The sequence below is a fragment of the Nocardiopsis sp. NPDC049922 genome (assembly GCF_040660275.1).
In the GTDB taxonomy this organism is placed as follows: domain Bacteria; phylum Actinomycetota; class Actinomycetes; order Streptosporangiales; family Streptosporangiaceae; genus Nocardiopsis.
Genome location: NZ_JBFAME010000010.1, coordinates 108,496 through 159,028, shown reverse-complemented (window position 1 = coordinate 159,028; position 50,533 = coordinate 108,496). Strand labels below are relative to the sequence as shown.

The 50,533-nt window shown below is 70.4% G+C and carries 70 protein-coding genes and 4 tRNA genes (2 of these 74 running past the window's edge); 26 read left to right on the top strand and 48 right to left on the bottom strand.

Going from position 1 to position 50,533, the window contains the following annotated elements; all coding sequences use genetic code 11:
* From AB0I72_RS19830 to AB0I72_RS19660, 35 genes are all read right to left on the bottom strand, one after another.
* On the bottom strand, positions 1-153 hold the beginning of the coding sequence (locus AB0I72_RS19830) for a hypothetical protein (RefSeq protein ID WP_358570566.1). Its footprint begins 204 nt before the window's first position; 153 of the gene's 357 nt are visible here — the first part of the coding sequence; it begins with the start codon at positions 151-153; its stop codon lies off the left edge, out of view.
* Complete coding sequence (locus AB0I72_RS19825) at positions 146-634, bottom strand: hypothetical protein (RefSeq protein WP_358570563.1); 489 nt, start codon at positions 632-634, stop codon at positions 146-148. The genes AB0I72_RS19830 and AB0I72_RS19825 overlap by 8 nt, the downstream gene beginning before the upstream one ends.
* The gene (locus AB0I72_RS19820) at positions 634-831 is read right to left on the bottom strand and encodes a hypothetical protein (RefSeq protein ID WP_358570560.1); all 198 of its coding nucleotides are present in this window, start codon (positions 829-831) and stop codon (positions 634-636) included. Before AB0I72_RS19820 ends, AB0I72_RS19825 begins: the two co-directional genes overlap by 1 nt.
* The gene (locus AB0I72_RS19815) at positions 828-1,211 is read right to left on the bottom strand and encodes a hypothetical protein (protein ID WP_358570557.1); all 384 of its coding nucleotides are present in this window, start codon (positions 1,209-1,211) and stop codon (positions 828-830) included. The genes AB0I72_RS19820 and AB0I72_RS19815 overlap by 4 nt, the downstream gene beginning before the upstream one ends.
* On the bottom strand, positions 1,208-1,414 hold the full coding sequence (locus AB0I72_RS19810; RefSeq protein WP_358570555.1) for a hypothetical protein: 207 nt from the start codon (positions 1,412-1,414) through the stop codon (positions 1,208-1,210). Before AB0I72_RS19810 ends, AB0I72_RS19815 begins: the two co-directional genes overlap by 4 nt.
* Positions 1,411-1,884 carry a hypothetical protein gene (locus AB0I72_RS19805; protein ID WP_358570552.1) on the bottom strand — a complete coding sequence of 158 codons (474 nt, stop codon included), beginning with the start codon at positions 1,882-1,884 and terminating at the stop codon, positions 1,411-1,413. The genes AB0I72_RS19810 and AB0I72_RS19805 overlap by 4 nt, the downstream gene beginning before the upstream one ends.
* Complete coding sequence (locus tag AB0I72_RS19800) at positions 1,872-2,408, bottom strand: DUF6205 family protein (RefSeq protein WP_358570550.1); 537 nt, start codon at positions 2,406-2,408, stop codon at positions 1,872-1,874. Before AB0I72_RS19800 ends, AB0I72_RS19805 begins: the two co-directional genes overlap by 13 nt.
* 41 nt (positions 2,409-2,449) lie before the next feature.
* Complete coding sequence (locus AB0I72_RS19795; protein ID WP_358570547.1) at positions 2,450-3,253, bottom strand: hypothetical protein; 804 nt, start codon at positions 3,251-3,253, stop codon at positions 2,450-2,452.
* Complete coding sequence (locus tag AB0I72_RS19790) at positions 3,250-4,068, bottom strand: hypothetical protein (protein ID WP_358570544.1); 819 nt, start codon at positions 4,066-4,068, stop codon at positions 3,250-3,252. The genes AB0I72_RS19795 and AB0I72_RS19790 overlap by 4 nt, the downstream gene beginning before the upstream one ends.
* The gene (locus tag AB0I72_RS19785) at positions 4,065-4,961 is read right to left on the bottom strand and encodes a phage Gp37/Gp68 family protein (RefSeq protein ID WP_358570541.1); all 897 of its coding nucleotides are present in this window, start codon (positions 4,959-4,961) and stop codon (positions 4,065-4,067) included. Before AB0I72_RS19785 ends, AB0I72_RS19790 begins: the two co-directional genes overlap by 4 nt.
* On the bottom strand, positions 4,958-5,098 hold the full coding sequence (locus tag AB0I72_RS19780) for a hypothetical protein (protein ID WP_358570539.1): 141 nt from the start codon (positions 5,096-5,098) through the stop codon (positions 4,958-4,960). The genes AB0I72_RS19785 and AB0I72_RS19780 overlap by 4 nt, the downstream gene beginning before the upstream one ends.
* Positions 5,095-5,343 (bottom strand): hypothetical protein, encoded by a 249-nt coding sequence (locus tag AB0I72_RS19775; protein ID WP_358570536.1) that lies wholly within the window; start codon positions 5,341-5,343, stop codon positions 5,095-5,097. Before AB0I72_RS19775 ends, AB0I72_RS19780 begins: the two co-directional genes overlap by 4 nt.
* Positions 5,340-5,522, bottom strand: a complete 183-nt coding sequence (locus AB0I72_RS19770) for a hypothetical protein (protein ID WP_358570533.1) — start codon at positions 5,520-5,522, stop codon at positions 5,340-5,342. Before AB0I72_RS19770 ends, AB0I72_RS19775 begins: the two co-directional genes overlap by 4 nt.
* Positions 5,519-5,785 carry a hypothetical protein gene (locus AB0I72_RS19765; protein WP_358570530.1) on the bottom strand — a complete coding sequence of 89 codons (267 nt, stop codon included), beginning with the start codon at positions 5,783-5,785 and terminating at the stop codon, positions 5,519-5,521. The genes AB0I72_RS19770 and AB0I72_RS19765 overlap by 4 nt, the downstream gene beginning before the upstream one ends.
* Positions 5,782-6,351, bottom strand: coding sequence for a hypothetical protein (locus AB0I72_RS19760; protein WP_358570527.1), 570 nt, complete (start codon positions 6,349-6,351; stop codon positions 5,782-5,784). The genes AB0I72_RS19765 and AB0I72_RS19760 overlap by 4 nt, the downstream gene beginning before the upstream one ends.
* Complete coding sequence (locus AB0I72_RS19755) at positions 6,348-7,388, bottom strand: hypothetical protein (protein ID WP_358570524.1); 1,041 nt, start codon at positions 7,386-7,388, stop codon at positions 6,348-6,350. The genes AB0I72_RS19760 and AB0I72_RS19755 overlap by 4 nt, the downstream gene beginning before the upstream one ends.
* The gene (locus AB0I72_RS19750; protein WP_358570521.1) at positions 7,388-7,699 is read right to left on the bottom strand and encodes a hypothetical protein; all 312 of its coding nucleotides are present in this window, start codon (positions 7,697-7,699) and stop codon (positions 7,388-7,390) included. The genes AB0I72_RS19755 and AB0I72_RS19750 overlap by 1 nt, the downstream gene beginning before the upstream one ends.
* Before the next feature lie 79 nt (positions 7,700-7,778).
* Complete coding sequence (locus tag AB0I72_RS19745; protein WP_358570518.1) at positions 7,779-8,420, bottom strand: hypothetical protein; 642 nt, start codon at positions 8,418-8,420, stop codon at positions 7,779-7,781.
* A gap of 188 nt (positions 8,421-8,608) precedes the next feature.
* Entirely contained in the window at positions 8,609-9,163 is a 555-nt protein-coding gene (locus AB0I72_RS19740) for a hypothetical protein (protein WP_358570515.1), read from the bottom strand.
* On the bottom strand, positions 9,160-9,441 hold the full coding sequence (locus AB0I72_RS19735) for a helix-turn-helix transcriptional regulator (RefSeq protein ID WP_358570513.1): 282 nt from the start codon (positions 9,439-9,441) through the stop codon (positions 9,160-9,162). Before AB0I72_RS19735 ends, AB0I72_RS19740 begins: the two co-directional genes overlap by 4 nt.
* Positions 9,441-9,581, bottom strand: coding sequence for a hypothetical protein (locus AB0I72_RS19730; RefSeq protein ID WP_358570510.1), 141 nt, complete (start codon positions 9,579-9,581; stop codon positions 9,441-9,443). The genes AB0I72_RS19735 and AB0I72_RS19730 overlap by 1 nt, the downstream gene beginning before the upstream one ends.
* On the bottom strand, positions 9,581-10,063 hold the full coding sequence (locus AB0I72_RS19725; protein ID WP_358570507.1) for a RusA family crossover junction endodeoxyribonuclease: 483 nt from the start codon (positions 10,061-10,063) through the stop codon (positions 9,581-9,583). The genes AB0I72_RS19730 and AB0I72_RS19725 overlap by 1 nt, the downstream gene beginning before the upstream one ends.
* The gene (locus tag AB0I72_RS19720; protein ID WP_358570505.1) at positions 10,060-10,335 is read right to left on the bottom strand and encodes a hypothetical protein; all 276 of its coding nucleotides are present in this window, start codon (positions 10,333-10,335) and stop codon (positions 10,060-10,062) included. The genes AB0I72_RS19725 and AB0I72_RS19720 overlap by 4 nt, the downstream gene beginning before the upstream one ends.
* Positions 10,332-10,565 (bottom strand): hypothetical protein, encoded by a 234-nt coding sequence (locus AB0I72_RS19715; protein ID WP_358570502.1) that lies wholly within the window; start codon positions 10,563-10,565, stop codon positions 10,332-10,334. The genes AB0I72_RS19720 and AB0I72_RS19715 overlap by 4 nt, the downstream gene beginning before the upstream one ends.
* Entirely contained in the window at positions 10,562-10,978 is a 417-nt protein-coding gene (locus AB0I72_RS19710) for a hypothetical protein (RefSeq protein ID WP_358570499.1), read from the bottom strand. The genes AB0I72_RS19715 and AB0I72_RS19710 overlap by 4 nt, the downstream gene beginning before the upstream one ends.
* On the bottom strand, positions 10,978-11,187 hold the full coding sequence (locus AB0I72_RS19705) for a hypothetical protein (protein WP_358570496.1): 210 nt from the start codon (positions 11,185-11,187) through the stop codon (positions 10,978-10,980). The genes AB0I72_RS19710 and AB0I72_RS19705 overlap by 1 nt, the downstream gene beginning before the upstream one ends.
* Entirely contained in the window at positions 11,184-12,080 is an 897-nt protein-coding gene (locus AB0I72_RS19700; protein WP_358570494.1) for a recombinase RecT, read from the bottom strand. The genes AB0I72_RS19705 and AB0I72_RS19700 overlap by 4 nt, the downstream gene beginning before the upstream one ends.
* On the bottom strand, positions 12,077-13,195 hold the full coding sequence (locus AB0I72_RS19695; RefSeq protein WP_358570491.1) for a lambda-exonuclease family protein: 1,119 nt from the start codon (positions 13,193-13,195) through the stop codon (positions 12,077-12,079). Before AB0I72_RS19695 ends, AB0I72_RS19700 begins: the two co-directional genes overlap by 4 nt.
* A gap of 89 nt (positions 13,196-13,284) precedes the next feature.
* Complete coding sequence (locus AB0I72_RS19690) at positions 13,285-13,800, bottom strand: hypothetical protein (RefSeq protein ID WP_358570488.1); 516 nt, start codon at positions 13,798-13,800, stop codon at positions 13,285-13,287.
* A 65-nt stretch (positions 13,801-13,865) separates the two neighbouring features.
* Entirely contained in the window at positions 13,866-14,339 is a 474-nt protein-coding gene (locus tag AB0I72_RS19685; protein WP_358570485.1) for a hypothetical protein, read from the bottom strand.
* Positions 14,336-14,692 carry a hypothetical protein gene (locus AB0I72_RS19680; RefSeq protein WP_358570482.1) on the bottom strand — a complete coding sequence of 119 codons (357 nt, stop codon included), beginning with the start codon at positions 14,690-14,692 and terminating at the stop codon, positions 14,336-14,338. The genes AB0I72_RS19685 and AB0I72_RS19680 overlap by 4 nt, the downstream gene beginning before the upstream one ends.
* Positions 14,689-14,874, bottom strand: coding sequence for a hypothetical protein (locus AB0I72_RS19675; protein ID WP_358570479.1), 186 nt, complete (start codon positions 14,872-14,874; stop codon positions 14,689-14,691). The genes AB0I72_RS19680 and AB0I72_RS19675 overlap by 4 nt, the downstream gene beginning before the upstream one ends.
* Complete coding sequence (locus tag AB0I72_RS19670; protein ID WP_358570476.1) at positions 14,874-15,413, bottom strand: hypothetical protein; 540 nt, start codon at positions 15,411-15,413, stop codon at positions 14,874-14,876. The genes AB0I72_RS19675 and AB0I72_RS19670 overlap by 1 nt, the downstream gene beginning before the upstream one ends.
* A gap of 101 nt (positions 15,414-15,514) precedes the next feature.
* Positions 15,515-15,757, bottom strand: a complete 243-nt coding sequence (locus AB0I72_RS19665) for a hypothetical protein (protein WP_358570473.1) — start codon at positions 15,755-15,757, stop codon at positions 15,515-15,517.
* Entirely contained in the window at positions 15,758-16,033 is a 276-nt protein-coding gene (locus tag AB0I72_RS19660; protein WP_358570470.1) for a helix-turn-helix transcriptional regulator, read from the bottom strand.
* Between the two features lie 211 nt (positions 16,034-16,244).
* Here AB0I72_RS19660 and AB0I72_RS19655 point away from each other — a divergent pair, with 211 nt between their 5' ends.
* The 3 genes from AB0I72_RS19655 (at position 16,245) to AB0I72_RS19645 (ending at position 17,656) form a co-directional block, all read left to right on the top strand.
* Positions 16,245-16,772, top strand: coding sequence for a hypothetical protein (locus AB0I72_RS19655; protein WP_358570467.1), 528 nt, complete (start codon positions 16,245-16,247; stop codon positions 16,770-16,772).
* Between the two features lie 98 nt (positions 16,773-16,870).
* Positions 16,871-17,269 carry a hypothetical protein gene (locus AB0I72_RS19650; RefSeq protein WP_358570464.1) on the top strand — a complete coding sequence of 133 codons (399 nt, stop codon included), beginning with the start codon at positions 16,871-16,873 and terminating at the stop codon, positions 17,267-17,269.
* 18 nt (positions 17,270-17,287) lie between these two features.
* Positions 17,288-17,656: a hypothetical protein gene (locus AB0I72_RS19645; RefSeq protein WP_358570461.1), complete on the top strand. Its 369-nt coding sequence runs from the start codon at positions 17,288-17,290 to the stop codon at positions 17,654-17,656.
* A gap of 59 nt (positions 17,657-17,715) precedes the next feature.
* On the opposite strand, the gene AB0I72_RS19640 is transcribed toward AB0I72_RS19645, so the two are convergent.
* The 5 genes from AB0I72_RS19640 to AB0I72_RS19620 form a co-directional block, all read right to left on the bottom strand.
* Entirely contained in the window at positions 17,716-18,699 is a 984-nt protein-coding gene (locus AB0I72_RS19640) for a tyrosine-type recombinase/integrase (RefSeq protein WP_358570458.1), read from the bottom strand.
* A 79-nt stretch (positions 18,700-18,778) separates the two neighbouring features.
* Positions 18,779-18,852, bottom strand: a tRNA-Phe gene (locus tag AB0I72_RS19635).
* 28 nt (positions 18,853-18,880) lie between these two features.
* Positions 18,881-18,955 (bottom strand) — tRNA-Asp (locus tag AB0I72_RS19630).
* 89 nt (positions 18,956-19,044) lie between these two features.
* A tRNA-Glu gene (locus tag AB0I72_RS19625) sits at positions 19,045-19,117 on the bottom strand.
* Between the two features lie 89 nt (positions 19,118-19,206).
* Positions 19,207-20,736, bottom strand: a complete 1,530-nt coding sequence (locus tag AB0I72_RS19620) for a metallophosphoesterase (protein ID WP_358570455.1) — start codon at positions 20,734-20,736, stop codon at positions 19,207-19,209.
* A 95-nt stretch (positions 20,737-20,831) separates the two neighbouring features.
* Here AB0I72_RS19620 and AB0I72_RS19615 point away from each other — a divergent pair, with 95 nt between their 5' ends.
* The 3 genes from AB0I72_RS19615 (at position 20,832) to AB0I72_RS19605 (ending at position 23,225) form a co-directional block, all read left to right on the top strand.
* A complete protein-coding gene (locus AB0I72_RS19615) occupies positions 20,832-21,182 on the top strand; it encodes a metallopeptidase family protein (protein ID WP_358570452.1) in 351 nt (116 codons plus the stop codon).
* A gap of 190 nt (positions 21,183-21,372) precedes the next feature.
* Entirely contained in the window at positions 21,373-22,677 is a 1,305-nt protein-coding gene (locus AB0I72_RS19610) for an MFS transporter (protein ID WP_358570450.1), read from the top strand.
* A 113-nt stretch (positions 22,678-22,790) separates the two neighbouring features.
* Positions 22,791-23,225, top strand: coding sequence for a hypothetical protein (locus AB0I72_RS19605; protein WP_358570447.1), 435 nt, complete (start codon positions 22,791-22,793; stop codon positions 23,223-23,225).
* A 141-nt stretch (positions 23,226-23,366) separates the two neighbouring features.
* Here AB0I72_RS19605 and AB0I72_RS19600 read toward each other — a convergent pair whose 3' ends face one another.
* Complete coding sequence (locus AB0I72_RS19600) at positions 23,367-23,939, bottom strand: PadR family transcriptional regulator (protein WP_358570444.1); 573 nt, start codon at positions 23,937-23,939, stop codon at positions 23,367-23,369.
* A 106-nt stretch (positions 23,940-24,045) separates the two neighbouring features.
* Between AB0I72_RS19600 and AB0I72_RS19595 the strand changes: the two genes are divergently transcribed.
* Positions 24,046-24,438 (top strand): nuclear transport factor 2 family protein, encoded by a 393-nt coding sequence (locus AB0I72_RS19595; RefSeq protein WP_358570441.1) that lies wholly within the window; start codon positions 24,046-24,048, stop codon positions 24,436-24,438.
* 121 nt (positions 24,439-24,559) lie between these two features.
* Here AB0I72_RS19595 and AB0I72_RS19590 read toward each other — a convergent pair whose 3' ends face one another.
* Positions 24,560-30,013 carry a carboxyl transferase domain-containing protein gene (locus AB0I72_RS19590; RefSeq protein ID WP_358570438.1) on the bottom strand — a complete coding sequence of 1,818 codons (5,454 nt, stop codon included), beginning with the start codon at positions 30,011-30,013 and terminating at the stop codon, positions 24,560-24,562.
* A gap of 458 nt (positions 30,014-30,471) precedes the next feature.
* Here AB0I72_RS19590 and AB0I72_RS19585 point away from each other — a divergent pair, with 458 nt between their 5' ends.
* The 6 genes from AB0I72_RS19585 (at position 30,472) to AB0I72_RS19560 (ending at position 40,554) form a co-directional block, all read left to right on the top strand.
* Positions 30,472-32,367, top strand: a complete 1,896-nt coding sequence (locus AB0I72_RS19585; protein WP_358570435.1) for an alkyl sulfatase dimerization domain-containing protein — start codon at positions 30,472-30,474, stop codon at positions 32,365-32,367.
* Positions 32,368-32,571: 204 nt separating this feature from the next.
* Positions 32,572-34,248, top strand: coding sequence for an FAD-dependent oxidoreductase (locus AB0I72_RS19580; protein WP_358570432.1), 1,677 nt, complete (start codon positions 32,572-32,574; stop codon positions 34,246-34,248).
* The gene (locus AB0I72_RS19575) at positions 34,245-35,684 is read left to right on the top strand and encodes an ATP-binding protein (RefSeq protein ID WP_358570429.1); all 1,440 of its coding nucleotides are present in this window, start codon (positions 34,245-34,247) and stop codon (positions 35,682-35,684) included. Before AB0I72_RS19580 ends, AB0I72_RS19575 begins: the two co-directional genes overlap by 4 nt.
* Before the next feature lie 684 nt (positions 35,685-36,368).
* Complete coding sequence (locus AB0I72_RS19570) at positions 36,369-36,716, top strand: DUF6507 family protein (RefSeq protein ID WP_358570426.1); 348 nt, start codon at positions 36,369-36,371, stop codon at positions 36,714-36,716.
* Positions 36,717-36,760: 44 nt separating this feature from the next.
* Positions 36,761-39,655 (top strand): hypothetical protein, encoded by a 2,895-nt coding sequence (locus AB0I72_RS19565; RefSeq protein ID WP_358570423.1) that lies wholly within the window; start codon positions 36,761-36,763, stop codon positions 39,653-39,655.
* 8 nt (positions 39,656-39,663) lie between these two features.
* A complete protein-coding gene (locus tag AB0I72_RS19560) occupies positions 39,664-40,554 on the top strand; it encodes an immunity 49 family protein (RefSeq protein ID WP_358570420.1) in 891 nt (296 codons plus the stop codon).
* A 41-nt stretch (positions 40,555-40,595) separates the two neighbouring features.
* On the opposite strand, the gene AB0I72_RS19555 is transcribed toward AB0I72_RS19560, so the two are convergent.
* Entirely contained in the window at positions 40,596-42,194 is a 1,599-nt protein-coding gene (locus AB0I72_RS19555) for a serine/threonine-protein kinase (protein WP_358570417.1), read from the bottom strand.
* Positions 42,195-42,560: 366 nt separating this feature from the next.
* Positions 42,561-42,633, bottom strand: a tRNA-Lys gene (locus tag AB0I72_RS19550).
* A gap of 109 nt (positions 42,634-42,742) precedes the next feature.
* Here AB0I72_RS19550 and AB0I72_RS19545 point away from each other — a divergent pair.
* On the top strand, positions 42,743-43,663 hold the full coding sequence (locus tag AB0I72_RS19545) for a tyrosine-type recombinase/integrase (RefSeq protein WP_358570414.1): 921 nt from the start codon (positions 42,743-42,745) through the stop codon (positions 43,661-43,663).
* Positions 43,664-43,756: 93 nt separating this feature from the next.
* On the opposite strand, the gene AB0I72_RS19540 is transcribed toward AB0I72_RS19545, so the two are convergent.
* From AB0I72_RS19540 to AB0I72_RS19530, 3 genes are all read right to left on the bottom strand, one after another.
* Entirely contained in the window at positions 43,757-44,158 is a 402-nt protein-coding gene (locus tag AB0I72_RS19540; protein WP_358570411.1) for a hypothetical protein, read from the bottom strand.
* A gap of 18 nt (positions 44,159-44,176) precedes the next feature.
* Positions 44,177-44,614: a hypothetical protein gene (locus tag AB0I72_RS19535; protein ID WP_358570408.1), complete on the bottom strand. Its 438-nt coding sequence runs from the start codon at positions 44,612-44,614 to the stop codon at positions 44,177-44,179.
* 119 nt (positions 44,615-44,733) lie between these two features.
* The gene (locus AB0I72_RS19530) at positions 44,734-45,237 is read right to left on the bottom strand and encodes a hypothetical protein (RefSeq protein ID WP_358570405.1); all 504 of its coding nucleotides are present in this window, start codon (positions 45,235-45,237) and stop codon (positions 44,734-44,736) included.
* Positions 45,238-45,434: 197 nt separating this feature from the next.
* On the opposite strand from AB0I72_RS19530, the gene AB0I72_RS19525 reads away from it, so the two are divergent.
* From AB0I72_RS19525 to AB0I72_RS19485, 9 genes are all read left to right on the top strand, one after another.
* Positions 45,435-45,686, top strand: coding sequence for a helix-turn-helix transcriptional regulator (locus tag AB0I72_RS19525; RefSeq protein ID WP_358570403.1), 252 nt, complete (start codon positions 45,435-45,437; stop codon positions 45,684-45,686).
* On the top strand, positions 45,686-45,946 hold the full coding sequence (locus AB0I72_RS19520) for a hypothetical protein (RefSeq protein WP_358570400.1): 261 nt from the start codon (positions 45,686-45,688) through the stop codon (positions 45,944-45,946). The genes AB0I72_RS19525 and AB0I72_RS19520 overlap by 1 nt, the downstream gene beginning before the upstream one ends.
* Before the next feature lie 79 nt (positions 45,947-46,025).
* Complete coding sequence (locus tag AB0I72_RS19515) at positions 46,026-46,577, top strand: hypothetical protein (RefSeq protein WP_358570398.1); 552 nt, start codon at positions 46,026-46,028, stop codon at positions 46,575-46,577.
* 1 nt (position 46,578) lies between these two features.
* Entirely contained in the window at positions 46,579-46,737 is a 159-nt protein-coding gene (locus tag AB0I72_RS19510; protein WP_358570396.1) for a hypothetical protein, read from the top strand.
* Positions 46,734-46,940 carry a hypothetical protein gene (locus AB0I72_RS19505; RefSeq protein ID WP_358570394.1) on the top strand — a complete coding sequence of 69 codons (207 nt, stop codon included), beginning with the start codon at positions 46,734-46,736 and terminating at the stop codon, positions 46,938-46,940. The genes AB0I72_RS19510 and AB0I72_RS19505 overlap by 4 nt, the downstream gene beginning before the upstream one ends.
* Complete coding sequence (locus tag AB0I72_RS19500; RefSeq protein ID WP_358570392.1) at positions 46,940-47,284, top strand: hypothetical protein; 345 nt, start codon at positions 46,940-46,942, stop codon at positions 47,282-47,284. Before AB0I72_RS19505 ends, AB0I72_RS19500 begins: the two co-directional genes overlap by 1 nt.
* Positions 47,284-47,844 carry a hypothetical protein gene (locus AB0I72_RS19495; RefSeq protein WP_358570389.1) on the top strand — a complete coding sequence of 187 codons (561 nt, stop codon included), beginning with the start codon at positions 47,284-47,286 and terminating at the stop codon, positions 47,842-47,844. Before AB0I72_RS19500 ends, AB0I72_RS19495 begins: the two co-directional genes overlap by 1 nt.
* Before the next feature lie 3 nt (positions 47,845-47,847).
* A complete protein-coding gene (locus AB0I72_RS19490; RefSeq protein WP_358570387.1) occupies positions 47,848-48,315 on the top strand; it encodes a hypothetical protein in 468 nt (155 codons plus the stop codon).
* Positions 48,312-48,878: a hypothetical protein gene (locus tag AB0I72_RS19485; RefSeq protein WP_358570384.1), complete on the top strand. Its 567-nt coding sequence runs from the start codon at positions 48,312-48,314 to the stop codon at positions 48,876-48,878. The genes AB0I72_RS19490 and AB0I72_RS19485 overlap by 4 nt, the downstream gene beginning before the upstream one ends.
* A gap of 20 nt (positions 48,879-48,898) precedes the next feature.
* Here the strand turns inward: AB0I72_RS19485 and AB0I72_RS19480 are convergent, their stop codons facing one another.
* Positions 48,899-49,129, bottom strand: a complete 231-nt coding sequence (locus AB0I72_RS19480; protein WP_358570861.1) for a hypothetical protein — start codon at positions 49,127-49,129, stop codon at positions 48,899-48,901.
* On the opposite strand from AB0I72_RS19480, the gene AB0I72_RS19475 reads away from it, so the two are divergent.
* The 3 genes in view from AB0I72_RS19475 to AB0I72_RS19465 are tightly spaced (each overlapping or abutting the next) and all read left to right on the top strand, a layout consistent with a single transcriptional unit that may run on beyond the window.
* The gene (locus tag AB0I72_RS19475) at positions 49,088-49,876 is read left to right on the top strand and encodes a Rad52/Rad22 family DNA repair protein (protein WP_358570849.1); all 789 of its coding nucleotides are present in this window, start codon (positions 49,088-49,090) and stop codon (positions 49,874-49,876) included. The genes AB0I72_RS19480 and AB0I72_RS19475 overlap by 42 nt on opposite strands.
* A complete protein-coding gene (locus AB0I72_RS19470; protein WP_358570381.1) occupies positions 49,869-50,528 on the top strand; it encodes a hypothetical protein in 660 nt (219 codons plus the stop codon). Before AB0I72_RS19475 ends, AB0I72_RS19470 begins: the two co-directional genes overlap by 8 nt.
* A protein-coding gene (locus tag AB0I72_RS19465; protein WP_358570378.1) for a hypothetical protein crosses the window boundary here: on the top strand, positions 50,525-50,533 show its start. The gene runs 225 nt beyond the window's last position; 9 of the gene's 234 nt are visible here — the first part of the coding sequence; the start codon lies at positions 50,525-50,527; the stop codon falls past the right edge of the window. The genes AB0I72_RS19470 and AB0I72_RS19465 overlap by 4 nt, the downstream gene beginning before the upstream one ends.

Sequence of the window (50,533 nt, the reverse complement as noted above, 5' to 3'; positions counted from 1 at the left end):
CAGCTCCTGGAGGCGTCCGGGTGCCAGGTGCATGGGGTTGCCCGGCCTGAACACGCAGGTGGGGCACTTCTCGGAGAGGAGTCGGGGTTTGCCGGTCTCCGGGTCCAGAACGTCGCCCTGTCTCCGGGTGCCGTTGTGGTCCAGCTCAGGCACCGGGTACCTCCTCGGGCGGGGTGGGGCGGGTTCCGGTGGGGATCGCCGCCAGCTCCCTGCACCGGGCGAGCCGCTCGTGTGTGAGCCCGAACGGCCGGAACCGGCCGCAGAGCGCGCACCGGCCGTAGCCGTCATGTTCGGTGAGCGGGTCGGCGCACACGCAGGTCTGGTGGGCCTCGTGGATGCCGATGCAGTCGCGGTGGAACAGGTGGATCTCGCCCCGCCACCACGGCGCACGGGGCGTCCCGGGGAACCCGTGGTTGACGGGGTCGGCGCGGTGGTGGCGGCCACGACACCAGGCGCACCGGGTGAGCAGGCGGCGGCGCAAGCTGATCAGGGGCAGGCTGCGGAGACGCCAGTGGTGGATGTGCCACCGCCACCCGGGACGCGACACGCAGGAGTGCCCTTTGGGGCCGGGGTCGACGTGCCAGATGTCGAGCAGGTGGCCGACCTCGAAGGCGAGAGTCCGAGAGGCGTGCATCAGCGGGTCGCCTCCTCCTCGAACGCGGACGCGGCGGCCTCCGCCATGCGGGTGACGAAGGTCTGGGAACCGGTGGCGGTCACCCGCAGGTGGTCGTCGGAGCCGACTCGGGTGAAGGTGGTCTCGAAGTGGTAGGTGGGCAGCACCGGGATGACGTTCTCGGTGGTGTCGGCTGCGGTGGTGAGGTCGGTGTTCATCGGTTCCCTCCATGGAATCGTCGCCAGCGCCCCCACCACGGCAGGGGGCGGGGCGCGAGTGCGGGTTTCGGGTTGCGGGACGCCCCGGGGGCGCGGTGCGGCAACGGGGGTGGCATGCTCCGGTTGAGCTGGTGAGAGGTCTCGTCACCGAGGGCGCGCGCAAGGGTGCCCGGGGTGGACGGTCGCCGGGTCATCGAGATGGTCGGCTCGACGAGGCGGACGCGCGCGGGGCGGCGGGTGCTGCGCGGTGGCGGCGCCCCGGTGAGAGCGCCCGAGCCGTTGGTGAAGGTGTGCCACCCGTACAGGGCCTTGTAGACCAGCCCGTCAGGACCGTGGTCGTCCTCGGGCAGACAGCAGATGATGCAGCGGGCCGGGGTCATGAGTCACCCTCCCCTGTGTCGGCTAGGCGCAGGTCGATGCCGATCCACGCGCGGTCGTCATCACCCAGAAGCAGGCCGACCTCGGTCGGCTCGTACACGGTGCCGGTGCCGTCGGGGTCGATGTCGGTGAGCAGGAGTCGGTGTTCGCCGTGGCCCTCCTCGATGAGGGTGCGCAGCGCCTCGAACATCTCGGTGGCGGTCATGAGGTGTCCCCGGGCCCGTCGGGCAGTTCGTCGGCGTGGGCCACGGTGCCGAGGATGTCGCCGAGGGCGTCATCGTCTCCGAGGAGTGCCTTCTCCAGCGGGTTGGGGTCGCGGTCGGGGTCGGCGGGCTGGGCGGGGAGCACCCCGGTCATCCAGGTGCCGCAGCGGGTGCAGTGGCCGCATCCGTTGGCGTAGCCGCGGGCCTCGAAGGGGCCGTGCGGCTGCCCGGTGCCGTCGCAGTCGCGCCACGTCTCGTACTTCGCCCAGGCGGCGTCTTCGGCGTCGGCGAGGGTGGGGCCCTCCCCACGCACGAACCCTCCCTCGGGGAAGGCTTCGACGAACGCCGTCTTGTAGGACCCGCCTGCGGAGTCGCGGCGCATGACGATGCCCTGCTCACCGCCCTGGACGTAGACGTCGTCGGGCCACGGGTGGCGGGCCTGGGTGGTGGTGTGGTCGATCATGCGGGCCATGCGGTGGTACCTCCGGTGTGGTGTTCGGTGAGCTGGCGGACCAGCCATCCGATGTCGACGAACTGGGCGGCGGCCAGGGCCACGGCGAGCGGCCCGAACTGCTCGCCCAGCGTGGTGAGGGTGGTGGCCAGCTCCGGGTGGGCTACCCCAGTGGCAGGGGCCGGGTAGGGCCAGATGATGGTGGGCAGGACCTTGACGGCCTGCTCGTCGCGGACCATCAGGCGCCACAGGTCGCCGGTTTCTTCGCCTTCGCCTTGGATGTGGCCGACGAAGGCGTGGCGGGCACCGTGGGCGTCGACGAGGGCCTGCAGCTCGGCGGCCATCTCGTAGCCGGTGAAGGGTTCCTCGGTCAGCGGGGCGACGGCGGAGGCGGTGATGACGGTGGTGCGGCCAGTCTCGGTGTCGGTGTGGGCCTCGTCGGTGATGAGCCGCAGGTCTTCCAGGCCAGGTCCGCGTTTGATCTCAGCCCAGCTCAACGGTGGGGCGATGGTGATCTTGCCGGTGTGGCGGGTGTTGTATGCCACGGATGTCTCCTCATCTGCGGGTGGTGCGCAGGGTGGACGTGTCAGACCTCCAGGTCGAAGAGGGCTTCCTGCACGGCGGCGGGGCATTTTCGGGCGGGTTCCAGAGAACGAGTGGCAGGGCGGTGGGGCCGGGCAGGCGGCGCGGGCGCGGGGGTGTTCTCGGTACGGCATGGGCACACGCACTCACGAGGTGGTGTCCACACCAGGTAGTGGGAGCCGTTGGCCCAGAACAGGTCGGAGCCGTCGCTGTCGCGGATCCACGTCTCGTGTAGGCGCGGCCACGACCAGCCTGTGCACCCCCCGTGGTAGCCCCTGATGCACCCCTCGCACACCGGTGTGGCGAGGTGGAGGCAGTGGCGCTGACCGGCGAGGTTCGGCTGTAGGGAGCGCCGTCCGAGCTTGGTCCGGTGCACCTCCTCCATCACCTGGTCGGCCTGCTCCGGGGCCATTGGGGACGGCATGCGTCGGGAGTTGCACTCCCAGCAGCGGCAGAGGCGGCGGCACGCGTACCCGACGATCCACACCGGCAGGAACGCCGGGCGTTCCTTGGTGCCCAGGTAGTAAGGGATGCCGGTCTTCAGCGAGGTTTCACGTTTCGGGTGGGCCGGGCTGCCGGGGTGGTCGGCGGCGGCAAACGCGACGCGGCACACGTCGCAACGGCCCTCCGTGCACGGGCACGGACGCTGGCACTCGCACTGCGTCCCCTGGTACCGGTACTGCGGGCCCGGGTCACCCCAGAAGGAGTTGGTGTGGTGTCCGTCGGCGTAGTAGGTGCCGTGGACGTGCTTCCTGATCCACGCGGCCTGCTCGTCGGTCATCGGAGGAGGAGGTGTTCTGGTGGTCACCGGTCGGCCTCCTCCGGTCGGGTTCTGGCCGTCTGGCGTTCGCGGGCGGCAGTGGCGGCGCGGCGCGAGTACTCCGCAGCGGCGGCCCGGATCAGCGGCGACCGTTCGCCCTCCCGGTACGCGGCCCGGTTGTAGGCACCCAGTTGGGTGTCGTCCATCGCCGCGACCTGGGCGGCGTGCTTGGCCGTCAGGTCCGGCTTGGGCAGGTCGATGTCGTCGTCATCCCACCCGGCCGGGGTCGGCCATCCGGCGCGGGCGGCGCGCTCGCGGGCCTCGCGGACGGCCCGGCGCTGCCGGGGGGTGTCCTGCGGCGGTTCGACGTCCCACAACTCGTCGTAGAGGCGGCGGACCGCGAGCGCGGTGGTGACCCTCACCTGCGAGCGCTGCAGCATTTGCGCGAGGTTGGGAGGGAACACGGCCAGGCGGCGGGCCAGCTCCGCGACGGACCATCCGGCGGCGATGAGGGCCTGCAGGCGGCGGACGGTCCCGCAGGCGTCGATGAATGCGCCGGGGGCTCCCAGGAGCGGGACGGCGGGGACCGCGAGGATGCGGTCGAGGTGGTCCTGTTCGGTGCGTTTCGCCGGGGGGTGGCCGCCCGTTCCGTACAGGATGTGCCGCACCGTGGCCAGCGGGACCTCGGAGAGTTCCGCGAGGCGGGCGGTGCTGATGCCGATGGCGCGCAGACGTTCGGCGTGCTCTCGGGCCGGGGCGGCGTCGACCTTGGTGGTGGTCGGACGCCCCTCGGCGATGGCGCGACGCCGGGCCCGTTGCCGGTTGCTGTGGATGCGGCGTTCGAGGGGGCTCATGGTGCTCATGACTGCCTCGGGGTGGGCATCCGCCGGACGTTGAGGTCGTCGGGCCAGCTGTCCGGGTCGGTGCCCTTGCCGCCCACCCCGGCTTCCCGAGCCCATGCGGCCCCGAGCTGCTTGATGAACACCTTCGCCCCGGCGGCGTGCGCCTGGTCGCGGAGGACCCTTGCCCACTCCAGGTCCAGGGGGCGGGCGCCGGGCCCGGACTCGCCGCCGATGATCACCCAGTCGGGGGTGACCAGGTTGGGGCATGGGCCCGAGCAGTGTCCGCCCCTGAAGTCGTGGGTGGGGCAGTGGCCGTGGCCCCGGTGCAACCGCAGGGGCCCGACGAGGGGTTCGGCGGACACGAATCGGACCACGGCCGGGGTCCGGGCGAGCGCGGGCAGGCGGATGTCGGCCCACTTCTGGTTCTCGGCGGACACCCCCACCCAGACGTTGGGGGCGGGCCAGGACGGGGGGAACAGGTCGTCGCCCGCGTAGGCCCGGTAGGCGGCGTAGAACCCGACCATGAACCGTTCGCTGGTGAGCACGGACCGCATCCGGGCGTGGCGTTTGGTCAGCACCTGGTAGGTGTGCCGTGGGGTGGCGGCCATGACCGCCCACACCCGCGCGATGAACTCGGTCGGCACATGGGCGTGGAACAGGTCGCTCATGGAGTTGACGAACACCAGGCGCGGGGCGGTCCAGTGCAGGGGCGCGGTCAGCGTGTCGGGGTGGACGGCCAGACCGAACCCGGGCCCGGAGGTGCGCGTTGAGCCGTCGGTCTGGTACTTGGCGGAGCCGATGGCCTTGAGGCGTCCGGCCATGGTGAGCGCGTAACACCGGTCGCACCCGGGCGACACCCTGTCGCACCCTGTGGTGGGGTTCCAGGTGGTCTCGGTCCACTCGATGCGGCTCATGCCCCGCCTCCTCTCCGGTCGAGGTCGGCGTGCCAGGCGGCGCACACGGCGGCCACCTGGGTCAGGCCGGTGCGCAGCTCGTCGGCGTCGGTGGCGGCGAAGTTGGCGTCGCCGTGGACGGTCGTGGTGTGGGTCAACGGGTCCTCCCGAAGTGGCTGTCAGCGTTGGTGCGGATGGGTCGGGCGGGCCATCCGTCGGGGACGGGCCCGAACAGGTCCGGGCGCAGGATGTCGGTGGTGCGGCGGAGGGGCGGCGACTCGATCCACTCCCCGCCGTCGTCCCAGTCCTCCTCAGGGCCCCACTCCTCGATGTCGGGGTCCTCGTCGACGAGGAGGTCCCAGTCGTCGGGCTCCCACAGCGGGTCCTGGGTGGGGTGGGTCACCGATCCTCCCCGAGCTGGTCGGCGTGGTCCTGAGCGCGGCGGAGGTCGCGCTGGCACGCCCGCATGTGGGCGGGGTCGCCGGTGCGCAGCGCTTCGGTGAGGTGGTCCATGGCGTCGACGGTGGCGTTCACTATCTCCGCGAGGTGGGAGGAGGGTGCGGGCTGGTGGTCTGCGGTCATGGCGTCTCGCGTGGGGTGATGCGGCGGCGGGCGGTGGCGGCGTGGGCGCGGGCTTGCGCTGGGGTAGCGGGGGGCTCGGCGGTGCGGTCCTGCGGCCGGAGGGCGGGCACGTACCGGATGCCGGCACCGGCCAGCTCGGCGAGCAGAGACGCGGCGAACGGCTCCGGGTCGGCTCGGTCCGCGAGCGGGGTCCGGTCGCGGTCGGCGATCCGGGCGGCGATGAGCGTCACGGCCTGGGCGCGGGCCTGCTCCCGGGTGGTCATGCCGCCCCCCGTGGTGAGGTGTCGGGCCCGCACACCGGGCACGGCACCCGCACCAGGTGACCGTCTTGGATCGCGGTGCGGGTGCGGGTGTCGTCGTGGCACTTCCCGCACCACGGCGTCGACGACACCGGGGTCACACTCGGCGGGGTGGGGTCGTCGCGGTGCGGGGCGTGCGCGGCGCGGGCGGCCGTGTACTCCGCCGTGGGTGCGGTGGTGCGGCGGGAGCCGGGCATCAGAGCGAGACCGACCTGCTTGCCGTCGGCGAGTGCCTGCAGGTGCCGCTTGAATCGGGCGCTGTAGTCCTTCGCGTCGGGGTCAGCAGCGGGCAGGATGCGGTCGGCGTTGCGCAGCCGTTCGCGGCGGATGATCCGCACGTGGTGGCGAATCTCGGCCGGGGCCACGAAGGGCTGTTCCCTGGCGGCCCGCCACAGCCCTTGTAGGGCGTCGTCATAGGTCAGGTCCCCGAGCAGGGCGAACCAGGCGTCGGGGGTTTCCTCGTTGAACTTCTGCTGCGGGCAGCACGCGGCGGCCTTCTCCGCGAGGGTGATGGCCTCGTCAGGCGTCATGGTGCACCTCCAGGTGTGGCGTTCAGGCGCTGGCGGGCCCGGTCGAAGACGGTCTCGCCGGGTGGTGACGTGGGTGTGCGGGGGCGGCCTCGGGCGGCGCGGCGTTCGTGCTCCTTGCGCATCCAGTTGCGCCAGGTGGCGACCCAGTCCGTTTTCCGGCCGTCCTTGCCGGGCTTGGCCCGCCAGTAGTCGCAGAACGCCGCGTGATCTTCGGAGCCGCAGGTGGGTGCCTTCTCGCGCGCCCACGCGGCCATCTCGGCGGTGACGGCAAAGTCGTCGGGCAAGCGGGTGCCGGTCCGGGTCGGCTTCGGCGGATCGGGCTCCGGGTTGGGGGCACCACCCCCCGCACCCCCCTGCTCCCTGCTCCCTGCAACCTGCTCCCTGCCACCTGCTAAAGCGGCAATCCGCGCAGACTCGTCCGCGTCGCGCGCGGACTCGTCCGGGCCTGTCTGCGTAGAGGCGTTGACCTGCGGTGACTTCACCTCGGAGGCAGAGGTGCCCTCGCGTGTGCCTGAGGAGCCCTCAGAAGGCGTCTCAGGGGGGTGGGGGTCCTGCTCTCCCTCGCGCGAGGTGCCCTCAGCACCGCTCTCGGAGTGGTTCAGAGCGTCTCCAATGTCCGATTCGCCGCGCGCGGACTCGTCTGCGCGGGGCTCGGACTCGTCCGCGCGACCACGCGCGGGGGGTTCAGGGTCGGCGTCCGCCGGGGAGGGCAGGCGGCTCGGGACCTTCGCGGCTTCCAGACGCTGGTGCCGGGACAGCGTGGGCAGGACCAGGTAGGGGTCGCCGTCCACTGTGTAGCGGACGATACGGCCCGCGTCGGCCAGCTCGTCCAGGAGGGCGGCGATGGCCGTCTCGTCCAGGTCGTCGTCGTAGGGGAACACGCGGCCCTTAATGAACCTCGGGTCGCCCTGGACACGGGAGTGCTCGTCGGCGTGGTTCCACAGGCCGATGTAGAGCAGTCGGCCGTCCCGGCTCACGGATCGGGCCAGCTTGCGGTCGTCCCAGTACTCGGGCTTCACGCTTCGGATGCGGGGCATCAGCGCCCCCAGACAAAGCGGGCCCACCAGCGTGCCCGACGCCACCGCAGGCCGATGGCGCAGGAGCCCGAGTGCAAGGACAGGCCCGAGCGGTAGTCGCACCAGTCGCAGGCGAACCCGACCCGCCACAGGGCGGCGCAGGTGTCGCACTGCCACAGGTCTCCGGGGCGGCCGTCGACGGCGGGCGCGGTGTGGTTGATCGGCAGTCCGCTGACCGTGGTGCCGTGCGCCGGGGGCAGGGTGTAGATGACCTCACGCGTCGGCGGCGCGCACAGGTGCGGCGGGTGGGCCGATCGGCGGACCCAGGGCATCGGGTTCCTCCTCGCTCGGAACGGACGGGTGGTCGCGTCGGGGCGCGGGCTCGAAGGCTCACCGCGCCCCGGCGCGGGTCTATGCGGCGGCGGGCTGGGGCTCCCAACGGGTGACGGCGTAGCGGCCGAACCCCTGCGAACGGGACGCACCGATGCCCTGCTGCTCGCCGGTGAGCCAGATCAGCGCCCACTCCTCGTCGGTGAAGGCGTGGTCGGTGAGGACCGTGAAGTCGATGTGGGCGTCCTCCACGTACTCCTCGTACTGGATGCCGGTGACCTCGGCGACGCCGAGGTGTAGTCGGTCCTCAACGACGACCACGTGTTCGGCGAGGTAGGAGAGGAGGCCCTTGTTGGTCTTGCCCCAGCCGCGACCGGCGAGCTTGCCGCTGGCGACGGCCACGGACGCGGCCTCCTTCAACGCGGCCTTCAACTGGCGGCCCTCGATGTACAGGCCCTCCCCATCGCGGCGGAAACCGTTGAGGTGCTTGCGGATGTCGACTTCCTTGGCGGCCTCGTCGGCGGTGATGCCGCGCGCGACCATCACCTTGGCGACCTGCTCGCGGATCAAGTCGTCCTTGTCGGCGAGCTTGGAGCGCAGCCACCCTTCGGCGACGTTCGGGTCGGAGGGGGTGCCTCCGGCGATGGTGGTGATGTGCAAGGATCCGGCGAACCGGTACGGCCACGCCTGGTCGGCGTAGCGAGCGAAGACGCTGGTGGTCATCGTGGGTCCCTTTCGGTCAGTGGGTTGTCGGACCGGGCCGAGAAGCGACGCCGGGGCGCGGGTTGGGTAGTCGAGGCAGGGCCGATAAGGGATGGCGTGGGAAGTCGGGGCGGGTAGTCACAGCGGAGCGGAACGGGTTGGGTAGTCGGGCAGGTTCGGGAAGGGCCGGTTGGGCGCGGGGTGGGTAGTCAGGCGGCGGCTTCCGGGGTGATCGGCGGGCGGACAAGGGAGCGCAACAGCCGGTCGTACTCGGCTTCGCTCATCACGTCGGCGGTCCGGCGGCGGCCGACCTTGCGGGCGACCACCTCGTGGAACGTCGAGAGCATCCGCGCCCGGTTCGCCGACTCGGCGTAGCTGTCGGCAACGAACCGGTGGTCGTCGCCCGTCATGTCCGCGACCCGGCGCCGGGTGTTCTGGCCGTCGACCGCGTAGGTGACCGCGAACGACCGCAACCGCTCCTCGTCCCCGGCCGCAGCGGCGAACGCGTGAGCTCCGGCCCGGCGGCGGGACGTCGCGCGGATACTGCGCTCGCGGGTGGTGATCATGTCGGTGAGCAGGTGCGGAGCCATCTCCTGCAGCCACCCGGCGAGCAGACCGGGGTCGGCGTCACGGAGGTGGTCCACGAGCTGGGCGGCGACCACGGCGGGCACCCACCCACTGCCGCTGGTACGGGCCTCCACCAGCGCGGTCATCTCTGCGGTGTAGTCACGGGCCACGGCGCAGCTCCCCTTCAGCTGCGTCATGCGGCTCGGCTCCCTTCCATACGGGTGGTGGACAGCGGGTCGGTGTCGACCCAGGCGAACCCGGTGGCCGGCGCGGCTGTGGACTGCAGGGCGAGGGTGAACCCGAGGACGGTGGCGTAGTCGGTGACGGCCTCGAACGTGGGGCATGACCGTCCGGTCTCCCACCACTGGACGGCGCTGGTGGAATAGCCGAGGCGGCGGGCCATGTCCACCCGGGTCATGCCGACGCGCTTGCGTTCAGCGACCAGGGCGGCGAACAGCGGGTTGAGTGCGGACATCAGGGCCTCCCCAGGTGTAGGTCGAGGACGGGCAGGTCTGCGGGGGCGCACCCCTCGATGGCGAGGAGTGTGAGAGTGAAGGACGCCAGCCCCCAGACGATGAGGATCACCAGTGCGGGCCCGTCAGAGCGTGGGCGCATCAGGACACCTCCCAGGCGCGTAGCAGGACGCCGGGCCGGTCGAGGGCGTCGGGGCCCCGGTCGGGGTAGGTCTTGCGGACTCGGCCGTCGACAATCTGGGAGTCGTCGACCCACAGCACCCCTGACAGGGCGTCGGACAGGGCACGGCCGTGGTGGTCCCAGTCGAAGGAGCTGCGGGTGAGTGGCCAGGCCCGGTTCGGGTCGGACTTCAGGGCGGCGAGGGTGACGACGGCGTCCAGAGCGACCGGCCCGGTGAACAGTGCGTGCTGCCGAGCCATGACTCCGCAGCGGGCGCACGGGGCACCGTTGCCGACCCAGGCGGCGTGCAGGTGACGGCCGATCGCCTGCAAGGCGGCGTCCCGCACCGTGTCGCGCCAGGAGTCGAGGGCGCGCGCGTTGCGGTGGTAGCCCTTGCCGTGCTTGCCGTAGGAGATCGCTCCCTGCCCCACGGGGGTGCCGTACACGGTCACGGTGACGGTCATGGCGACCTCCGCAGGATGCGGAACCGCTGCCGTAGGCGGTCGGTGACGGCAGCCGCGGCGGCGGGGTCGAGTCCCGTTTCGGCGACGGCGGCGACCAGGTCCTCACGGGGGACGTGGCCGTGTCGGCGCGTCAGGTGCAACCGGGCCTGCTCGGCGGCGTCGGTGGCGGACATCCCCGTGTACTTCATGCACCCATCGCAGGTGAACCCTCGGTGGCCGACCTTGATGTGAGCGGGCCACTCGGGCGGGGCTGGAGTGTTCGGGGCGGTCATCGTGCCCACCCCGTGCGCGTCAGCAGGTGGAACAGCCGCTGGTCGAGGACGTCCATGGCGATGTCGTCGAAGGTGTCCTGCGACTCGGGGTCCAGGTCGCGGATGCGTTCGGGGTACGCGGGCATCGCCTCGTGGACGGTGGTGCCCAACAGGTGGCGGCGCACCCGGGCGGCGTGCTCGTGGACGGCGATCTCCACATCCACGCAGAGGCGTTGCAGACGCGTGCTCATGACCGCCCCCGGCCTGTGCGCAGGATCTGGCAGGTTCCTCCGCACCGTCGGCAGTACGGGTCCGTGGTCTGGTGCTGGGATCGGTCGATCTCGTCAGCGACCACCCACAGCAGGCGCAGCACCGTGGAGTCGGTCGGTCGGGCATGGGCGATGAGGACGGTCCCGACGTGGGTCGCCATCGCCAGCAGGGTGGTCACCGCCTCGTCGGGGCCCACCTCCGTGGTGTCGACGATGGTGCGGGCGATGGTGCGGGCGTGTGCGTCCATATGCTCGTCGACACGGCCCTCGGCGGTTTCGCGGGCGCGCTGCTCGCGGACGATGTCCAGGACGCGGGCGGGGGTCCACTCGTCCGGGGTCATGATGATGGAGCTGTGGGCGGCGGCCAGGCGTCGGAACCTGTCGTGGGTGCTCATCAGTGGCCTCCAGTGGGCATGGTGCGGGAGGTGCCGCAGAATCCGCAGCGCTCGGACAGGAGCGCGTTGGATCGGCACAGGTCGGCGTTGTGGCGGCGGAGTCTCATCAGGGTCATGTCGCCCTGGTCAGCGCGACGGCTGGCCACGGCCCACCCGGCGGTGACCCCGACGGCGAATCCGGCAGCGAGGATGACGGCGGCCGTGATCATGAGGCGTCCCCGTCCGTGGTCTGGGGCGTCTCCGACCAGTCCGCCCCATCGGCCGTATCAGTGCCGGTGTCCGTGGGTGCCTCGTCGCCAGAGTCGGGCAGCGGCGTCACGTCGATGACGGGCGGTTCGCCTCGGCCGTCGGCGGCTTCGTCGAACCGGATCAGCTCCCGCAGCTCGGCGGAAGTGGGCACGCGCTTGGTCAGACGGAGCACGCAGCTTTTGAGCCACATGTCCTCGAAGTTGGTGTGCCAGGCGCTGTCGCGCGTCCCGTCCTTCTCCGCTTTGCGGTACGCCCGGGAGTACTCGTCGCGGATATGGATGGCGTCCTCTTCGTTGAGGAGGATGACCTGCGAGCGTCCTCCGCCCCGGATCCAGGCGAACGCGTAGGCGAGGATCGGCCGCCCCCGCTCGGCGCGCGGCAGGTGCACGGCCGGGCGGTGCAGGAAGTCGCCGGGGGGCGGCGCGCTGGGGGCGAAGTCCCAGGTGTCGGCCTCGTTGATCCAGTTGAAGTGGACCGAGTCGACCAGGCGTGACCGGTACATGAGGTCGACGTAGCCCTGGTACATGGCCTGGAACTTGGCCATGTTCTTGTACGGGACGATGGCGGCCTGCTTGCCGTCGGGCTCCAGCCCAAAGCGGGCGCACGCCAACAGGGCGGTGATGATGGACTCGTTCGTGCAGTTCGCGAGCTTGGGCAGGATCGCGCGGGCGGTCGCGATGAAGTGGGCCTTGTCGACGTGGCGGGGCAGGGCGTCGGTGAAGTAGGTGCCGTGCTGGCGCAGCCAGTCGAGCTTGTCGTCGGTGACGGCGATGTCGCGGGAGGCCGACGGCTCGGAGTCGGCGTCTGGGGCCGGGGTGGAGGTCGCGGCCTCCACTCGGTCTCTGAGGCTCATGGGCGGGCGTCCTTGGAGATGCGGAGCACGCGGGCGCGGTGGGCCCGGTACTCGTCGGGGTGGTTGGTCTTGATGGCGTCCCAGTCGGGGACGGTGGTGTGCCGCTGGTGGGCGGCGACGATCTCGGGGTGCGCCTCGGCGAACCGGGAGGGCGCGAAGGTGCCGTTCTGCCGCCAGGTGAGGAGGATGCGGCCGAGCCGGTCCGCGCCGACCTCGGCGTCCCCGAGCAGCGTCCGCAGTTCGTTGTCGGTGCGGGTGATTACCGCGCCGATGCGGTCGGCTTCCTCGGTGAGCCGGTCCCGGTGCGCGACCAGGTCGATGACCCGGTCAGCGTCGACGGTGGCGACGGCCTCGGGGCGCACCTCCCACAGGCGGCCGAGCAGGTCGGCGGTGGCCTTGGATCCGTCTGGGGAGGGCGGCACTCCCGCCACGACGTGGTCGTGCCACCACTTCCCGCAGTAGTCCACGAGGTGGTCGATCAGGTCGGTGTCGTCGGCCAGCTCGAAGACGGTCAGGTCGTCGTCGATGAGTCCGGCGACGTACGCGCCCCGGTATCCGGTGACGGCCCGGTACCAGTACGCCTGCAGGGCGGGCCCGTCCGGGGGTTCGTCCCCGCTCCAGTCTTCGCTCTGCGCGGACCGCCACGTCCTCGTCTTGCATTCGAGGACCCGGCCGTCCGGGGAGGCGACCCCTCGGGAGTCGCCCGGGGTGAGGACGACCCGGTCGGGGTTGGCGAGCATCCACGGCCGGTCGACGTGCCTCAGGGTGCCTGGGGTGTCGAGGACCTGCAGGCCGGTCTCCTCGACGAAGAACTCCGCCACGAGCCCTTCCAACCTGTGCCCGCGCCGGGCGGACCGGTTCAGGCGGGCGCTGCGCTCGGGCGGAGCCTCACCGCGCTTGGACAGGTAGACGGCCAGCGGCCCCCGGTGGCGGTCCATTCCTAAGATCGCGGCGACGTCCGACCCGCCGATGCCGGTGCGGCGCACGGCGTGCCACTCCTCCGCCGGGGCTCCGGCGGGCAGGATCAGCTGCCCGGTCGGCGTGGTGAGGGTGGCCGGGCCGGAGGGGTGCGGTGCCTCCGGCCCGGTGGGACCGCCGGGCGCAGGCCGTGTCACTGGAGCGTGAGCGTGCGGCTCCTCGACGGCCTTGGCCCCCTGCGCCGGATCCCCCACAGCAGCGGGTGGCGTTGACGCCCGGCGGTCAGTCACAGCGGCTCGCCTCCGGGGGTGGTCCGGAGCAGGTCGAGCGCGGCGCGGGCAGCTCCGGTCGCGATGACACGGACCCGAAGCGGGCGGTAAGGCCAGCGGAGTACGACGCCTTCGTCGGCCACCCCCGGCCTGTAGTCGCCCCCGCTATCGGCCCACACCTTGAGGTAGGTGTCCGAGGGCTTGCCCGCGCGGACGACCGCGTCCGGAGCGGGTACGAGCGGGTACCCGTCCGGGGACGTGCGCCCTGACAAGTCGGCCGGGGTGCTGCGGTAGTGGTCCATGGCCCCGGAGAGCATCGGGCACGCCTTCGCGGTGTAGGCGGCGCACTCTGGATGCATCCCGGGCTCGACCACGTACCCCCGGGACCGGTCAGCCTCGCGGCCGAACAGGATGTACCGGTGACCGTCGAGCGGTTCGCCGCAGATCTGGCAGCGGCGCTCGACGATGGCGCACATCCTCTTGGCGTCGTCGATCTGGCCCAGGTGGTGCCCTCGGTCGGTTTCGAGGGACACCCACGGGACCACCCGTCCACCGACGGTGGGCCGGTGGGAGAGGCGAACGGGAATCGGCGGGACGCTCACGACTCCTCCCAGGGGATGGCCTGGATCGTGGGCGCAGGCGCGGACTTTAGGCTCTCGGCGTGCTTGCGCAGGTCCCGAGCCCATGCCGTCCCGTGGACGACTCCCTCAGGGTCCGGGTCGATGCCGAGCGCGTACCGGACGGTGTCGATCACGTATTCGATCAGCGGGCCGTCGACGTCGGTGATCTCCTCAACGCGGTCCCACCCGGTGATGACGATGGGGCCCGCGTAGGGGCGGGGCGGTGCTCCCAGCGTGGCCAGCACACACGACCCGAACACGTTGCGCGGGTAGTCCTCCGGCTTGAGGTGGCCGACGTCGTTGACCCACGCGGCGGCGTCGAACTGGGGGTTCAACGCCACCCGGTCCGACCCTTCCTGCCCCACCTCGGCCTTGAGGTCGAGAGCGCGGTCATACCGCATCCACGTGCCCTGCTCGCTGGTGTCGATGACGATGTACTCCACAGTCCTCACCTGTTCCTTGACGTGCGGGACTTGCGGGACCGGCGGCGGACGCTGGCTCGCGCGAGGTAGTCCGTGCGGATCCACGCGGTCCAGGTGACGCCGTCGACGTGGAAGGCGACGTGGACGGCGGCTCCGCGTCCGGGCCGGGTCCCGTTGGTGGTGGTGATGGACGGGAGCAGACACCACGCGGACGCCTCGCCCGGCAAGGACGTGCAGGGCACCCGGTCCGGGTGGTCGAGGGAGACGACGCCGCGCAGGCCGGACACGGTGTGCGTGACCAGGGTGCCGACGGGCCACTTCTCCTGCAGGCGGCCGATGGCGCTGCGGACGGTGGGCTGCTGTCTGGTGGCGATGGGCATCATCGGGTGCCCCTCACCGTGTCGGCGTCGTCGGCCAGGGTCTGGTCGATGTGCTCCAGGACGGTGTCGGCGTCGGCCAGGACCTCGGCGGCGTGCTCGTCGACCTCGACGGCGGTGTCCCGTTCGGCCTGCTCGGCGTACTGGCGCTGTTCTCGGCGGATGCGGTTGGCGTGGACGAAGCGCATCAGGCGGCGCTCCTCTCGGAAGCCGGGGTGATGACGGTGTCGGTGTCCCGGGGCCGGTCACCGCGCAACCACACGTGGATGCCGTCGATCTCGGCGGTGACCTTGAACGCCTCGCGTCCCTGGACGGGCAGGATCGGGTCGTCGACGACCTCAGCTCCGAGCGCGTCGGCCCACAGGGTCAGGTCGTCGACAGCGGTGGGGCCCCAGAAGGACCCGACAAGGTGATCAGGGCTAGGCGACCAGTTCGGTTGCGGCAGCTCCGGGTGCTGAGAGACCAGGGATGCCCCGACGCGGAAGACGTCGGCGATCCGGTCGGCGTCGGAGCGCTCCAGTCGCGGCAGCTCCGTCCCGGTGGCCAGTGCGGCGAGAGTGCGCCATTCCTGTGCGCGGCTCTCCTGCCGTGCGGCGTGGATTCGTGTGGCGGCGGCCTGCTTGTCCAAGTCGTATGCCCTGGTGCGGGCGTCTGTGGCGTGTTCGGAGAACCGCGCGGCCTGTCGGGTGAGGTGGTTGATGGTGTCTTCGCTGATACCGTGGTTCACGGTCTCGTGCCTTCTCTGGAGGAATTGAGACAGGAAGCCCTTCGCCCGGTGACAGCGGGCGGGGGCTTTCGCATGACCGGGGTCAGACGGCCACGGGTCGCTCAGGCGGACTTGCGGCGGGCTTTCGCGCTGGCAGCGGCCAGGCGGAGCATGTGCGCGCGGTGGGCCTCTTCGCCCGCCGTGCGCCTCTGGTCGGGGTCAGTGATGTCCTCAGGCACCCGGTCGATCCAGTAGTCGACGGAGGCCGGGGACGCCTTACGCGCCTTCGCGGTGCGCGCGGCCCGGTCTCTCGTGCGAGCCCACGACTCCAGTGCGCCGATGCGCCCGTTCAGCTCGTGGGACATCTATGCCGCCTCCCGGTGCTCGCTGTGGTCCTCCACCCGCAGCGACCCTTCAAGCAGGTCCAGGCGGGCGAGGATCAGTCGGTACGTGTTCGGGGAGGGCTGGCGGGTGCCGACGGCGATCTTGCGGAGCCCGGAGTAGGAGATGCCGGTCGCCTTGGCGAAGGCGACGAGGCTGTAACCCTTGTTTTCGAGCAGTTCGCGGAACCCGTCCCGGTCGAAGCGGCGCTTGCTGCGGCGCCGGGTCGGGGGGGTCGTCTGCGATTGGTGCTGCTTCATGACCCCACTTTACACAACTTGATCCCACTTAGGACACACTTATCTGGCGCCAACGAGGGGTTGACAGCTCCCCACGGGGATACGGAAGGCGCTTTACCTGCACAAATAAGACACTTAACTTGCGGCGGCCATCTTAGGAAGTGAAGCCACATGGGATCGAAGAGGGGTCCAGGCGGGTCCCAGGTGGGGTCACGCGGTGTACGGTGGTGGCATGAGTAGCGATACATCGCCGCCACCCGAACGCATCGCCCTCGGCAAGCACATCGACGAGCGCGCCGCCGAGAAAGGGATGACACTGAGTGAGGTCGCCAAGCGCGCTAGACGCGGCACTGAAGCCCTTCGGCGCATCCGCAAGGGCGAAGTCTCCATCCCCATGGCTACGCGTCGGGCCCTGGAGGATGCCCTGGAGTGGACCCCGGGGTCGATCAACTCGATCCTCGCCGGGGGTCGACCGATGCCCCTGGAGGAGGCAGCACCACAGGCGTACGTGACCTCCACCCCCCAAGGAGGTCTCCAACTCTGGTTGAGCGTGCGGGGAGCCGACGGGCACCCACAGCAGATGATGATTCCCCTCGACCTGAAATCTGTGCCGGGCCTGGACGGACTCGCGGCCGACGAACGCGACAGCCTCACCCACCAGATGCTCGGTGTCATGGTGCACGCAGGCAGGTCGTTCCTGGAGGAGCAGGGCCGACAACGAGCCGAGCGCACCTCGGAGAGCGACCCTACGGGCGAGTAAAGAAGTGGTTAGGCCCAAATGTGGATTTCGTCACACTCTGGGTTTACCATGATCATCCCCGCTACGACCTGGCAGAACGCAGTCAAAGGGGATGTGTAATGCCATCAGAGTTCAATGGGACCCGCGCGCAGGGTGACCTCCGCCCACAGCGCATCTACCGACCGACCCCCGAAGACCCGACCCTGTCGATCATCATCGACGACGGCCACCGCCCCCCGCCCGAGGGCTACTGGCTCTACACGACACCCACCGGATACCTCTTCAGGTTCTGGGACCGCGCAACATTCGGGCGCGTCGTCCGAGGCGGCAAGCGACATGTCACTGGGGAGCCCTACGACCTGTGCCTGAAGGTATACGGGCTCTGGTCGTGGGACCAGATCCCCGACGACGGCAGTGGATTCTGGGGCTCTGGTGAGGAGTACGTCAACTACCAGGCGATCCGGTGCCTGGAGGTCGCTGGACTCCTCGTGCCCTATCCGTACACGGATCACGCGTGACCGTGGCAGGAGATACCGATGCACGACGACCCCGCACCTGACGCACCCAAACCGTTCATCTACCGACCCGACCCCACGGGCCCCCTGGTCTCGATGATCATCGACGACGGGCACCGCCCCCCGCCCGAGGGCTACTGGCTCTACACGACACCCACCGGATACCTCTTCAGGCTCTGGGAGGGATCGACGTTCCTGCGCGTAATCCGCGGCTACAGGCGCAGCCTGACCGGAGAGCCTGAGGAACTGATCCTGAGGATCTGGGGCTTCGAGTCCTGGGACGACGTCCCGGAGGACGGCACCGGCTACTGGGGCCACGGGGAAGCCCCAGTCGACTACCGAGGTATCCGCTGTCTCGAAGCGGCGGGCCTGCTCGTCCCCTACCACTGATCACGCACACGAAAAAGCGCCTCGGCGGGGAGGGCCGAGGCGCTGTCGTGTGGAAGGGGTCAGTTGCCCATGATGCGGTCGTAGGAGCGGCGGGCACGGGCGCCGGCCGCAGAGCGACCGTACCGGCGGAGCATCTGGTCGCTCTTCCAGCCGGTCAGCTCCTTGAGGTCGCCCTCGGCGCCGCCGTTGTCGAGCCAGCGGTGGGAGAAGTCGTGCCGGAACTTGTGCGGGTTCACCTCGACACCCGCCTCCGCGCCGCGGCGGACGACCATCTGGTAGACGCCGTTGGGGGTCATGGGCATCCGGTTGCGGATGCCCAGCCACACGTCGGGACAGCGGGACAGGCGGTGGCGGGCACGCTCGCGCAGGTACCGGTCCAGGGCGCGGGCGGCATCGTAGCTGAACCGGACGGTGCGCTGCTTGCCGCCCTTGCCGGTGATCAGGGCCTCGCGCTCCTTCAAGTTCAGGTCGTCCTTGGTGAGCCCGGCCAGCTCCGAGAGCCGGACCCCGGTGTCACGGAAGAACATGATGATGGCGGTGTCGCGGCGCTGCTGGAAGGTGCGGCCCCGGCAGGCGACGATGAGCGCGGCCAGCTCGTCGGGGGTGAAGACCGGGACCTCGGTCTCGTCGATCTTGGGCGGCTTCATGCCGACCATGGGGTTGGGCACTTCCTCCTCGGCGGAGTACCACCGGAAGAACTGCTGCAGAGCCCGGAACTGGTTGTTGGCGTAGGAGTCGGAGTAGTTTTCCAGGAGCCAGACGATCCAGCGCTGGATGTCCATGCTCGTGACGTCGGCCCAGTCGTCCTTGCCGACCCCGAGACCGGTGGCGGGCTTGGGTCGCCCCTTGGTCTTGGGTGCCTTGGCGGCGGCGGGGAGGATGTGGGTGGCGGCCATCCAGGCGGCGGCTTCGCAGTAGGTGCGGACCGTCTTGGGGGACTTCTTCTCGGCGTTCAGGTGAAGCTCGAAGGAGTCGATCTCGGGGGCCATGGGCCCGGCGTCGAGGTTCTTCGGGGCGCGAGAGGCCCTCTTGGGAGATCCCATAGTTTTCCTCTGATCCAGCGGTGTAGCCTACGCTACGCAGTGGCCCGCCTTGGCGTAACCGCTGGTCAGAGTGGAATTGTGGCTAGGGGCGGGGTCGAACCGCCGACCTTCCGCTTTTCAGGCGGACGCTCGTACCAACTGAGCTACCTAGCCATGCGCGCCGATCCCTCGGCGGCATCTGCGGTCCTGACGGGATTTGAACCCGCGGCCTCCACCTTGACAGGGTGGCGAGCACTCCTAACTGCTCCACAGGACCTTGTTCGCTTGTCACGCCGGGTCCGTAGCCCCGGCGCGTCGCTGCGGTACTCATTCTGCCAGATGTCCGGCAGTGGTCTGACCGCGTCGTACCCCCAACGGGATTCGAACCCGCGCTACCGCCTTGAAAGGGCGGCGTCCTAGGCCGCTAGACGATGGGGGCCCGTGTGACAGGTCAAGCATAGGGGAGATTCCCACCAACTCCAAAGCGATTCGCCCACCCGTGACGGCCCCGCGCCACCTGCGCGAACATCACCCCTCGGCCGTGCTCTCCGACGCGCTGGCCCCCTCGCTCGGCTCGCTCCCCCGCTCCCCCACCGGGCGTCCGGGCTCCGGTTCGATGTGCCGTTCGACCTGCGCCGACGTCAGGCCGATACCCCCGAGGTCGATGTCGTCGCGCGCCTGGAGCCGCCCGGTCTCCGCGTCCAGGTACAGCACCGAGGCCTGGTAGGGGATCGGTCGCCCCGAACCGTGATCAAGGCCACCCAGCCCCGCACCGCCCGTGGAGCCCTGCACGAGGAACCGCGTCCCCTCCGCGCCCAACCGCGTCGACCGCTGGTGCTCGTCCCCCGTGAGCACGAGCGGCACCACCCCGTCGAAGGCCTCCGCCTGCGTGCGCGTGTGCAGCACGGCCACGTCCACCTCCTCCCCGGACTCGGCCACCGACGCCGCCTGCTCCTCGCCCAGGTCGGCGATCTCCCCGAGCCCGGGGTTCAGCCGGGTCGCGTCGGGGGTGAACCGGGGGTCGCCCGCGCCGAAGAAGGTCAGGCCCGCCACCTCGTGCACGTCGCCGTCGAGCACCACGGCGTTCGGCTGGGCGGCCACCGCCCGCTGGGTGCCCATGGAGTCGTGCTGGCCGCGCACCCACACGTAGGGGACCTCCAGGTCGGCGATCTCGTCGGCGAAGGCGTCCTCCGCCGCGCTCCCCCGGTCGGTCAGGTCGCCCGAGTCCACGACCACGTCGACCGCGTACTGCCGGGTCAGCGTGCCGATGATCGCCCACGACGCCGGGTTGAGGTGGATGTCGGACACGTGCAGCACCCGGATCACCGACTCGTCCTCCTCGTACACCGGGAGGGTCGAGGTCGCCTCGTAGAGCATCGACACGTTGCCCACCAGACCGGCCAGCTGCTCCTGGTACTGCGTGAACCGGCTGACGACGGCCTCGGCGCTGCCCACCACCTGCGGCGCCCCCGCGATCAGCCCCGTGTACCGGGGCTCGGCGATCGCGCTGGGGTTGAACGTCGCCGCCGCGACCGCCCCGGACGCGGCGAGCGCGACCAGCGACACGGCGGCGCTGCCCACCGCCCGCCACACGTTCCGGAACAGCAGCAGCCCCATGACCAGCGCACCCAGCGCCGCGACCAGCAGCGCCCGCACCACCAGCGCGATCACACCCGCGCGCAGGTCCGCCCCGATGCCCGCGGCCATCCGGTTGATCGACTCGGGGTCGGTGAACATCTCCTCGGCCGCGGCGAGCCGGATGTCGGAGACCGTCGCCTCCACCCGCAGCGGGGCCCGGTGCGTGTCGAAGGCCAACTGGCCGAAGGGAGCGACGTCGACGACGGTCTCGCCGCGCCACTGGGGGGTCAGGGCGAGCGTGACGTCGGCGGGGCCGATCGGGGTGACGACGTGGCCGCCGAGCGCCAGACCCAGCCAGCCCCCGACGAAGCCCGCCACGACCACGCACGCCCAGCGCCACGCGCGTCCGGACCAGACGCGGGCGAGGGCGCCCCGGACGTCGTACGCGCGGACCGCTTCCCAAGACAACACATCCCCCATGATGCCGCCCCGGGGAACCGTTCCCAATGTTTCCTCCCGACCAGAGTGTTATGTCTCCCCCGGATCGCTTCCGGCCCCGTCGGTCAGGCAGCACAATGTCTGGTGTGGTGGAACTGACGCGCGCACGCTTCGAGGAACTGGTCGCCGACGCCCTGGACGAGATCCCGCCGCACCTGGCGCGGCTCATGGACAACGTCGTCATCACGGTCCAGGACGAGTCGCCCGACGGTCTGCTCGGGCTCTACGAGGGCGTCCCCCTGACCGAGCGGGGCGACACCTACTTCGGCGTGCTGCCGGACCAGATCTTCATTTACCGGCGTGACATCTGCGCGATCTGTGAGACACCGGAAGAGGTCGTCGAGGAGGTTCGCGTAACCGTCATTCACGAAATCGCGCACCATTTCGGGATCGACGACTCCCGACTCGACGAGCTCGGCTGGGCCTGAATTCTCCGGAAACCGGGACCCAGGGCGCGCGCCGGACCAGGACGTACGCACTTCGCGACGGTGACCCAGCGCAACGAATCAGCCACGAAATCCCCAAAGGTGGTTGCGGTCACACCTCTAATCAGGAACGGTTGGTTACCGGGACGCGACACAGCGTGAATTCAACCCTGTAAAGATGAGGGAGCGCCGGGTGACGAATCCGAGCCTCGACAAATCGCCTGACCACGGGGGCCACGAACCCCCCAGCAGCCCGAACGAGACCTGGCGGAGCAGCTACCGCGAGGTCATGCGCATTGGCGAGTTCCGCTCCATCTGGCTCGCCCACGCCCTCTCGATGATCGGCGCCAACGTGCTGAGCATCGCCACCAGCATCCTCGTCTACCAGCTCACCGAGTCCGCGTTCGCGACCGGCGTCACGCTCGCGGTCACCTTCCTGCCCCCGTTCATCGCCGGTCCGCTGCTGTCCGGACTCGCCGACCTCTTCCCCCGCCGCCAGGTCATGGTGGTGTGCGACCTGATCCGCGCGCTCGTCGTCCTCCTCATCGCCGTTCCGGGCATGCCGGTCTGGGCGATCTGGGCGCTGCTGTTCTGCTCGGTGCTGCCCTCGATCCCGTTCGCCGCCGCGCGCGCGGCCCTGATGACCGAGATCGTCCAGGGCGAGCGCTACGTGGCCAGCACCGCGATCATCCAGCTCACCTCGCAGGTGGGCATGTTGACCGGTCTGGTCGCGGGCGGCGTCGTCGTGGGGCTCATCGGTCCGCACGTGGCCGTGGCCGCCAACGGCGCCGTCTTCGTCCTGTCCGCCGTCATCGTCCTGGTCGGTGTCCGTTCCCGCCCCGCCGCCCGCACCGACGAGCAGGACCGCCCGGGCTTCCTCGCGATGACCCGCGACGGCGCCAAGCTCGTCTTCGGCGACTCCCGGCTGCGCACGCTCGCCCTGCTCGGCTGGCTCGCCGGTCTGTACTCGATCCCGTACGGCCTCGCCAAGCCGATCACCACCGAGATCGGCGCGGGGGACGCGGCGACCGGGTTCATCATGGCGGGTTCCTCGGTCGGCGCCCTGGTCGGCGGTCTCGTCCTCACCCGACTGGTGCCGCCGCCCACCCGGATGCGACTGCTGGGCCCGTTGGCCGTGCTCACCTCGGTCCCGTTGCTGCTGTGGCTGTTCCACCCGCCGCTGTGGCTGATGGTCACCGCGCTCGCCCTGGTGGGGGTCGCCGGTTCCTACCAGTTCGTGGCCAACGCGGCCTTCGTCCTGTGCGTGCCCAAGGAGGGGCGGGCGCTGGCCTTCGGTCTGGTCGCGGCCGGACTCCAGGTCGCCCAGGGCGTGGGCATCCTCGTCGCCGGTTTCTGCGCGGAGTTCTTCAGCACCGGCTCCGTGATCGTGGTGGCGGGCGGCCTGGGGGTCCTGGCCGCCGCCGTCCTCTCCGTCCCGTGGGCCCGGGCGGCCGGACCCACGATCGAGCGGATGAACGAGACGGAACGGACCGCCTGACCTCCGCCGTCACGGGATCCCGGGGCAGGGACGCCTTCCCGCGTGTGCGAAAGTGATCGCACCGCCGGACGGGTCGCCCCGGCCCGGCTCACGACCAGTGACGAGGGAACACCGTGAACGGACTGCGCCGCCGACGCCTGATGGCCAGGCTGGACCCCATGCTCGAACCCGGGGAGCGTGTGGAGGTGACGACCGTCGTCAACCTCACGACGGTCTCCGTGGGCCGGACGGCGGCGTTCGCCGCGGCGTCGGCGATCTTCAGCGGCGGCGCCATGGCGGTGATCCCTGTGCCGACGCCCATGTACCTGGCGATGACCGACCGACGGATCCTCATCTTCCGGGCGGACCCGATGTTCCCCAAGCCCAGGGAGCACGTGATGACCGTCCCGCGCGCGGGGCTCGTGCGCTCGGAGATCCGGGAGCGCGTGCTCAACTCGTCGTTCGTCGTCTCGTCACCGAGCGACGAGGAGGGGCTGCGGATCGTCTTCCCGCTGTTGGGCCGTGCGGACCGGAACACGGTCGCGGCGGCCATCCCCGTGGCGGGCTGAGCGCCGCGCGGACAGCCGGGCGACCGGCGATGATCACGGGCGAGCGGAGCGGACCGGCTCCGGCCGGGGCCGCTTCGCCGTCGTCGAGCCCCTCGGTCTGGCTGTCGCCGGCCGCGGCGTGGCGCGGGTATCCCCTCCGTCTCACCCGTCCGTGGCGCGCACGGTGGCGCGTCGGTCGAGCACGGCCAGGACCCGCTCGCCCCAGCGCAGGTTCTCGCGCTCGAACTCCAGGCCGCGCATGAGGGTCAGGTAGGGACCGATCCGCTCCGCGTGCAGGAGGTACTCCTCCTCGCTCCGGCCGTCCAGGAGGCGCTCGCGCAGCCGCTCGTAGCGGGCGATCTTGGCCCGGGCCCAGTCGCCGCGCTCCCGGACCGACTCCCTGACCGCCTCCACGTCCCCGACGTCCAGCGCCTGCACCTGGACCAGGAGCTCCTCACGCGCCACGCCCGGCCTCGGGGGCGCGGCGGTGAAGTCGCGCAGCGCCCGCCGCCCGGCGTCGGTCAGCGAGAACAGCCGCTTGTTCGGGCGCTTCTCCTGGTGCACGACGCGTGCCCGGACCAGCCCCTCGGACTCCATCCGGTCCAGTTCCCGGTAGATCTGCTGGGGCGTGGCCATCCAGAAGTTGGCCACCGAGGCGTCGAACCCCTTGGCCAGGTCGTATCCGGACGCCTCCCCCTCCAGGAGCGCGGCCATCACCGCGTCGCGCAATGCCATGGCCCCAGATCCCATCACGGTGATCAGTCAATTTCAAGACTAGTCAACTATGTGACTATCCAGTAGCCTCCGACACACCTATTCAACGAGTTGCATAGGAGGACACATGCGCCGGTTCCGCGAGGCCGTCGAGGCCGGGGACATGACCGCCGTCGAGGCGCTGCTCGCCGAGGACGTCGTGTTCACCAGCCCGGTGGTCTTCCGGCCCTACCCGGGCAAGGCGATCACGGCGGCGATCCTGCGCGGGGTCATGCGGGTCTTCGAGGACTTCCACTACGTGCGGGAGTTCGCGGGCGCCGACCCCCGCGACCACGCGCTCGTGTTCCAGGCGACGGTGAACGGCCGCCAGGTCCACGGCTGCGACTTCCTGCGCCTCGACGACGACGGTCTGATCGCCGAGCTCACCGTCATGGTGCGGCCGCTGTCCGGGGCCAACGCGCTCGCCGAGGCCATGGGCGCGCAGTTCGAGCGGATCGAACGGGAGGCGGTCGGCGGCTGAGCGCCACGGACAGCCGACCGCGCACCCCGCGACCGACGCCGTCGCGGCGAGGTCCCCGGCGGGAACCGGCCACCGTCGTCGATGACCGGCCCGCCGGGGACCTCCTGCCCGTGGCGTCTCCCTACCGCTGGTGCGCCTCCAGGGCCGCGATGACGCGCGGGCGCAGTTCGGCGGCGCTGATGACGGCGTCCACCGAGCCGACCTCGACCGCGCGGTGGATGTCGTGCACGCCGTCGAACTCTGACGCGACCTCGCCGAGCTTCTCCGCGCGGACCGACACCCGGAGCTCGTCGAGTTCCGCGGTCAGCGCGGCGCGCTCGGTGCCCGAGGCGGCCGCGACGCGCGCCTCCAGGTCCCGCACGCGCGGGTCGGCCGCGGTCCGGGCGTTGACGTCACCGGAGAACACCACCGCCGCGGCGGGGGCGCCGCCCAGCACCGAGGCGTACGAGCCCTCCAGCGCGAGCACCGTCATGTTCGGGTTCAGCGCCTTCGAGAACACCACGAACGCGCCGCCGTGGTACCGCGAGATCACGCAGAACACGATGGGCCCCTGGAAGTTCACGATCGCGCGCCCGATCTCGGCGCCGTACTCCAGCTGGAGCTTGCGCATCGACTCCGGCGAGCCGTCGAAGCCCGACAGGTTCGCCAGCACCACCAGCGGCCGGTTGCCGCTGGCCGCGTTGATCGCACGCGCGGCCTTCTTCGACGACCGCGGGAACAGCGTGCCCGCGGTGTAGGTGTCCGGGCCGTCGGTGGGCGGGAAGCCGTGCCGCTGCACCGACCGCGACTCGATGCCGAGCAGGCAGACCGGCATGCCGCCGAGGTGCACGTCCTGCACCGCCGCGGTGTCCGCGTCGGCCATGCCCGCCCAGCGCTCCAGCACCGCGTGGTCCTGGTCGGAGAGCGCCCGCATCACGGTGCGGATGTCGAACGGCTTCTTGCGGTCCGGGTTGGCCTCGGCGGAGAAGATCTCGCCGACGGTGGTGAAGTCGCTGCCCTCCACGGCGTGCGGGAAGTCGGAGACGTCGCGGTCGACGGGGTCGGTGGTCGTCGCCCGTCGTGGCGCCTCCTCGCCCGGCGCGATGTAGGCGTGGTCGTAGTGCGACATCAGTACGTCCCGCGCGGCGAGCAGGTTCGGCGCCCAGTACTGCGCCTGCCCGTTCGGGCCCATGACGCGGTCGTAGCCGCCGATGCCGAAGTTGTCCTCGGCCGAGACACCGCCGGAGAAGTCGAGCGACTGCTTGCCGGTGAGGACCATCGCCGAGTCCGGCGTCATCACCAGGATGCCCTTGGTGTGCATGAGCATCGTCGCCTCGGCGTTCCAGTACGGCTGTGCGCCGACGTTGATGCCCGCGACCACGATGTTGATCTCGCCGCCGTCCTGGGTGAACTCGACGATCCGCTTGAGCGCCGCGGCCACCCAGTCCATGTTCTCGGTGCCCGACTCCATGGAGATCCGGGCGCCGGCGGACAGCGCGTACCACTCCAGTGGCACGCCCATCCGCTCGGCCAGGTCCAGCGCGGCGATCACGCGGCGGCACTCCGGCTCCGACAGCGCGCCGAGCGACTTCGTCGGGTCGCCGAGCAGCACCACGCGGGTGACGCCCTCCGGGTGACGCTCGGTCGGCGTGGAGACCACACCCGCGACGATGCCAGCGGTGTTGCGCCCCCTGGGCCGGTCGACGGGCACGAGCGCGTGGTTCCCGTCGAGGTCGTGCTCGACGAAGTCGCCGAGCAGCCCGGTCAGCTCGTACGGGTAGACGGTGTTGCGGCTGCTCGCGCGCAGCACCTTCTGGCGGTAGTCGTCGACCGGCTCGACGGGCTCGTCCGACGGCTCGCCGATGGTCAGCTGGGAGCCGCCGGTGGCGTCGAAGGCGATGCGCACGGCGACCTTGGCCAGCTCACCGGTCTCCGGGTCGCGCTGGCGCGCGATGAACAGGATCTCCTCCAGACCGGCGCCCGCGGTCGTCGGACGCACGCGCCCGGCGATCATCTCCAGCTCCTCGCGGGTGATGCCGACCGGCGGCCAGACGTAGACCACGATCCGGTTGGTGTTGAACCGCGTGCGCGACGGCCGTCGGGACTGCGCCCGGCGGATCGAGTCGAGGCACGCCGCGACGGTGTCCTCGGCCGTCGGCAGCGAGACCAGCCTGCCGTCGTGCTCGCGCAGCTCGGTCAGATCGCGCACCTGCGCGAACGCGACGAGGCGGTCGTCGGACGGGTTCTCCCTGGCCACGCACTGGAAGAGGTAGACCTCCTCGTCCGAGGACGGCAGCCGGGTGAGGTCGAACTTCCGGAGCCGCTCCATCCGCATCCGCTGCGCGATGTACGGGTGCAGGCCGCGGATCAGCCGGTCCTCGGCCAGCCCGGTCGACGACGGGCGGAACGTGAAGTGGTGGTGCATGACCGCGCCGTCGCGGCCCGCGACGGTCGCGGTGAGCCTGCGGACCTGGTCCGGCAGCGGGTGCACGCTGAACACCTCGTGCAGCGCGGCCGCCATCGCGTCGAAGTCCTCGGGCTGCTTCTCCCAGGACAGGTAGATGTCGGCGTCGACGGCCTCCCCGTCGTTCGCCAGCTCCGCGAGCCCGCGCAGCGCGTCGCCCAGCTCCTCGAAGGCCACCGCGGCCGAGACCACGCTCGACTCCGCGCGCTCGGCGACCACGAACGCGCATCCCGCGACCTCGCGGGTGCGGACGTCGGTCAGGCCCTTGTTGCCGTAGTACCGGCGGGTCAGCACCTCCAGCATGACCGTGTTGTCCACGTCGGCCCGGCCCAGCCGCTGGCCGAGCAGCCGCACCAGCGGCTCGGTGCTGCGCACCATCTCGGCGACGCGCTCGGCGCGGTCCGAGGCGTCCGGGTGCGCGTCCAGGTGGCGCAGGTGCCTGCGGACGTTGGCGTAGACGCGGGCGCGGTTGCGGCGCAGCAGCGGCTGGGCGAACCACGCGAACACCACGCCGCGCGCCAGGTCGGCGACCGCGGGGAAGCGGACCTGGGTCGCGGCCACCAGCCGCTCCAGGGTGAGGCCGACGCGCTCGCGCAGCGACTCGGCCGGCGGGGACTCGTTCAGCCAGGCGCGCAGCAGCGCCGTGACGACGGCCACGTCGGCCGAGACCCGCTGCTGGGCGAGGAAGACGCGGAACACCGCGGCCTCGAGCTCGGGCGTGCGCTCCAGGTCGGTGACGCCGTAGTGCCCGAGCGCCGCGGCGAGCTTGGCCTGGAACGCCTCCGGCAGACCGGCCCGCTCGACGTCGAGGCTCTGGAGGTAGGTGTGGAAGTACTCGCGGGCGCTGTGCACGCGGGTGTCGCCGCCGTCCTCGCCCGCCGGGCGGTTGCGGCTCAGCTCGGCCAGGTCGGCGAACACGTCGACGAGCGCGAGCTCCTCGGCGAGCGGCCGACGGCCCTCCTCGATCGACGCGCGGCGCGCGGCGAGGTAGTCGTCGAGCACGCGGCGCTCGTCGTGCGGGTCGACGTCGAAGCCGAGCAGCAGGCCGCGCAGGTCCTCCTGGCCGCGCGCGGTGCGCTCGCGCACCGGGACCGTCGCGGGGGCCGCGGGCAGGTCCAGCTCGACGGACGCGGAGTCCGAGGCCTCCTCGGCGTCGTCGTCGGCGAGCGGCTCCAGCCGCAGCAGGGCGGCGCCGGTCTCGACCTGGCTGCCCACGGACACGGCGCACTCCTTCAGCCGTGCCCGGAACGGTGCGCGCAGCACCGTCTCCATCTTCATGCTCTCCAGCACCAGGACCGGAGCGCCCGCCTCGACCTCGGCGCCGACCTCCAGGGGCGTGGCGACGACCAGTGCGGGCGCGGGCGAGCGGACGACGCCGCCCTCGTCGCGACTGACCCGGTGCGCCACGCCGTCCACCTCGACCAGGTGGATCGGACCGTGCGTGCCGGTGAGCAGCCGGTACGAGGCGCCGTTGACGATGATGCGGCCGGTGTGCTCGTCGAAGCGGTCGAGCTCGACGTCGGCGGTGCGGACGTCCTCGCCCGCCTCGACGCCGACGCGGAACCGGTGGGCGCCGATCCGCGCGACGCGGACGCGGTAGCCGACGCCGCGCAGCTTGAGGTCCAGGGGGCGACCGCTCTCGTGCTGCACCTGCGGTCGGCCGCCGAACGCCGTCGACAGCAGGCGCTGGCGCTCGGCGCGCTCCTCCTCCTCGTACGCCTCGATGGCGGCGGCCGCCAGGGCCACCGCGGAGTGCCGGTGCGCGACGAGGCCGCCCTCGGCGCGGACGCGGTCGATCCAGCCGGTGTCGGCGCTGGCGTCGATCACCTCGGGCCGGTCGAGCAGGTCGAGCACGAAGCTCTTGTTGGTCGCGCCGCCCTCGATGATGACGGTGGTGCGCGCCATCGCCCGGCGCAGGCGGCCGAGCGCCTCGTCGCGGTCGCGGCCGTAGGCGATGATCTTCGCGATCATGGAGTCGAAGTCGGCGGGGATGGTGTCGCCCTCGCTGACGCCGGTGTCCACGCGGATGCCCGGACCGGCGGGCAGGTCCAGCCGCGCGATGCGCCCCGGGGAGGGGGCGAAGTCGCGGTCGGGGTCCTCGGCGTTGAGGCGGGCCTCGATGGCGTGGCCGCGCTCCGCCGGGGGCTCGCCCTCCAGCCTGCCGCCGGAGGCCACGTGCAGCTGGGCCCGGACGAGGTCGAACCCGGTGGTGGACTCGGTGATCGGGTGCTCGACCTGGAGGCGGGTGTTGACCTCCAGGAAGGCGAACATCCGGTCGCCGGGGTGGTAGAGGAACTCGACGGTCGCCGCGCCGCGGTAGCCGACCGAGACGGCGAGCCGCTCGGCCGAGGCCTTGAGCTCGGCGGCCTGCTCGGGGCTGAGGACCGGCGACGCCGACTCTTCGATGATCTTCTGGTTGCGGCGCTGCACCGAGCAGTCGCGGACGCCGAGCGCCCACGCGGTCTCGCCGTCCGCGATCACCTGGACCTCGACGTGCCGGGCGTTGGTGACCAGGCGCTCCAGGAAGACGATCCCGCTGCCGAACGCGCGCGCGGCCTCCTGGCTGGTGCGCTCGTAGGCGTCGGCCAGCTCGTCCTCGTGGGTGATCACGCGGATGCCGCGCCCGCCGCCGCCCGCGGTGGCCTTGAGCATGAGCGGGTAGCCGATCTCCGCCGCCGCCTCCAGCGCGGCGTCCAGGGTCTCGACCGCGCCGCGGCTCCACGGCGCGACGGGGACGCCGACCTCCTCGGCGATCAGCTTCGCGCCGATCTTGTCGCCGAGTTTGCGCATGGCGTCGGCGCTCGGTCCGACGAAGGCGACGCCGATCCGCTCGCACAGCTCGGCGAACGCCGGGTCCTCCGCGACGAAGCCCCAGCCGACCCACGCGGCGTCGGCTCCGGTCTCCACCAGGGCGCGCTCCAGCGCCTTCAGGTCGAGGTACGGGCGCGCGGACGCGGGACCGAGGTCGTAGGCGATGTCGGCCTCGCGCACGAACGTGGCGGTGCGGTCGACATCGGTGTACAGGGCGACGGTCTCGATCCGTGTCCCTGTCTCCGCGGCGATGTCCCGTACGGCGTGGATGAGCCGCATGGCGGCCTCACCACGATTGACGATGGCGACACGACTGAACACGCGATTGGGCCCTTCCGTTGATCATCGTTGCGCGCGCCGCGGCACGACGGGCAGTGCCATCCTCCCGACTACGGGCCGACGGCGCCATGTCGCCGACCGAGGACTCTGCGCGGCTCCTGTTGTGGGAAACGTCCAAAAGCCGTCGGCGGCTCCGGCGGCGTCCGGTGGAGCGCCCCCGGTCGCTCCGCCCCGCGCAGTGTACGGGGTCGATGGAACGAGGACATCCGTGATCATCCAGGTCAGCGCGGGCGGTCGCGCTCCCCGCGGCGTGGACGGACACCATGGCGGCGGCGGACGCCGTGTCCCCTCCGGCCACCGCGTCCTGCCCGGTCACCGCCGTGCGCTCCGAGGTGTTGACCCGGCCTTGGCGCTGCCCCCGAGCGGCCGGGGGTAGGTGACGTTCCGCATCTCACACCGGGCCGGCGGCCGACGCCGACCACGCACGAAAGGAGAACCACGTGGCGCACAGGACCAGGACGGGCAGGACCGCGACCGGAGTTCCGCGACCGACGGCGGCGGCCGACGACGCGGAGCGCGCGGGGCCGTCGTTCGCCGACACCGCCGACTTCGACGCCGCGCGCCGCGGACTCGTCGCGAGCGCGCCGCGGACCGTGACCGACGCCCGGGGAAGGACGGTGTGGGACCTGGGCCGGTACGACTTCCTGGAGGAGGGGGGCGACACCGTCCCCGACACGGTGCACCCCCACCTGTGGCGCCAGGGCAGGCTGACCGCGATCAACGGCCTGTTCGAGGTGACCGAGGGCGTCCACCAGGTACGCGGCATGGACCTGTCCAACATGACGCTCATCGAGGGACGCGACGGCGTCGTCGTCGTGGACCCGTTGATGACGTCCGAGGTGGCGGCGGCGGGCCTGGCGCTGTACCGCGAGCACGTCGCGGACCGCCCCGTCAGCGCCGTGGTCTACACGCACACGCACGTCGACCACTTCGGCGGGGTGCTGGGCGTGGTCGACCCCGACGACGTCGGGTCCGGCCGGGTGGCGATCGTGGCGCCGGAACGCTTCATGGAACACGCCGTCTCGGAGAACGTGCACGCGGGCCCGGCGATGCTCCGGCGCGGCAGGTACTTCGCCGCGGACGCCGTGGAGCCGGGGCCGACGGGGCGGGTCGGCGTCGGGCTCGGGCTCGACTTCTCCGCCGGACGGGTCGGGCTGCTGCCGCCCACGCTCGACATCACCCGGACCGGTCAGGAGGAGGTCCTGGACGGGGTCCGGTTCGTCTTCCACATGACCCCGGGGACCGAGGCTCCGGCGGAGATGAACTTCCACCTCCCCGGCTCCCGCGCCCTGTGCATGGCGGAGAACGCCTGCCACACCCTGCACAACCTGGGCACCCTGCGCGGGGCCCGGGTGCGGGACGCCCGCCGGTGGTCGCGCCACCTCAACGAGGCGATCGAACTGTTCGCGGACCGCTCCGACGTCGTCTTCTCCTCCCACCACTGGCCCACCTGGGGCACGGAGGACATCCGGGTCTTCCTGTCCCAGCAGAGGGACGTCTACGCCTACCTGCACGACCAGACGCTGCGGTTGATGAACCGCGGCTGGATCGGCAGCGAGATCGCCGAGGACCTGCCGATGCCGCCCGGACTGGAACGGGCGTGGAACACGCGCGGCTACTACGGATCGGTCTCGCACGACGTCAAGGCGATCTACCAGCGCTACATGGGGTGGTTCGACGGCAACCCGGCCCACCTGTGGCAGCACCCGCCCCAGGCCCAGGGCAGGCTCTACGCCCGCGCCATGGGCGGGATCGACGCGCTGATCGAGCGGGCGCGCGCGTTCTCCGACGAGGGGGAGCTCCGGTTCGCCGCCGAACTGGCCTCGCACGCCGTCTTCGCCGATCCCGACCGCGAGGACGCCAGGGAGCTGCTGGCCGACGTGCTCACCCGGCTGGGCTACGGCGCGGAGTGCGCGACGTGGCGCAACTTCTACCTGAGCGGGGCCGGGGAACTGCGGGACGGGGTGGTGCCCAGGGAGGTCCCGCCGGCCGAGAGCATCGTCCGGGCGCTCGACGTCACCCAGATCCTGGACTCGGTCGCCATCCGGATCAACGGGCCCCGGGCCTGGCGGGAGGAACTGTGCGTCGACCTGCGGATGGCCGACACCGGGGAACGGTACCGCGCGATGCTCTCGAACGGGGCCCTGATCCACTACCCGAACCCGAAGGGGGACGGCGCCGACCTGACGCTCACGCTGACCACGACGCAGCTGCTCGCGGTGCTCAGGGAGGGGAACCTGGACGGGGTCGAACACCAGGGCGACCTGGCCGTGCTCCCGCGCCTGGCCGCCCTGGTGGACGAGCCCGAGGCGGACTTCCCGATCGTCACGCCCTGAGGGCGGCCCCGCGGCCGGAAAACACCTTCCGCGGGGGCCGAGACGCACGTCATACTCGTCGGGCGACACGGTGCCGTGGCGCACATCGGGCGACGGCGGCGCCGTGTCGTGGGACAGGCCGCGGACTGCGCGGCCACCGCGCGGTGTTACAGGGCACGGCGCGGTGTCGCGGGACGCACCGCGAGGATCGGACGAGGGAGACGCATGGCGCAGTCGGCGGGTTCGGGGCGGACCGTCATCCTGACCGTGGACGATGACCCGGGGGTGTCCCGAGCCGTCGCCCGCGACCTGCGGCGTCGCTACGGTGACGCGTATCGGATCGTGCGGGCCGAGTCCGGCGAGGCCGCTCTGGAGGCCCTGCGCGAACTCAAGCTCCGCGGCGACCAGGTGGCGGTGGTCCTGGCCGACTACCGCATGCCGCGGATGAACGGCATCGAGTTCCTGGAGCGGGCCATCGACGTCTACCCGGGGGCGCGGCGCGTCCTGCTGACCGCGTACGCGGACACCAACGCGGCGATCGACGCGATCAACCTCGTCGACCTCGACCACTACCTCCTCAAGCCCTGGGACCCGCCCGAGGAGAAGCTGTACCCCGTCATGGACGACCTGCTGGAGGCCTGGCGGAACGACGGCCAGCGGCCGGTGGACACGGCCAAGGTCGTCGGCCACCGGTGGTCGGCACGGTCGTCGGACGTGCGGGAGTTCCTCGCCCGCAACCAGGTGCCCTACCGCTGGTACTCGTCGGACGAGCCGGAGGGCAGGCGACTGCTGAGCGCCGCCGGGCACGGCGCGGAACGGCTTCCGCTGGTGATCGCCCCGGACGGGACGGCGCTGGCGGAACCCGGGGACCCCGAGCTCGCGTCGCTGGTGGGGCTGGCCACGACACCGGCGGAGGAGTTCTACGACCTCGTGGTGATCGGCGGCGGCCCGGCCGGGCTCGGCGCGGCCGTCTACGGCGCGTCCGAGGGGCTGCGGACCGTCCTGGTGGAGCGCTCCGCCACCGGCGGGCAGGCCGGGCAGAGCTCGCGGATCGAGAACTACCTCGGCTTCCCCGACGGTGTGTCCGGCGCGCAGCTCACCGACCGGGCCAGACGGCAGGCCGCGAAGTTCGGCGCGGAGATCCTCAGCGCGCGTGAGGTGTCGGGCCTGGAGGTGAACGGGGCCTCGCGCACCGTGCGCTTCTCGGACGGCTCCGCGATCGCCGCGCACAGCGTCCTCCTGGCGACGGGCGTGTCCTACCGGCAGCTGGACGCGCCGGGGCTCGCCGAGCTGACCGGGCGCGGGGTCTTCTACGGTTCCGCGCTCACCGAGGCCCCCTCCTGCCACGGCCACGAGGTGTACATCGTCGGCGGCGCCAACTCCGCCGGGCAGGCCGCCATGTACCTGTCCCGGGGGGCGAGGTCGGTCACCCTCCTGGTGCGCGGGCCCTCGCTGGAGGCGTCGATGTCGCACTACCTGATCCAGCAGATCGAGGGCGCGCCAAACATCCACGTCCGCACCGGCGCGGTCGTCGAGGCGGCGCACGGGACCGACCACCTGGAACAGCTCACCCTGCGCGACGTGAAGAGCGGATCCACCGAACTCGTCGACACGCAGTGGCTGTTCGCGTTCATCGGCGCGGCCCCGCGCACCGACTGGCTGGAGGGCACCGTCGCCAAGGACGAGCGCGGGTTCATCCTGGCCGGGCCGGACCTGAGCGTCGACGGCCGTCCGCCGGGGGGCTGGCGGCTGGACCGGCCGCCGTACCACCTGGAGACCAGCGTGCCGGGGGTGTTCGTGGCGGGCGACGCCCGCGCGGAGTCCGCCAAGCGGGTCGCCTCCGCCGTCGGCGAGGGCGCCATGGCCGTGATGCTCGTCCACCGCTACCTGGAGCAGTCATGACCGAGCGGCCGACGCGCTGCGACCAGGACGAGCTGAGCACGCTCTTCCTGTTCGAGAAGCTCTCCGACGAACAACTGGAGCGGCTGTGCCGCGAGGGCCGGGTGGAGGTGTTCGAGCCGGGCCACGTCTACCGCGAGGGCGATCCGGCCACCTGCTTCTACGTGCTCCTGGAGGGCACGGTGGCGCTCTCCCGCCGGGTCGGCCCCGACGACGTGGAGACCGTCCGCACCTCGCACCGGGGGGCGTACGCGGGCGCCATGCAGGCCTACCTCAGCGGCGCCGAGGACCAGCGCTACCGGGGCTCCCTGCGCGTCACGGAGCCCACGCGGTTCTTCGTCCTGCCCGCCGAGACCTTCGCCGAGATCATGCGGGACTGGTTCCCGATGGCCGTCCACCTGCTGGAGGGGATGTTCTACGGAACCCAGAACTCCCAGCAGAAGGTCAACGAGCGGGAACGTCTCCTGGCTCTCGGTTCCCTGTCCGCGGGGCTGACCCACGAGCTCAACAACCCCGCGGCCGCCGCCGTGCGGGCCACGTCGGCGCTGCGCGAACGGGTGGCCGGGATGCGGCACAAGCTGGGGAAGCTCACGGCGGGCCCGTACTCGCGCGAGACCCTGGACGTGCTCGTCGACATCCAGGAGCGCACGGCCGAACGGGTGTCGAAGGCCGAGCCGCTCAGCGCGTTGGAGGCCGCCGACCGTGAGGACGCCCTCGCCGACTGGCTCGACGAGCACGGGGTCGCGGACGGGTGGGACCTGGCGGCGACGTTCGTGCAGGCCGGACTCGACGCCGACTGGTTGGACCGGGTGGCGGCGGCCATAGACGAACAGGCCCTGGAAGGCGCCGTCCGCTGGCTCGGCTACACGGTCGAGACCGAGCTCCTGATGAACGAGATCGAGGACTCCACCACCCGCATCTCACACCTGGTGGACACCGCCAAGCAGTACTCGCAGCTCGACCGCGCGCCCTTCCAGGTGACCGACGTGCACGAACTGCTGGACAGCACGCTCGTGATGCTCTCCAGGAAGATCGGCTCCGGGATCCAGGTGGTCAAGGAGTACGACCGGGGCCTGCCGAGGATCCCGGTCTACCCGGGTGAGCTGAACCAGGTGTGGACCAACCTGATCGACAACGCCGTCTCGGCGATGGACGGCGAGGGAACGCTGACCGTGCGCACCGAACGCGACGGCGAGCAGCTGCTGGTCGAGTTCGGGGACACCGGGACGGGGGTGGATCCGGAGATCCGCGACCGGATCTTCGTCCCCTTCTTCACCACCAAGCCGGTGGGCGAGGGAACGGGGCTCGGGCTCGACATCTCGTGGCGGATCGTCGTCAACAAGCACCACGGGAGCCTCCAGGTGCAGTCCGTGCCGGGCGACACCCGCTTCCAGGTGCGCCTGCCGCTGACGGCGCCGAGGGAGGCGACGGACGCGTAGCGGCGTGTGAAGTGCGACCCGAATCGCAACCCTGGAACGACAATGGCGCCCCTCACGGAGAGAAGCGCCAGTTCAGAAGGGGTAGGCCCCCAGGGGCTCGAGTCCTGAACCCACGGATGAAGAGTCCGCGTGTGCGGGAGTGATTCGTGGTGGTATGCCCCGGTTCGTCCAGCATGATCGGGGTCCGTCATGCCACTGGAGACCGTGGGAGACCACCCCGTGCCACCGGGTTCTAGAACACCGGAGCCACAACGGAGCCAATTCGGCCCCTCGCGAGGTGCGGATCAAGTCCGCTGGTGACTCGGGGTGCGCCCTGACGAGGCCGCTTCCGCCTCGTGTCTCGTGCCGTCCCTTCTCCTTCTCCTTCTCCTTCTCCTTCTCCTGAACCAGGATGACCGGCGACCCTGCCGCTGCACCTCATCGAACAGGATGAACACGAGAACCGCCCGGTGCGAGCGTTGACCGAATCCGGCCAAGCCGAACAACCTGAGGCATCGTTGAGCTGCGCCGACCCTGAGTGGGCAGAGCTGGACACACGGAACAGTGACGACATTTCACCCCACGCTCTGCCATAATCGAAAACCGCCCGTGACGACGGCATCACTATGCCGCACCCCTGAGTGGTGCCGTCGGGACACGAAAACCTCCCCCACCACCCCCAAGCTCGCCTGCCTCCCTCACCCGATGAACGGAGACGTCGTGTCCGGATGGAACATCCAGGTCCCCGAGGTCAGCGGCGTGCTCAACCAGGTGCACGGGCACATCGGCGACGAGGACGCCACCACCGGTCTGACCGGGAACATGACGGACCTGGGAGGGTGCCTGGAGGAGGTGTCCACCCACGCCGCCAGCGCCCCCATCGGCATCGCCCTGGCCGAGTTCGCCGAACACTACTTCGGCGTCCTGGGCGAGGCGGTCGGGCTCGGAGCCAGCGCCGTGAGCGGTGCGAGCGAGGCCACCCTGTACTACGTGGAGGGCAACCACGCGATGGCCGCCCAGGCCCAGGCCAACGCCGGCCAGATCCCCGACTGAACCCCCAACCCCTCCCCCATCACCCCCTTTTTCTGTTGGGAGTCATGTTCTCCTCCTCCTTCACCTACCTCGGCGTGGGCGAGTTCGACCCCTGCGTGGTCAACGGCCCGATCCTTCCCTCCGCCGTGCCCATCCCCAGGGTCGACCCCGACGAGCTCGAGGCCGCCGCCGGGCGTCTGCGCACCGTGGGCGAGGCCATCGCCCAGTCCGGCATCGACATCACCTCCACCTGGGCCGGGCTGGAGGGCATCTACACCGCCCCCGAGTCGGGCGAGCTGTTGTCGGTCATCGACCCGGTCGGATCGGACACCGCAGCGACCCAGGAGGCCGTGACCGGAGCGGCCGACGCCCTGACCACCTTCGCCGAGACCGCGCGGCCCTTGAAGGAGGAGCTGATCCGCCTGCAGGGGAAGGCGGTCGAGTTGTGGGAGGAGGTCGACGGCGACCAGGAGTGGTCCGACGACGACGATCTGCGCGAGCGCAACAACTACCTCAACAACCGCATCGCCCAGGCCGTGTTCGAGTTCCAAACGGCCGAACGGACGTGCGCCAACGCCATCGGGGCCAGCTACGGCGGCACCTACTTCCGCGGAGTCAGCGACCTGTCCGCCGCGGACCCCGGTCAGACCTCTGACGGCCGGGACGGGGCCTACTACGGCACGTTCACCGCGCAGGTCGACGCGGACAACCCCTGGGGCGCCCCGGCCCAGGCGAGCACACCCTGGTACGAGGACGTGTGGGCCGGCGTCGCGGACGCCGCGGTGGGGGTGGTGACCGGGACGGCGACCGCCCTGGGCCTGCGAGACGCCGACGGCGAGGCCGTCTACCCCTTGTCTCCGGAGAACTTCGCCAACATCGGAGCGGAGCTGGAGAACTCGCTGGTCGGGTTGGGGAACCTGTCGGGGTTCTTCGTCGACGGCGACTTCCGTGCGCCGGGCTCGGCCGATGACTGGTACGCCACCGCCCGGGGGCCCTGGATCGAGGCGTTCGAGGCCGTGGTTCCGATCAGCGAGTGGGAGGACCGGCCCGGGTACGTGATCGCCACCGGAGCGGTCAACGTCGGCTCCGCGGCCTTCGGGCTCGGAGCGATCAAGGTCGGCAACGATCTTCTCGGAGGGGCCGCCCGCTCAGGCGATGTGGACGTCGACGTGGACGCGGGGTCGGGCAACCCGGCCTCGACGGACAGCGGCCCGACGGTGGGGCCGTTCGAGGTCTCCCACGGACCGGACGGTGCCTCAACGCCGGTGGGTGGCGACCTGTCACCATCCCTGGAGGGCGGCAGCGCCCAGGAGCTGGGCCGGATGGACACAGCCCTGGCAGAACTCAACGACACGGCCGAAGGCTTCAGCACACCAGCTTCGGACGGTGTGTCCGCACCGGTCGACACACCAGAAGCGGCCGCCTCACCCGACAGCACGACCTTCGCGGACTCTTCCAGCGAGGCCGCCTCGACCGCCGAGGAGGGTTCCTTCTCGTCTGATGCCACCGCTCCTGTCAGCGACGCTTCCACCACTTCGCAGGATCCCACGGTCCAGGAGGTCCAGGACGCCCAGGTCCTGGCGGAGATGCTCCGGGAGGACCCGGCCCTGGCCGAGGCCATGTCCCCGGAGCTGGCCGAGGAGTTCCGTGCCCTGGACCCGGACTCGCCCTGGCAGGCCAGCGCGGTCCGGCAACCGGAGATGGCGATGGCCGGAGGCGGATCTGACACACCCAACACCACCATCACCAACAGCACCGGGGACATCAGAACCGGTGGCGGTGGCACCGTCCACGACACGCCCGTCAACGGGGATTCGACAAGCGGTAGCCACGTCAACGGTCTGGGGGACGGCCCGTCGACCATCGACCAAGCCGGTGGGCACGGCCCAACGCCCAGTGGATCGGACCGGTTGGGAGGCTCCGACGACCCGTCCGACCTGGACGGCGAAACTCCCCTGGACCCGAATCGGCGGGACGCCTACACGAGAGTCGTCAGGACCCAGGAGGTCATCCGGGTACTCGGGCTGAACGAGAACACCAAGTGGTCGGAGTTCGCCTCTGGATTCACCGACCTCATCAACAGGCGCCCTGACCTGTTCAACGAGTTCTACGACCGCAGTGGATCCAGGCGCAGTATCGGGATCCAGATCAGTGGTCACACGATCCCTCAGATCACCAGTCCGACGGGAAGCCCTCCATGGTTTCTCAAGGACTCCATCGCCCCGCCTGACAGGCCCGACTACCTCACGGAAGGTGACAAGATCACCGTCCGTGCGGACCCTGACGACCCGAGCGTCAGCCACTTGCACGACCTGGCCAACGAACGCCGTGAGGCGATCGAGGCTGACCGAGCCGCCGAACAGATCCTTCGGGACAGGAGAGACCGGTACCCCGAGGGCCACCAGGAGATCATCGACGCCGAGAACGACCACTCCCCGAAGCACGCCCGCATGACTACGGCCAGTGAGGACTTCGGTGAGGCTCTCGCGGAAGCCGCAACGCGGGAGCAGTTCGACGGCCAGCACACTGTGACGTTGAACGACGGCACGGAGGTGGAGCTGCCCAGGTTGTCGGAGGACGCACCCGTCGTGCACTCGACCAGGCCCACGAACGGGAACCACCAGTTCGACCAGATCTGGCGGACCGAGGACGGCGGTATCGTCATCGTGGAAGCCAAGAGCAGCACGGGAACCGCGCTTGGCGAGCGCACCGTCTCGGATGCCAACGGGGACCTGAGACGGGTCTCCCAAGGATCACGGGAGTACCTCGAGGACGTTCTCGTGGAGATGCGCGGGCGCGGCCGAAGGGACGCAAACCTCGACGACAACGAACTGACCCTCGCCGACGAGATCCAGGACGCCCTCGACAATGACAAGCTGTACTACGTGGAGGTCAAGGGGATACCCGACGGAAACCGGTATGGCGGATACACCTTCGGCCTGTTCGACATCTCCGACTAGGGGGACACGTGACCACCATCGTTTCTCGGCATGATGTGACCAGCCCGGTGTACGCGGCGCACGCGGAACGCTTCCCCGCGGAGAGGTCCCGGCAGGTCGCCCGGTTGGAGAAGACCGCGAAGTCCGCCCCTTCGGTCCTGAGCTCCATCTACGTGGACGCGAGGATCAGCCTGGTCCTGGATCCGGAGGCCGTCCAGCTGCAGACCTGGCAGGCCTGGGTGGTGTCTATGCAGGTGGCGCACGCCCTGTTCGCCGTCTCCACGGCCTCGAAGGGGACCGACGTCGAGTGCGTGATCGATCAGAAGCCCCGGCATCTGACCGCCACTGGTCCCCGCTACTACACCAACGCGAGTAACTGGACGCAGGCCTTCTTCCTCGCTGTGACCTGCCGCGAGGACCGACGCTGGCGGGAACTCTGTCAGATCCCCGTCGACCTGCTGCGTGAGGCCGGACAGAGCAAGGGCACCCGGTACAACCCCTACACCTACCACTGGGTGGCGGCGCTCCAGGCGTTCATGACGAACCGGCCAGGCCTGGTGGACGAGCTCACCGCCGCGATGGAGATGTCCGACCCTCGGCAAGTGGAGTTCGGCGACCCGGAAGCGCTGAACAAGCTCGTCTTCCCCCAGATGGAGGCGTTCTTGAAGTTCGCTCAGGGAGACCCTGCCGGGTTCAACGAGTCCCTCGCCAACGGGCTGCGGCTGTTCCGCGACTACCACACCACCAACGAGGAACGGGCCCAGAACATCGACGGCACAGTGCCGCTCGGCCTGCTGGCCTTGGCCTGCATGGCCTACGACAGGAGTTTCCACGAGCCCGCCTTCCGGCTGGAAGTCGAGTCCGACTACCTGCCCAAGCACATCGTCGAGCGCTCCTGGTACGGCGAGTTCCCGACCTGACCCTCGGCCACCCCTCAGAACCGAAGTCGCCTCGGTCGCTGTCAGTCGCCATTGGCGAGGTCGTAGAGTGCGATGCCCTGGTCGAGGAGGAAGTCGGGCAACACATCCATCGACCTGTCGCTCGACCCCGGGGCCGCCGCCCTCACCACCCCTGCCAGGCCGTCTTGGTACCAGATCATCTCCAATCCTATGGTGCCATCGATGACTCCTCCCATTTCCCAGGGCCTGGCGGTTGATTCGCCGTTCGGAATGAGTTCTGAGTCATAGTCATAGTCGCATTCGGTGAACGGGCAGAAAAGCCAACTGTCAAGGTCGGAGGGGGTCACGGAGATCGACAAGGTCGCATAAGCGGGCGACGTACTGTCGCGAACGCTGGCCCTGCAGGCTGCGTCGTCTTCTCGGATTTCGGTGACTTCCCATTCCGGGCCGAATGCGGCAGCGAGGCCTTCGGCGTCGAGGACCTCGCAGAGTGCCGCCGCGGTCGGAACGGACAGTGTCGGCGCTGCCGGTTCGGCATCGTTCTCATCGACCTGGGAGGTGGGGGAACGGTCATCGTTCTCGCCGGTCGGTGGATCGTCATTGGAGGAGAGGGCGATCCAGAGCGGAATGGCCAGCAGCATGGCCGCCGCGGCTGCTGCGGCGGTGAGGACGGGTTTACCGAAACGGTATCGCGGCGGAACGGGATCGCCAAGGGTGGGCGGGAGAACATGGGTCGGGCCTTCGTCGACGAGGGTCGCCTGCTGATCGACCGTGTCGATGAAGGCGTTCACCTCGATGCGCTGCCGCTCGACGAAGGACGTGACTGAGGCTGGGGGCGACCCCGCCACAGTCTCGAGTCCGGTGAGGAGCTCGGTGAGAGCCTCCAGCGTGGGACGGTCGGCTGGGTTCTTGGCCAGGCACCGGCTGACGGGGACGCGCAGGGAATCGGGGAGTGCGTCGAGGTCGGGTTGTTCGTATACGACCTTGTAGAGGACCTGCGGGATGGAGGGGCCGTCGAAGGGGGTGCGGCCGGTGGCGGCGGCGGCCAGGAGACAGCCGAGGCCGAAGATGTCGGATCGCTCGGTGAGAGGCTTGGACTGGGCTTGCTCGGGGGACATGTAGCCGGGAGAGCCGACGACGCCGCCGGTCTGGGTGAGGGCGACACTGGTGGAATAGTCGATGGCGCGTGAGATCCCGAAGTCCAAGAGCTTGGCCCCGGTGGGGGTCAGGATGACATTGGAGGGTTTGAGGTCTCGGTGAACGAGTCCCGCGCCATGGATTGCCGTCAGTGCCGCCGCGAGGTCGATGCCGAGGCGACGGACAAATTTCTCGGGAAGCGGTCCATTGTCCTGGATATATTGGATCAATGTGGGACCGGGAATGAACTCGGATACCAGCCAGGGTTGTTCGGCGTCGGTGTCAGCGTCGACAAGGCGGACGGTGTGCGGACTTTCGACACGGCGAGCAGTCGCCACCTCCAGGGCAAAGCGCTGGCGGAACCCCGCGTCTTTCGCAAGATGCGGCAGTACTCGTTTGACCGCCAAACGTTGTCCATCTGGTCCGATCGCGAGATAAACATGCCCCATGCCGCCCTCACCCAGCGACGCGAAAAGTCGGTACGGTCCAACTCGGCGAGGATCTTTGTCGGTGAGTGCGAACACGGCTCACTCCTGGCATCATCGACTCGGGCAAGAACGTGTATTCGGCAGAATGATAGATACCTGTTGTCACAAAAGAGCATCGGTTCAAGGGCAGGGGCTGGTACTCCAGTTGCAGGTCCGTTTTGTCATGATTCTCGGACTGAACTGTCTCTGAGCGGCAGCTCCTCGCCCTGGGCGAAGGACTCCTCTGCCAGCGTCCGACACCGCCACCAGCCCGGCCAGTGGCGCCAACTCCTCCATCGCCAGGAGCCCGTGCGCGGTGGCCAGCACTCGGGAGCGCGCATGGAGCCATTTCGAGGCCCCGGACACACGAAAACCCCGGGCCGAGCAGCGTTCATTTGCGCTCTGACCTGGGGTTTTTCGGGGTAGGCCCCCAGGGGCTCGAACCCTGAACCCACGGATTAAAAGTCCGTTGCTCTGCCAATTGAGCTAGGGGCCCGCGCAGCATCCCTGTCTACCAGGGAGGATGCACACCCCGGGCAGTCTACCGGAGTGGCACGACGGTTGCACAGCGGAGGATTGCGACCATCGACCCCTCGGAGGACCCTGTGAATCTGCTGCTGTCGCACATGGACTCGTGGGCCCTGGACCTCCAGGCCCGCAACCGAGCCGAGACCACCATCTCCCGCTACCGCGACACCATCCTCTTGTTCTCCGACTGGCAGGCCGAGCACGAGCGCCGCCTCGCGGCGAGCGCCGTCCGCCCCAGCCACGTCCGCGACTTCCTCCGCCACCGCCAGGCCACCACGTCGCCCGGGACCGCGGCCATCGACTTCCGCAACCTCCGCGCGTACTTCAACTGGCTGGTCAAGGAGGAAGAGCTCGACCACGGCGAGAACCCCATGATCAAGGTCGGCGCGCCGAAGGTCCCCGAGAAGGACATCCCCGTCCTGGAGGCCGACGACATCAAGGCCCTGGTGAAGGCCACTGCGGGCCGCAGCTTCGAGAACCGCCGCGACCGCGCGATCATCCTCACTCTGCTCGACAACGGTGTCCGCGCCGGCGGCCTGGTCGGACTGAGGTACGCCCCCCACGATGACGAAGCCAACGACGTCCTCCTCGACCGCGGCCAGCTCCGGGTCATCCTCAAAGGGGGACGTCAGACGTTCATCCCCATCGGCCCAGCGACCGCCGCCGCGATCGACCGGTACCTTCGCGAGCGCGCCAAGCACAAGCTGAGCCACCGCAAGGAGCTGTGGTTGAGCCCGAAGGGACGCCTCACCGACTCCGGGGTGCGCCAGATGCTCACGCGCCGCGCGAAGGCGGCCGGGATCGCGCACGTGCACCCGCACCTGTTCCGCCACACCGCCGCCCACCTGCTCAAGGAGGCGGGGTTGACCGAGGAGGAGCTGATGGCGGTCTGCGGGTGGGAGTCAGCGGCGATGGCCAAACGGTACGGGCGCTCGGCCGCTGCGGCGCGGGCGCGCGCGGCGCACCGCAGGGTGTCCCCATCAGACCGGTTCGCGTGAGCAGGCACCGGTAGCGGCTGCCGTCCACGGCGAGCTGTGATCGGACCGTGAAGACGCCCCGGCCGCCACGGCCGGGGCGTCTGTGTGCGCGGGTCAGCTGGCCTCCGCCAGCGGCGAGGTGGACGGGATGGATGAGAACGGGACGAGAAGTCCGGCGACCTCCAGGCACCGGATGCCTCGGTAGTCGACTGGAGCGTCCCCGTGGCCCCAGTAGCCGGTGCCGTCCTCCGGGACCTCGTCCCAGGACTCGAAGCCCCAGATGTTCAGGATCAGGTCTTCCGGCTCCCCGGTCAGGCTGTGCCTGTAGCCGCGGATCACTCGCTGGAAGGTCGATCCCTCCCAGAGCCGGAAGAGGTATCCCCATGGCTCGGGGTAGAGCCAGTAGCCCTCTTCGGGCGGGTGCCCGTCGTCGATGATCATCGAGACCAGGGGGCCCCTGGGGTTGGGTCGGTAGATGAACGGCTTGGGTGCGTCAGGTGCGGAGTCGTCGTGCATCGGTATCTCCTGCCACGGTCACGCGTGATCCGTGTACGGATAGGGCACGAGGAGTCCGGCGACTTCGAGGCACCGGATCGCCTGGTAGTTGACGTACTCCTCACCAGAGCCCCAGAACCCGCTGCCGTCATCGGGGATCTGGTCCCACGACCAGAGCCCGTAGACCTTCAAGCACAGGTCGTAGGGCTCCCCAGTGACATGTCGCTTGCCCCCTCGGACGACGCGACCGAAGGTGGAACCCTCCCAGAAGCGGAACAGGTATCCGCGGGAGGTCGTGTAGAGCCAGTAGCCCTCAGCGGGCGGGTCCCCGTCGTCGATGATGATCGACAGGGCGGGGTCGTTGGGTCCGGGCCGGTAGATGAACGGCCTGTGTGCATCAGGCCTGGAGGTGGGTGGGAGACCGGAGTCCTCCGGGTCGAGCGGCCCGTCGGGCTCCGGTGGGGGTGGGGTGGGCATCGTTGATCCCCCTTGCATGCCGCGATGTGATCTACGCCACAGTGGCGAGCGGGAATCATCATGATACGAGGACAAGCTGGGAAAATCCACGATCCGGCCAACCGAAGTTCGGGATTCGGTCAGCCTTCCTCCTCCTTGAGGCGGCGGCGCCCCTGCTCTTCGAGGAAGGCTCGGCCGGCGTGCACCATCACGCCGAGCATCTGGTGGGTGAGGGAGGCCCGGTCTGCGTCGGTCAGCCCATGCAGACCCGCCACGCTGTCGGTGTCGAGGGGGATCATCATCTGCTGCTGCGGCTCGCCGGGGGTGCTGACGGTCAGCCACAGCTGCTGACCGCCTTGGGGGGTCGTGGTGATGTAGGCGCCGGCGCCCTGCTCCTCCAGCCGGAGGGGGCGCCCGCCGGACAGAATCGTGTTGACCGAGCCGGGGGCCCACTGCAAGCCCTTCTCGATGGCCTTGCGGGTCTTCATCTGGATCTTTCCGACGCCGGTTCGGACGCGCCGGAGGGTCTCGTCGTTGGTGCCGCCGATCTCGGCGATCTCGGTCCACTCCAGCCCGAGCTCCTCTTGGCGCTCTTCCATGTAGCGGCGTAGCGCCACGCGTTCGGGCGGCTGCTCAGAGGTCATGAGGGTCACCTTACCGCGCGGAACCCATACGGAACCCATACGGAACCCGTCTGTAGCCACCCAACAAGCAAAATGTGGCCCAGCTGAATCACGTATCCCCAGGTCATAGGGTTCTACGTGGTTCAATGTGGATCGAGAGAACAAAAAAGGGGTTCTTTCGGGGTTCTATGTGGGTCCATATGGGTTAGTATGGGATCATGGAACGCAGGTTCGATCGGATCCGATTCCACACCGTCCGACGCAACAGGGCTCTGACCCTGGAGGACATAGCACAGCGCACAGGCCTCTCCCTGGGTGGGCTGAAGAAGATCAGCCGCGGCGCCCGAGAGCCCGGCCTCCACACCTACGGACTCCTGATCAGCTGCCTGGACCTCGACGACGGAGATCTGTGGATCGACAGTGAGGCGGCACAGACCACCTCCCCGGCCACCAGTGCGGAGGTGGCGTGATGGCCCACCCCGATCCCAAGCGGCGCAAGCAGATCGCCTCCATGGCGGCGAACATCTCGTGGGCGCGTACCCCCGTCCGGTCCGAGCGCATCGCCCCAGCCAACCGCGCCCGCGAGGAGGGCTGGGAGAAGAAGGTCGACCCGGAGGGCGTGATGCGCCCGGACGACCGAGCCAAGGCTGCGCAGAACGCCCGCCACGCCCACTACCAACGCATCAGCCGACTCGGTGTCGAAGCGCGCCGCCGCAAGCGAGCCGCCTAGACCCACCCACGAAAAACGCCCCGGCCGGATGCGACCCGGCCAGGGGCGAAGGCCCCAACACACCTAGGAGATCAGGGCCATGACCAGGATAAGCATCCGCGATGTCTCCGAGACCACCCTCGCCGACCTGGAAGACCTGGCGGCCGAGACCGAGCGGTCCGCCGCGCAGCACCGCGCCGAAGCCGCCGACCACACCCGGTCCGCCGACCAGTCCATCGAAGCTGCCGCGACTTGCGACCGGCGCGCGCACGAGCTGCGCACCATCATCGCGACCGCCCGGGGCGAGGAGCTGCCGGAGGTCGACACCACCCGCCTGCGGTCCCTGGCCGCCCGTGCCGTCGCCCACCTGACCGAGCGCTACCCCGACCTGCCCCAGCCGGAGGAGTGGCAGGTCAGCGTCAACGGGGTGCGCGGCCGGTTCTGGGATGACGACGGTATGGCCTGTCTGCGGGAGTGGGCGAAGGTCCTGTCGGTCCCTTGCGAGGCGGGCGTCCGCGTCCCGGGCCGCGTGCACTACCAGATCACCGCCATGGTCCACGGAGTCCGGGTCCGGTTGGTCACTGACGGCCCCACCGACACCGACGAGCAGCCCGCCGCGAGCGAGCCGACCGCCGACACCGAGGCGGCCTGACATGTCCCCGCGCATCCGCATCCGGCCCCGGCCACGCCGCCGAGCCGAGAACACCGAACCGGAGCCCGCACAGGCACCGGCCGCCGTCCCCCCGCGGACCAGCTCCGTGACCGCTGACGCCGACACGGTGCTCGCCCTGATCGAGGAGGCGCTGTCGTGATCCGCCACTCCCACAACCCCGAGGCCGCCGTCGGCGACCAGGTCGACGCGCACGTGCGCGGCCGGGTCGACGGCATCCACCCGGACGGCCGCCTCCTGATCAAGTACGCGACCCGCAACGGCTCGCACGCCTGGCTGACCGTCGACCCCGCCGCCGACGGGATCGGTGTGTCCGTCGCCGACGCCCAGACGAGGGAGTCCTGATGAGCACCACCCGCACTCGGTCGCGCGCGGCCGAGACCGCCGACCGGATCGCCGCCGCACGCGCCTGGTGGCCGCTCGGCACCCACGTCCGCCACCTCGACACCGGCGCGCAGGGGGTCATCACCCTGGACCACCCCGACCGGGTGCCGTGCGGCACCACGGGGATGCCGGACGCCGCCGCCTGGTCGGTGCTCCCGTCCGCGCCGGTGCGCGGCAAGGACGCCCGCCGACCCGGGTACGGCATCGCCGTCCACGTCGCATTCCGCGACGGCGGCTCCACCTGGACCGCGTGGATCCGCACCGACTACCTGCGGCGCGTGCGCCGCACCAGGGGTGGTGCGTGATGGGCACCCGAGGATTCTTCGGCACCGTCGCCGGGGGACGCGAAGCGATCTCCTACGTGCACTGGGCCGCTCACCCCGAAGGGCTCGGACTCGACGTGCTCCGGTGGCTGCGCACCGCTGATGTGGAGTCCGCCCGCGCCAGGGCCGCCCGGATGCGGGTGGTCGCGCCCGACACACAGCCGAGCTTGGCCGACATCGAGAAGTACCTGCCGCACGCCGACCTGACCGTCAGCACCCAGTCCTTGGAGGACTGGTACGCGCTGCTGCGGGGAACCCAGGGCGACCCCGACGCGATCCTGTCGGCCGGGATCGTCGAAGACGCTTCCGAGTTCCCACTGGACAGCTTGTGGTGCGAGTGGAGGTGCCTGGTCGACTTCGACGCCGCGGTCCTAGAGACCTACGTCGGGTACCAGTGCCAGCCGCACGACCGGGGCCGGTTTGCCCGCCGCCGTGCCGTGCACGCCGCCCACGGCTACTACCCGTTGGCGCGCGGTGCGACGTTCCCGCTCTCCGCTCTTCCCGACGATGAGGCGTTCCTCAATGCCTGCGAGGGGGTGTGACCGATGGAGTACCTGGTCATCGACACCAGCGAGCAGGGCACGTGGATGAGCTACGACCGTGACCTTGACCTGAAGGTCGAGGTGGGGCCGGAAAGCGCTGACCGTGTGACGCTCGGAGCGACGTGGTCCGCTGCCGCGTGGGTCAACGACCGGGGGCGCCAGCTCCCCGAGACGTACCCGCGCAACGTGTTCGGGTCCTGCCTCCTGGCCGCGATGGGAGCGCCCCGACACCCGTATGCGGGTCCCATCCTCATCACCGGGTGGGACCCCGTGGACGAGATCGTCGACCTGATCGCCGTGGACCGTGTCGAGAACGCGATCGACACGTTGCGCTACGCGCTCGGCATCGACCCCGACCCCGACGGGGTCATCCATGGGAGTAAGTGGGCCAAGGCGATGCGCCAGTACGCCGAGAAGGTGCGCATCGCGCCGACACCGACCCTGCGGATCATCTCCGGGGGTACACGATGACGGCCCCACCGATCCCCGTTCACCTGGCGCACCGGCTGACCGTCGGAGGGCGGGCCGTCCCCTGGGTGTCCCTGGAAACCGACCGGGGCCACCACCTCGGTCAGGTCGACGACGCCAAGAGGGCCCGCGCCATCATCGACCGGCGCTGCCAGATCTGCGGGGAGCCGCTGAACCCGGCCCGGTACGTGCTGTTCGGCCGCGAGACCGACCGCACCCGGGGCTACGTGGTCGAACCGGCCATGCACCCCGAGTGCGCCGCCTACACCGCGAAGGCGTGCCCGATGCTCGCCGGGGACCTGGACCACTACCGCAGGACCCCGCTCGACGTGTCCGACCGCACCTCCCCGGACGGGTATCCGCTGGCACCCGCCCCGGACAACGGGCACCGCGCGGGCAAGCCGTCTGAGCCCTACCTCCAGGTGTGGGCCGACGGCTCCGACTACCGGGCCGGTCTCTGCGACGAAGGCGTGGTGCTGGCCTGGCCCGCCCGCCCACTGCGGGTGCGCCTCATCGCGACCGGCCCTGACCGTGCCGCCCTCGACCTGATGAAGGGCACCTCATGACCACGAACCGGACGTCAACGTCACCCCGCGCGCGTGTGGCTGGCGCGCAGGGAGCCAAGGGCGGAGAGGGCCCCCAGGGGGGTGGCCCGAAGACCCGCCCTGCGTCCGCCCCTGCGGCCGGGCCGGAGGCACCCCTGGCTCACGCCTCCGGCCTGGCCGCCCCACACGTCGAAGCAGGCCCCCAGGACCTGACCGACCACCAGATCGACGTGCTGTTCCGACCGATCGACCCTGCCCGTGTCCGGGTCCATCGGGGCAACGCCCACCTCCAGGGGTGGGACGTGCGCAGGAGCCTGACCCGCATCTTCGGGTTCGGAGGCTGGTCGACGCAGACGCTGGAGGCGACCTGCATCCGCGACCTGGTTCGGACGGTCCCGCCGACCGAGACGACCGAGGGCGGGGTGCGCTACTGGGCGACCTACCGGGCTCAGGTGCGTCTCATCGTCCGCGCCCTCGACGGCCGCGTACTCGGTTTCTGGGACGACGGCGCAGTCGAGGAGGCATCCAAGCAGGTCACCCACGGTGCAGCACACGACCTCGCGCTCAAGGCCGCGCTCACCGGCGGACTCAAGCGCGCCGCCGTCAACCTCGGTGACCAGCTCGGGCTCAGCCTGTACCGCAAGGGCCCCGACGACCTCAAGGCGCAGGCGTCCGTCATCTGGTCGATGGCGCACCCGCCCAAGGACATGGAGATCACCCATCAGACCGGTCCTGTGGACGTCCCCAGCAACGAGGAGGACGCCCTCCTCGTGGACACCCTGCTCCGCGACATCTCCGAAGCCACGGACCACGCGACGCTCAACGCGATCTCGCGTCGCGTGAACGAGGAGGCGCGCGCCGGGCTCGCCCCCGAGTGGGTTGACCAGTTGCAGGCAGCGGGCAAGCAGCGCCTCGCGGCGATCACCCGCGATCCCGGCTCGGGGCAGATCGCCGCCGCGCAGGATGCAGCAGCCGAGGCCCCGCAGACCACCGACCACCGAGGAGGTCGCCGTGCCTGACCTGTCCCACCCCGCGCGCGTGGCCGCGCTCCGTGTCCTGTCCGACCGGGTCGAAGCCGAGTACACGACTGCCCGCAGCGAAGCCGAGATCTACTTCAAGGAGCTGCGCACCAGCATGGGCGTCAAGAGCATCGACGTGCTCATGCCGTCCGGGGAATCCGCCGGGTCCCTGACCATCGGCGGGCCGCGCCGGAAGGTCACCTGGCACCAGGAGGCACTCGTCGACCTGGTCGACCGGGTTGCTCCGGCCGAGCTGGTTGAGGAGATCGACCCGGCCGCGCTGGATGACGCCGACCTGCTCGCCGTCATCCGTGAGACCCGCCCCGACCTGCTCCGCCGTACCGTCCGCAATGCCTTCCTGAGGAAGCTCGACGAGGCCCTCACCGACGACGGCACTCTCACCGACCGCAGCACCGGCGAGATGGTCAAGGTCGCCGACGTCGACTACAGGCCCGTCACCGGCGCGTTCTCGTTCACCCCGAGCAGCGGGGCAGAGGAGGCCGTCCTGGAGGCCTGGCACCGCGGCGAGCTGGCCGGAGTCGGCACTTCCCTGGTGCCCGCCATCGAGGCAACCACCGCCGCACCGGACGACGCCAACGACGGCGGCGAGACCGCCGCGTTCGGCCCGATGCCGACGGGGGATGTGTCATGACCAGC

What these genes read in the sequence shown, in the direction of transcription:
- AB0I72_RS19825 (WP_358570563.1), bottom strand. Translation starts at nt 634, where the DNA reads ATGCACGCCTCTCGGACTCTCGCCTTCGAGGTCGGCCACCTGCTCGAC.
- AB0I72_RS19820 (WP_358570560.1), bottom strand. Translation starts at nt 831, where the DNA reads ATGAACACCGACCTCACCACCGCAGCCGACACCACCGAGAACGTCATC.
- AB0I72_RS19815 (WP_358570557.1), bottom strand. Translation starts at nt 1,211, where the DNA reads ATGACCCCGGCCCGCTGCATCATCTGCTGTCTGCCCGAGGACGACCAC.
- AB0I72_RS19810 (WP_358570555.1), bottom strand. Translation starts at nt 1,414, where the DNA reads ATGACCGCCACCGAGATGTTCGAGGCGCTGCGCACCCTCATCGAGGAG.
- AB0I72_RS19805 (WP_358570552.1), bottom strand. Translation starts at nt 1,884, where the DNA reads ATGGCCCGCATGATCGACCACACCACCACCCAGGCCCGCCACCCGTGG.
- AB0I72_RS19790 (WP_358570544.1), bottom strand. Translation starts at nt 4,068, where the DNA reads ATGAGCACCATGAGCCCCCTCGAACGCCGCATCCACAGCAACCGGCAA.
- AB0I72_RS19785 (WP_358570541.1), bottom strand. Translation starts at nt 4,961, where the DNA reads ATGAGCCGCATCGAGTGGACCGAGACCACCTGGAACCCCACCACAGGG.
- AB0I72_RS19770 (WP_358570533.1), bottom strand. Translation starts at nt 5,522, where the DNA reads ATGACCGCAGACCACCAGCCCGCACCCTCCTCCCACCTCGCGGAGATA.
- AB0I72_RS19765 (WP_358570530.1), bottom strand. Translation starts at nt 5,785, where the DNA reads ATGACCACCCGGGAGCAGGCCCGCGCCCAGGCCGTGACGCTCATCGCC.
- AB0I72_RS19760 (WP_358570527.1), bottom strand. Translation starts at nt 6,351, where the DNA reads ATGACGCCTGACGAGGCCATCACCCTCGCGGAGAAGGCCGCCGCGTGC.
- AB0I72_RS19755 (WP_358570524.1), bottom strand. Translation starts at nt 7,388, where the DNA reads ATGCCCCGCATCCGAAGCGTGAAGCCCGAGTACTGGGACGACCGCAAG.
- AB0I72_RS19750 (WP_358570521.1), bottom strand. Translation starts at nt 7,699, where the DNA reads ATGCCCTGGGTCCGCCGATCGGCCCACCCGCCGCACCTGTGCGCGCCG.
- AB0I72_RS19745 (WP_358570518.1), bottom strand. Translation starts at nt 8,420, where the DNA reads ATGACCACCAGCGTCTTCGCTCGCTACGCCGACCAGGCGTGGCCGTAC.
- AB0I72_RS19740 (WP_358570515.1), bottom strand. Translation starts at nt 9,163, where the DNA reads ATGACGCAGCTGAAGGGGAGCTGCGCCGTGGCCCGTGACTACACCGCA.
- AB0I72_RS19735 (WP_358570513.1), bottom strand. Translation starts at nt 9,441, where the DNA reads ATGTCCGCACTCAACCCGCTGTTCGCCGCCCTGGTCGCTGAACGCAAG.
- AB0I72_RS19730 (WP_358570510.1), bottom strand. Translation starts at nt 9,581, where the DNA reads ATGCGCCCACGCTCTGACGGGCCCGCACTGGTGATCCTCATCGTCTGG.
- AB0I72_RS19725 (WP_358570507.1), bottom strand. Translation starts at nt 10,063, where the DNA reads ATGACCGTCACCGTGACCGTGTACGGCACCCCCGTGGGGCAGGGAGCG.
- AB0I72_RS19720 (WP_358570505.1), bottom strand. Translation starts at nt 10,335, where the DNA reads ATGACCGCCCCGAACACTCCAGCCCCGCCCGAGTGGCCCGCTCACATC.
- AB0I72_RS19715 (WP_358570502.1), bottom strand. Translation starts at nt 10,565, where the DNA reads ATGAGCACGCGTCTGCAACGCCTCTGCGTGGATGTGGAGATCGCCGTC.
- AB0I72_RS19710 (WP_358570499.1), bottom strand. Translation starts at nt 10,978, where the DNA reads ATGAGCACCCACGACAGGTTCCGACGCCTGGCCGCCGCCCACAGCTCC.
- AB0I72_RS19705 (WP_358570496.1), bottom strand. Translation starts at nt 11,187, where the DNA reads ATGATCACGGCCGCCGTCATCCTCGCTGCCGGATTCGCCGTCGGGGTC.
- AB0I72_RS19700 (WP_358570494.1), bottom strand. Translation starts at nt 12,080, where the DNA reads ATGAGCCTCAGAGACCGAGTGGAGGCCGCGACCTCCACCCCGGCCCCA.
- AB0I72_RS19680 (WP_358570482.1), bottom strand. Translation starts at nt 14,692, where the DNA reads ATGATGCCCATCGCCACCAGACAGCAGCCCACCGTCCGCAGCGCCATC.
- AB0I72_RS19675 (WP_358570479.1), bottom strand. Translation starts at nt 14,874, where the DNA reads ATGCGCTTCGTCCACGCCAACCGCATCCGCCGAGAACAGCGCCAGTAC.
- AB0I72_RS19665 (WP_358570473.1), bottom strand. Translation starts at nt 15,757, where the DNA reads ATGTCCCACGAGCTGAACGGGCGCATCGGCGCACTGGAGTCGTGGGCT.
- AB0I72_RS19660 (WP_358570470.1), bottom strand. Translation starts at nt 16,033, where the DNA reads ATGAAGCAGCACCAATCGCAGACGACCCCCCCGACCCGGCGCCGCAGC.
- AB0I72_RS19655 (WP_358570467.1), top strand. Translation starts at nt 16,245, where the DNA reads ATGAGTAGCGATACATCGCCGCCACCCGAACGCATCGCCCTCGGCAAG.
- AB0I72_RS19650 (WP_358570464.1), top strand. Translation starts at nt 16,871, where the DNA reads ATGCCATCAGAGTTCAATGGGACCCGCGCGCAGGGTGACCTCCGCCCA.
- AB0I72_RS19645 (WP_358570461.1), top strand. Translation starts at nt 17,288, where the DNA reads ATGCACGACGACCCCGCACCTGACGCACCCAAACCGTTCATCTACCGA.
- AB0I72_RS19640 (WP_358570458.1), bottom strand. Translation starts at nt 18,699, where the DNA reads ATGGGATCTCCCAAGAGGGCCTCTCGCGCCCCGAAGAACCTCGACGCC.
- AB0I72_RS19620 (WP_358570455.1), bottom strand. Translation starts at nt 20,736, where the DNA reads ATGGGGGATGTGTTGTCTTGGGAAGCGGTCCGCGCGTACGACGTCCGG.
- AB0I72_RS19615 (WP_358570452.1), top strand. Translation starts at nt 20,832, where the DNA reads ATGTCTGGTGTGGTGGAACTGACGCGCGCACGCTTCGAGGAACTGGTC.
- AB0I72_RS19600 (WP_358570444.1), bottom strand. Translation starts at nt 23,939, where the DNA reads ATGGCATTGCGCGACGCGGTGATGGCCGCGCTCCTGGAGGGGGAGGCG.
- AB0I72_RS19595 (WP_358570441.1), top strand. Translation starts at nt 24,046, where the DNA reads ATGCGCCGGTTCCGCGAGGCCGTCGAGGCCGGGGACATGACCGCCGTC.
- AB0I72_RS19580 (WP_358570432.1), top strand. Translation starts at nt 32,572, where the DNA reads ATGGCGCAGTCGGCGGGTTCGGGGCGGACCGTCATCCTGACCGTGGAC.
- AB0I72_RS19575 (WP_358570429.1), top strand. Translation starts at nt 34,245, where the DNA reads ATGACCGAGCGGCCGACGCGCTGCGACCAGGACGAGCTGAGCACGCTC.
- AB0I72_RS19570 (WP_358570426.1), top strand. Translation starts at nt 36,369, where the DNA reads ATGAACGGAGACGTCGTGTCCGGATGGAACATCCAGGTCCCCGAGGTC.
- AB0I72_RS19565 (WP_358570423.1), top strand. Translation starts at nt 36,761, where the DNA reads ATGTTCTCCTCCTCCTTCACCTACCTCGGCGTGGGCGAGTTCGACCCC.
- AB0I72_RS19540 (WP_358570411.1), bottom strand. Translation starts at nt 44,158, where the DNA reads ATGCACGACGACTCCGCACCTGACGCACCCAAGCCGTTCATCTACCGA.
- AB0I72_RS19535 (WP_358570408.1), bottom strand. Translation starts at nt 44,614, where the DNA reads ATGCCCACCCCACCCCCACCGGAGCCCGACGGGCCGCTCGACCCGGAG.
- AB0I72_RS19530 (WP_358570405.1), bottom strand. Translation starts at nt 45,237, where the DNA reads ATGACCTCTGAGCAGCCGCCCGAACGCGTGGCGCTACGCCGCTACATG.
- AB0I72_RS19525 (WP_358570403.1), top strand. Translation starts at nt 45,435, where the DNA reads ATGGAACGCAGGTTCGATCGGATCCGATTCCACACCGTCCGACGCAAC.
- AB0I72_RS19520 (WP_358570400.1), top strand. Translation starts at nt 45,686, where the DNA reads ATGGCCCACCCCGATCCCAAGCGGCGCAAGCAGATCGCCTCCATGGCG.
- AB0I72_RS19515 (WP_358570398.1), top strand. Translation starts at nt 46,026, where the DNA reads ATGACCAGGATAAGCATCCGCGATGTCTCCGAGACCACCCTCGCCGAC.
- AB0I72_RS19510 (WP_358570396.1), top strand. Translation starts at nt 46,579, where the DNA reads ATGTCCCCGCGCATCCGCATCCGGCCCCGGCCACGCCGCCGAGCCGAG.
- AB0I72_RS19500 (WP_358570392.1), top strand. Translation starts at nt 46,940, where the DNA reads ATGAGCACCACCCGCACTCGGTCGCGCGCGGCCGAGACCGCCGACCGG.
- AB0I72_RS19495 (WP_358570389.1), top strand. Translation starts at nt 47,284, where the DNA reads ATGGGCACCCGAGGATTCTTCGGCACCGTCGCCGGGGGACGCGAAGCG.
- AB0I72_RS19490 (WP_358570387.1), top strand. Translation starts at nt 47,848, where the DNA reads ATGGAGTACCTGGTCATCGACACCAGCGAGCAGGGCACGTGGATGAGC.
- AB0I72_RS19485 (WP_358570384.1), top strand. Translation starts at nt 48,312, where the DNA reads ATGACGGCCCCACCGATCCCCGTTCACCTGGCGCACCGGCTGACCGTC.
- AB0I72_RS19480 (WP_358570861.1), bottom strand. Translation starts at nt 49,129, where the DNA reads ATGGACCCGGACACGGGCAGGGTCGATCGGTCGGAACAGCACGTCGAT.